40 protein-coding genes and 2 pseudogenes are annotated in these 46,537 nt (G+C 41.5%); 14 read left to right on the top strand and 28 right to left on the bottom strand.

Features of this window, described 5'->3' with window-relative positions; translation table 11 throughout:
• Nucleotides 1-479 precede the first annotated feature (479 nt).
• Entirely contained in the window at nucleotides 480-2,120 is a 1,641-nt protein-coding gene (locus IM509_RS06725) for a DUF655 domain-containing protein (protein WP_072924137.1), read from the bottom strand.
• Between the two features lie 350 nt (nucleotides 2,121-2,470).
• Here IM509_RS06725 and IM509_RS06720 point away from each other — a divergent pair.
• From IM509_RS06720 to IM509_RS06700, 5 genes and pseudogenes are all read left to right on the top strand, one after another.
• Nucleotides 2,471-4,898 (top strand): annotated as a pseudogene (locus tag IM509_RS06720) (dynamin family protein).
• A gap of 206 nt (nucleotides 4,899-5,104) precedes the next feature.
• A complete protein-coding gene (locus IM509_RS06715) occupies nucleotides 5,105-5,965 on the top strand; it encodes a formylglycine-generating enzyme family protein (RefSeq protein ID WP_072924140.1) in 861 nt (286 codons plus the stop codon).
• Nucleotides 5,925-6,320: a nucleotidyltransferase family protein gene (locus IM509_RS06710; protein ID WP_072924141.1), complete on the top strand. Its 396-nt coding sequence runs from the start codon at nucleotides 5,925-5,927 to the stop codon at nucleotides 6,318-6,320. Before IM509_RS06715 ends, IM509_RS06710 begins: the two co-directional genes overlap by 41 nt.
• Before the next feature lie 161 nt (nucleotides 6,321-6,481).
• The gene (locus tag IM509_RS06705; protein ID WP_052277120.1) at nucleotides 6,482-7,081 is read left to right on the top strand and encodes a Uma2 family endonuclease; all 600 of its coding nucleotides are present in this window, start codon (nucleotides 6,482-6,484) and stop codon (nucleotides 7,079-7,081) included.
• A 49-nt stretch (nucleotides 7,082-7,130) separates the two neighbouring features.
• Complete coding sequence (locus IM509_RS06700) at nucleotides 7,131-8,027, top strand: AEC family transporter (protein WP_052277121.1); 897 nt, start codon at nucleotides 7,131-7,133, stop codon at nucleotides 8,025-8,027.
• A 630-nt stretch (nucleotides 8,028-8,657) separates the two neighbouring features.
• Here IM509_RS06700 and IM509_RS06695 read toward each other — a convergent pair.
• Together IM509_RS06695 and IM509_RS06690 are read right to left on the bottom strand one after the other, a co-directional pair.
• The gene (locus IM509_RS06695) at nucleotides 8,658-9,944 is read right to left on the bottom strand and encodes an O-antigen ligase family protein (protein WP_052277122.1); all 1,287 of its coding nucleotides are present in this window, start codon (nucleotides 9,942-9,944) and stop codon (nucleotides 8,658-8,660) included.
• Between the two features lies 1 nt (nucleotide 9,945).
• Nucleotides 9,946-10,773: a YaaW family protein gene (locus IM509_RS06690; protein ID WP_002789131.1), complete on the bottom strand. Its 828-nt coding sequence runs from the start codon at nucleotides 10,771-10,773 to the stop codon at nucleotides 9,946-9,948.
• 97 nt (nucleotides 10,774-10,870) lie between these two features.
• Here IM509_RS06690 and IM509_RS06685 point away from each other — a divergent pair, with 97 nt between their 5' ends.
• From IM509_RS06685 to IM509_RS06670, 4 genes and pseudogenes are all read left to right on the top strand, one after another.
• Nucleotides 10,871-11,815: an NAD(P)/FAD-dependent oxidoreductase gene (locus IM509_RS06685; protein ID WP_185237418.1), complete on the top strand. Its 945-nt coding sequence runs from the start codon at nucleotides 10,871-10,873 to the stop codon at nucleotides 11,813-11,815.
• 268 nt (nucleotides 11,816-12,083) lie between these two features.
• Nucleotides 12,084-12,338, top strand: a complete 255-nt coding sequence (locus IM509_RS06680; RefSeq protein ID WP_002734677.1) for a DUF7219 family protein — start codon at nucleotides 12,084-12,086, stop codon at nucleotides 12,336-12,338.
• Nucleotides 12,339-12,563: 225 nt separating this feature from the next.
• Nucleotides 12,564-14,627, top strand: a complete 2,064-nt coding sequence (locus tag IM509_RS06675; RefSeq protein ID WP_185237417.1) for an ABC transporter ATP-binding protein/permease — start codon at nucleotides 12,564-12,566, stop codon at nucleotides 14,625-14,627.
• 129 nt (nucleotides 14,628-14,756) lie between these two features.
• Nucleotides 14,757-15,287, top strand: a pseudogene (locus IM509_RS06670) (GNAT family N-acetyltransferase); the annotation flags it as partial.
• Between the two features lie 316 nt (nucleotides 15,288-15,603).
• Here IM509_RS06670 and IM509_RS06665 read toward each other — a convergent pair.
• The 7 genes from IM509_RS06665 to IM509_RS06635 all read right to left on the bottom strand — a co-directional run bounded on the left by IM509_RS06665 (nucleotide 15,604) and on the right by IM509_RS06635 (nucleotide 22,487).
• The gene (locus IM509_RS06665; RefSeq protein WP_052277125.1) at nucleotides 15,604-16,578 is read right to left on the bottom strand and encodes an MvdD family ATP-grasp ribosomal peptide maturase; all 975 of its coding nucleotides are present in this window, start codon (nucleotides 16,576-16,578) and stop codon (nucleotides 15,604-15,606) included.
• Between the two features lie 55 nt (nucleotides 16,579-16,633).
• Nucleotides 16,634-17,614, bottom strand: a complete 981-nt coding sequence (locus tag IM509_RS06660) for an MvdC family ATP-grasp ribosomal peptide maturase (RefSeq protein WP_052277126.1) — start codon at nucleotides 17,612-17,614, stop codon at nucleotides 16,634-16,636.
• A 42-nt stretch (nucleotides 17,615-17,656) separates the two neighbouring features.
• Nucleotides 17,657-17,878, bottom strand: a complete 222-nt coding sequence (locus tag IM509_RS06655; protein ID WP_052277127.1) for a DUF2283 domain-containing protein — start codon at nucleotides 17,876-17,878, stop codon at nucleotides 17,657-17,659.
• Nucleotides 17,879-17,888: 10 nt separating this feature from the next.
• Nucleotides 17,889-19,169: a rod shape-determining protein RodA gene (rodA, locus tag IM509_RS06650; RefSeq protein WP_081417817.1), complete on the bottom strand. Its 1,281-nt coding sequence runs from the start codon at nucleotides 19,167-19,169 to the stop codon at nucleotides 17,889-17,891.
• A 17-nt stretch (nucleotides 19,170-19,186) separates the two neighbouring features.
• Nucleotides 19,187-20,248 carry an Mrp/NBP35 family ATP-binding protein gene (locus tag IM509_RS06645; protein WP_052277128.1) on the bottom strand — a complete coding sequence of 354 codons (1,062 nt, stop codon included), beginning with the start codon at nucleotides 20,246-20,248 and terminating at the stop codon, nucleotides 19,187-19,189.
• A 183-nt stretch (nucleotides 20,249-20,431) separates the two neighbouring features.
• A complete protein-coding gene (locus IM509_RS06640; RefSeq protein ID WP_052277129.1) occupies nucleotides 20,432-21,223 on the bottom strand; it encodes an MOSC domain-containing protein in 792 nt (263 codons plus the stop codon).
• Nucleotides 21,210-22,487, bottom strand: coding sequence for a glycosyltransferase (locus IM509_RS06635; RefSeq protein WP_072924147.1), 1,278 nt, complete (start codon nucleotides 22,485-22,487; stop codon nucleotides 21,210-21,212). Before IM509_RS06635 ends, IM509_RS06640 begins: the two co-directional genes overlap by 14 nt.
• Before the next feature lie 165 nt (nucleotides 22,488-22,652).
• On the opposite strand from IM509_RS06635, the gene IM509_RS06630 reads away from it, so the two are divergent.
• A complete protein-coding gene (locus tag IM509_RS06630; protein WP_185236983.1) occupies nucleotides 22,653-23,822 on the top strand; it encodes a glycosyltransferase family protein in 1,170 nt (389 codons plus the stop codon).
• 86 nt (nucleotides 23,823-23,908) lie between these two features.
• On the opposite strand, the gene IM509_RS06625 is transcribed toward IM509_RS06630, so the two are convergent.
• Both IM509_RS06625 and IM509_RS06620 read right to left on the bottom strand, forming a co-directional pair.
• A complete protein-coding gene (locus IM509_RS06625; RefSeq protein ID WP_185236982.1) occupies nucleotides 23,909-25,240 on the bottom strand; it encodes an AtzE family amidohydrolase in 1,332 nt (443 codons plus the stop codon).
• Entirely contained in the window at nucleotides 25,237-25,413 is a 177-nt protein-coding gene (locus IM509_RS06620) for a DUF4089 domain-containing protein (RefSeq protein WP_002740449.1), read from the bottom strand. The genes IM509_RS06625 and IM509_RS06620 overlap by 4 nt, the downstream gene beginning before the upstream one ends.
• A gap of 598 nt (nucleotides 25,414-26,011) precedes the next feature.
• Between IM509_RS06620 and IM509_RS06615 the strand changes: the two genes are divergently transcribed.
• From IM509_RS06615 to IM509_RS06605, 3 genes are all read left to right on the top strand, one after another.
• Nucleotides 26,012-27,613 carry a B12-binding domain-containing radical SAM protein gene (locus IM509_RS06615; RefSeq protein WP_185236981.1) on the top strand — a complete coding sequence of 534 codons (1,602 nt, stop codon included), beginning with the start codon at nucleotides 26,012-26,014 and terminating at the stop codon, nucleotides 27,611-27,613.
• Between the two features lie 169 nt (nucleotides 27,614-27,782).
• Nucleotides 27,783-29,198, top strand: coding sequence for an ABC transporter substrate-binding protein (locus IM509_RS06610; RefSeq protein ID WP_185236980.1), 1,416 nt, complete (start codon nucleotides 27,783-27,785; stop codon nucleotides 29,196-29,198).
• Between the two features lie 166 nt (nucleotides 29,199-29,364).
• Nucleotides 29,365-30,090 (top strand): WecB/TagA/CpsF family glycosyltransferase, encoded by a 726-nt coding sequence (locus IM509_RS06605; RefSeq protein ID WP_185236979.1) that lies wholly within the window; start codon nucleotides 29,365-29,367, stop codon nucleotides 30,088-30,090.
• Nucleotides 30,091-30,203: 113 nt separating this feature from the next.
• Here IM509_RS06605 and ureG read toward each other — a convergent pair whose 3' ends face one another.
• The 3 genes from ureG to psbP all read right to left on the bottom strand — a co-directional run bounded on the left by ureG (nucleotide 30,204) and on the right by psbP (nucleotide 32,469).
• Nucleotides 30,204-30,797 (bottom strand): urease accessory protein UreG, encoded by a 594-nt coding sequence (gene ureG / locus IM509_RS06600; protein ID WP_185236978.1) that lies wholly within the window; start codon nucleotides 30,795-30,797, stop codon nucleotides 30,204-30,206.
• Nucleotides 30,798-30,972: 175 nt separating this feature from the next.
• Nucleotides 30,973-31,560 carry a Maf family protein gene (locus IM509_RS06595; RefSeq protein ID WP_185236977.1) on the bottom strand — a complete coding sequence of 196 codons (588 nt, stop codon included), beginning with the start codon at nucleotides 31,558-31,560 and terminating at the stop codon, nucleotides 30,973-30,975.
• 360 nt (nucleotides 31,561-31,920) lie between these two features.
• On the bottom strand, nucleotides 31,921-32,469 hold the full coding sequence (gene psbP / locus IM509_RS06590; RefSeq protein WP_008205525.1) for a photosystem II reaction center PsbP: 549 nt from the start codon (nucleotides 32,467-32,469) through the stop codon (nucleotides 31,921-31,923).
• Nucleotides 32,470-32,531: 62 nt separating this feature from the next.
• On the opposite strand from psbP, the gene IM509_RS06585 reads away from it, so the two are divergent.
• Entirely contained in the window at nucleotides 32,532-33,314 is a 783-nt protein-coding gene (locus IM509_RS06585) for a tetratricopeptide repeat protein (protein ID WP_072924154.1), read from the top strand.
• 74 nt (nucleotides 33,315-33,388) lie between these two features.
• Here the strand turns inward: IM509_RS06585 and psb34 are convergent, their stop codons facing one another.
• From psb34 to IM509_RS06520, 13 genes are all read right to left on the bottom strand, one after another.
• Nucleotides 33,389-33,568 carry a photosystem II assembly protein Psb34 gene (gene psb34 / locus IM509_RS06580; protein WP_002732326.1) on the bottom strand — a complete coding sequence of 60 codons (180 nt, stop codon included), beginning with the start codon at nucleotides 33,566-33,568 and terminating at the stop codon, nucleotides 33,389-33,391.
• Nucleotides 33,569-33,803: 235 nt separating this feature from the next.
• On the bottom strand, nucleotides 33,804-34,853 hold the full coding sequence (locus IM509_RS06575) for a DNA-methyltransferase (protein WP_185236976.1): 1,050 nt from the start codon (nucleotides 34,851-34,853) through the stop codon (nucleotides 33,804-33,806).
• A 235-nt stretch (nucleotides 34,854-35,088) separates the two neighbouring features.
• On the bottom strand, nucleotides 35,089-36,099 hold the full coding sequence (gene trpS / locus IM509_RS06570) for a tryptophan--tRNA ligase (RefSeq protein WP_072924156.1): 1,011 nt from the start codon (nucleotides 36,097-36,099) through the stop codon (nucleotides 35,089-35,091).
• A 61-nt stretch (nucleotides 36,100-36,160) separates the two neighbouring features.
• Entirely contained in the window at nucleotides 36,161-37,474 is a 1,314-nt protein-coding gene (locus IM509_RS06565; protein ID WP_185236975.1) for a dolichyl-phosphate-mannose--protein mannosyltransferase, read from the bottom strand.
• Nucleotides 37,475-37,487: 13 nt separating this feature from the next.
• Nucleotides 37,488-38,117, bottom strand: a complete 630-nt coding sequence (locus IM509_RS06560) for a Uma2 family endonuclease (RefSeq protein WP_042790367.1) — start codon at nucleotides 38,115-38,117, stop codon at nucleotides 37,488-37,490.
• A gap of 34 nt (nucleotides 38,118-38,151) precedes the next feature.
• A complete protein-coding gene (locus IM509_RS06555) occupies nucleotides 38,152-40,200 on the bottom strand; it encodes a DNA phosphorothioation-associated putative methyltransferase (RefSeq protein WP_185236974.1) in 2,049 nt (682 codons plus the stop codon).
• A 43-nt stretch (nucleotides 40,201-40,243) separates the two neighbouring features.
• Nucleotides 40,244-41,023, bottom strand: coding sequence for a photosystem II electron transport protein, Sll1252 family (locus tag IM509_RS06550; protein WP_052277138.1), 780 nt, complete (start codon nucleotides 41,021-41,023; stop codon nucleotides 40,244-40,246).
• Nucleotides 41,024-41,187: 164 nt separating this feature from the next.
• Complete coding sequence (locus IM509_RS06545) at nucleotides 41,188-41,697, bottom strand: hypothetical protein (protein ID WP_052277139.1); 510 nt, start codon at nucleotides 41,695-41,697, stop codon at nucleotides 41,188-41,190.
• Nucleotides 41,698-42,251: 554 nt separating this feature from the next.
• Nucleotides 42,252-42,383, bottom strand: coding sequence for a hypothetical protein (locus IM509_RS06540; protein WP_249264815.1), 132 nt, complete (start codon nucleotides 42,381-42,383; stop codon nucleotides 42,252-42,254).
• Nucleotides 42,384-42,435: 52 nt separating this feature from the next.
• Nucleotides 42,436-43,656, bottom strand: a complete 1,221-nt coding sequence (locus IM509_RS06535) for an efflux RND transporter periplasmic adaptor subunit (RefSeq protein WP_052277141.1) — start codon at nucleotides 43,654-43,656, stop codon at nucleotides 42,436-42,438.
• A gap of 43 nt (nucleotides 43,657-43,699) precedes the next feature.
• Entirely contained in the window at nucleotides 43,700-43,921 is a 222-nt protein-coding gene (locus IM509_RS06530; protein WP_002789177.1) for a DUF4327 family protein, read from the bottom strand.
• A 168-nt stretch (nucleotides 43,922-44,089) separates the two neighbouring features.
• On the bottom strand, nucleotides 44,090-44,977 hold the full coding sequence (gene argB, locus IM509_RS06525) for an acetylglutamate kinase (RefSeq protein WP_052277142.1): 888 nt from the start codon (nucleotides 44,975-44,977) through the stop codon (nucleotides 44,090-44,092).
• A 79-nt stretch (nucleotides 44,978-45,056) separates the two neighbouring features.
• Nucleotides 45,057-46,280, bottom strand: a complete 1,224-nt coding sequence (locus IM509_RS06520) for a M20 family metallopeptidase (protein WP_052277143.1) — start codon at nucleotides 46,278-46,280, stop codon at nucleotides 45,057-45,059.
• Between the last annotated feature and the right edge of the window lie 257 nt (nucleotides 46,281-46,537).

Raw genomic sequence — 46,537 nt, 5'->3', positions numbered from 1 at the left:
TTCATAATAAATTTGGCAGAGGATTAAAGATTAGTTATTGTGACTAACTCTTTTGGTTAGAACAAGATAAACTTGAGAATCTTCGGTCAAATTTATTGACTCAAAATCAGCTATACTTAATTTAAATGAAACAGCCCTACCCTTAATAAGGGGGGTGCCGATAGGTGGGGGGATCCCCCTTAATAAGGGGGGCTGACGATTTTAACACCTACCTACTTAGCTTGCCGTAACAAGGGAAAATTGCTAGTTTTTGTGGCTCTTCGGTTTGTGTTATGCAATGGACGGGGGTTATAAGGGATGGAACCCTTATATAGAAAGGGATTTAGCGATTTTTGTCAATTGTTTTTTATCTAGAGCGAACTAATCAATTAAGTCTCTTGCCAGATAAGGATTTAGTCGATTTATGCCCCCCTATCGAACCATAACAAGTAACGAAGAGCCGTTTTTGTCTGTGGCTAAAAATACAGACGAAGCAATCATCACCAGCTGACTTTGCCTTTGAGCTTGTTAATTTTTCCCTTACCGATTCCCGATACTCGATCCAAATCTTCTAGGGAAGTAAAGGGTTTTTCTTGCCGGGCTGCGATAATTTTTTCGGCTAATTTGCCACTGATACCGGGTAAAGTATCTAATTCTTCTTTTGTGGCAGTGTTTAAATTAATTAAGCGATCGCTTTTAATTGTTACAGATTGGGGGCAGTTTTTTCTATCCTGTTCGATCCGATTTTTAATAGTTTCCGGCAGTCCTAATTTAGCGGTACGGTAAAGATATTGAAATTCTCGATCGAAATGAGCAGCAACGGTGGGATTATCGATAATAACTAAAGCTTCATCATTTTGATGGTTAGCAGCTTTTGACCAATTATGAGAACCAGTAATCACAATTTTATCATCGATTAAACCGAATTTATGGTGTAATTTATCTCCCGGGGCTAGAGCGGGAACTCCTAGGGTATTAATTGGGTTTTGCCAAGGCTGATTATCTGGTTCATAACGACATTTATTACTGAGAGCAACTCCTAATAAATCTAATCCTTCGCTATAGTATCGGAAGGCAAAACTAGGATCAATTAAAGCTTTAATTTCTATCCCTTTTTGATGTCGTTGGGCGAGAATATTAGCCAAAGGCTGTTCCGTCAGGACAAACAGGGCTAAATTCACGGATTTTTTAGCTTTATTTAAAGTTTCACCGATCAGACCATTGCTAGTAATTGCCCAGGGATAAGCGGTAGAATCGGGGGAAAATTTGACCGTCAGACTACTATTACCGATAGTAATTGTTTGTGGTTTTCTCTGGGGTTTATCTAAGCCAAATTTAGGACTATCTTCCCTTCCCCACATCAGATTAAATTCTCTTTGAAAAACTCTAGCTAGTGGGGGATTAGTAATTACTAATAAGTGATTGGCATTCCCGACAGTTTTGGGATTAGAAAAGTCTCCATGAATATCACTTAAGGTATAGTTAGCTGAACTGATTAAAGTAGTGTAATTATCAATAACCATGAATTTATGGTGCATTAAACCACTACCTTTTGAGCGATCTGCACTATCATCAATTAGGGGAATACCAGCTTTTTTGAGGATAGTAATTGCATCTCTTTGGGCGATTTCCTCTGGACTTAATTTACCATCTCGATTTATATCAACTAAATCAAAAAGATTTTGATAACGTTCCTGTTCTCGATCGCTTGATTTTTCTCGGTTTTTAGCTAAACTATGAATAGGTTTATTGTAAATATTTTCGAGGATAACCCTAACTTTAATTCCCTGCTGCTGACGAGCAACTAAAGCTTGAGCGATGGCGGGTAAACGTAACTCTTGCACCGCTAGATTGATCGAACTTTTTGCCGAGTTAATATTATCAATAATAACCTGTTCTAAATTATCCCCTGGGCGATTAATTTGGCGATAGGGATCGGTATAATTTGAACCCTGGGCCTGATTATAATTAAAATAGACTTGAATATATGGATCTTGGGGCAAGGGTTGGGGACGATTTTGGATAACATTGAGAGAATGACAACCCCACAAAAGAAAAACTGTTCCTAACAAAAATCCTAACTGTTTCATAGTCCGAATTTTTTTTAATCTCAATTTATCTATTGCCATTTTTATCCACATAATTATCATTATCCCAGTATTCAGGAGGAGTCAGGAGAGAATTTTTACCTAAGGAGGTTCTCGGAAATCGGTATGTACTAAATTGATTATAAGTAGTCGGACATAAATTCTGTTGTCTATCTTAAGAAATGTAAATTGCCGCAATTCTGACTGACTACTGACTACTGACTCCTTACCCCACAGTTAACTTTACTTTTGTCCAACTACTTAATCAATCCTGATTCTAGATTGAAGACGATGACTTTGTCCTTGATTGCTTAAATCGCTGACCAAAGATCTGAGATCTAGTTAGTGAATTTTGTTATAATCTAGGGAATAATAGCACTGTTCTTCTAGATCTGGGTTTTACCATGACTGAACTTTTACCCCAATGCAGTAATCTGGCTGGTAATGTTAACAGTATAATTGAACTATTCAAAGGCGAATCCTCTCTCCGCAATCAACAGGATACCAGCAAGATAGAAATTGCCCTACAAAAAGCCATTTCTCCCAAATTTGAAATCGTTTTTGCCGGTGCTTTTAGTGCTGGGAAATCAATGTTAATCAATGCACTTTTAGAGCGAGAATTGCTCTATAGTGCCGAAGGACACGCAACGGGTACAGAATGTTATATTGAGTACGCAGAAGCTGATGAGGAAAGAGTGGTTTTAACCTTTCTCAGCGAAGTAGAAATTCGTACTTTAGTCGATACCGTCTGTCAAAATCTGCAATTAACCAATCCCAGTAACATTAATTCCCCGGAATACTGTAGCCAGTTAAACCAATACTGTCAAAAAATTATCGAACAGGAAGGGGGAGAAGGCAAATCCGAGCGAGCTAAACAAGCTCAGGGTTTAAAATTATTAATTGAAGGATTTACTCAAAATCGTGAGCGGATCCATACGCTGCATAATGCCACCTATTCCATGGAACAATTTCACTTTTCTAATTTAGCAGAAGCGGCAAGTTTTGCCCGTCGTGGTAGCAATAGTGCCGTCTTAAAACGTCTAGAATATTACTGTCATCATCCTCTCCTTAAAGATGGTAACGTTTTGGTAGATTTGCCCGGTATTGATGCCCCAGTCAAAAAAGATGCCGCGTTAGCCTATCGTAAAATAGAGCATCCTGATACTTCGGCAGTGGTTTGTGTTTTAAAAGCTGCTTCTGCGGGAGAATTAGCCACAGAAGAAACGGAATTACTCGAAAAAATTCGCTCTAATGCTGGTATTCGTGATCGAGTTTTTTATGTTTTTAACCGCATTGATGAAACCTGGTACGCAGCCCAACTAAAACAACGTTTAGAAAACCTGATTCAAACGCAATTTCGTGATACTTCCCGCCTCTACAAAACCAGCGGACTTTTAGGATTTTATGGGTATCAGGTAAAAAATCAAACCAATATTAATCAGCGTTATGGTTTAGATTCTATACTTTGCCGAAAGTGTTAAAAATTTAGGAGGACAAGAAGAAACACCGCAATTTGTCAGCGAGTTTAATAACTATTGTGCCAACTCAGGTAAATTACTGGCAACTCCCTTTAAAGTTTCCATCCACGGTTATGAAACTCCTAATAAAAATTATTTCCGAGTTTTAAGCGAGTGGGGAAATCCTTTACTAGAGCAGTTAATTGCTGATAGTGGTATCGCAGAATTTCGCACGGCAATTACTCGTTATCTCACGGAGGAAAAGCGTCCGCAATTGTTTGCAACTTTAGCTGATGATTTACAATCTCTCTGCATTACTCTCAAAAATCATTATCAAGAGATTTATCGTGATTTAGAAAGTCAACCACGAGAAATTGAGGCGATGAAAGCTCTGGAGTTAAATCACCTCAATCAAGAGTTAAAGGAAGTGGGAGAGAAATTAACTAAACATATCGATGGTTATGTCAATGCTGTCGTGGTTAATAGCGATGAAAACTTTGAGGAAGACTTTAAGAAACTGAAAGCGAGAATGGTATCAAGATTGGATGAGTTATTAAATACTTTTTCTGTTAAAAATGCTTACTCGCAAGCGACTTTAACTCATCCTCGCAATGCTACAGCACCTTTATTAGCAGTATTAGTGGAAGCTTTTTATTATCTGTCTAACCAGCTAGAAGATGTGTTAATTGAGGAGTCAACCAGTTTAATTAGTCGCTTTTGTCAGCGTCTTTTAGATGCGGTAAGGCAAGGTGATTATTATCGGCAAGTATATCGTTTATTGGGTAACAATGGTGGCATAGAAAATCAGCTAAAACAGCTAGAATTGCAGTTAATTCATGCCTTGATTTCCGAAGCAAAAACTGAGTGCGATCGCTATGTACGAGAAAATCATAATTTTTACAACGAAGGCACTTTTTCGATCTTTCAATTTCGGCAAACTGTGCAACAAACTGCCCAAGGTTATGACTGTGAAAGTATTCTTGCTGCCGAACCTGCTATCCGTCAATTACTTAAGTTAGATTTTGAGCCAAAAGTATCAGCGACAATTCATAAAAATTTCCGCCAAACTGTTAATAATACTCTGAAAAATCAGTTGATACCAATGGCAAAAAAACAAGCGGATACTATTCTACAACAGTTCAATCAAGCTCGTTCTTATCTAGAACAAACTTTAGAACAGGAAGCGGCGGAAAAAATTGCGAATAATGCCCGCAAACAGGAAGAAATTCACCAAAAAATTGAGGATTATAACCAAGCGATCAACTCTCTCAATACTTGTTTAACTGCTATGGGTTTACAGAAAAATAATTTACCTGTAATTGGTGAACAAGAATTAGAGATTGTCCCTGAAGTTGTTAATCACTCCAGTAATTAATATGGGGAGTGGGAAGGTGGGAAGTGGAGGGAAAACCATCCATCTATCAAAAACCGATTTGCTGTCAAAGCAAAAAATTAATTAAAATTAAAACTCATCGGGGGATAAGCGATCGAAGTCTTGTTATTCTTAAACTGGTAGGTTGCGAGATTTTTTTAGGCTCGCAGCTGAACCCGATCAACCGATAACCGATAGAGGGGTGCAGAATGGGAGAATGGTTAGATTTTATCGATGAAGTGGTCACTGTTAATGGCAAAGGTGAGGAAATTAAACGGGAAAAAGTCACTAATCGAGGTTATAAATATTTTTTAAGCAAAAAAACCTTTTTAGAAATGATTTCTATCCCTAGCGGTCAATACCTCATCGGTGCGCCCAAAAGCGAGTTAGGCTGGAAATTGAGTCAAAGTCCCCAATCTCCGGTTAATATTCAGGCTTTTTGTCTGAGTCGCTACCCAATTACCCAACGACAATGGCGCGAGGTGGCAAAATTAGAACCGGTAAATATTGAACTTAATCCCTATCCGGCCCATTTTGAAGGTTATGATCGCCCAGTAGAACAAATTAACTGGTGGGAAGCGGTGGAATTTTGCGATCGCCTATCCCGTCTCACCGGACTCAATTATCGTTTACCCGCAGAAAAAGAATGGGAATACGCTTGTCGGGGGGGTACATCAACCCCCTTCCACTTTGGCCCGACAATTTCCACTGATTTAGCCAACTATTCCGGGGTGGACTGGGATTATGGCGGGAAAGTGTGCAGTTATGGTCGTTATGGGGAAGGTTCCCTAGGATGCGATCGCAGAGAAACCACACCAGTGGGAATGTTTGCCGTCGCTAACCCTTTCGGACTCTACGACCTGCACGGAAATGTCAGGGAATGGTGTGCAGATTACTGGCGCGATAACTACGAAGCAGCCACAATAGAAGATAAAGACAGACGAGTTTTACGCGGGGGTTCCTGGAATGATGGCCCTAACAAATGTCGCTCGGCCTACCGGGTCAAATTTCTGGCTACTGCTGGACTCTATGATATCGGTTTTCGTGTCGTTAGCGATAATTCCCCTTAAATCTAAAAACCGATCACTGATTACTGGTGACAGGGAGGTGAAAAAATTGAAAATAGAACTACCCCAGCAAATAATCAGTGAGTTTTGTCAGAAATGGCAGATATCTGAAATGTGTTTATTCGGATCGGTTTTGCGGGAAGATTTTCGTCCAGATAGCGATATTGATATACTGGTCAGTTTTCAAGATAGTGTTTCTTGGGGACTTCTGGAGTTTTCGAGGATGAAACGGGAATTAGAGAATGTATTGGGACGGAAAGTTGATTTGCTAACGAAAAAATCGATCGAGCAGAGTCATAATTGGATTCGTCAACGAGAGATTTTAGGGACAGCGCAAGTGATTTATGTGGCGGGATAAGGCTTTTTTACTAGATATTGTCCGAGCAGGTCAATTAGCTCGATAATTTGCCGATCAACTGGCAAAATTTGCAGGTGTTTGTCAGACAAATTTTAAAAATGTACCGCTCCTCGATCGAGAGTTAGAATTGATTTTAGAGACAATAAAGGTGATTTAACCAAATGATTGCTAACTTTGACCATAACTATCTTTCCCCAGAAGATTATTTAGCAACGGAGAGAATAGCTAAAGATAAACACGAATATATTCGCGGTCAAACCTACGCCATGGCTGCTGCAAGTAAGGCCCACGGTATGATTATTATCAACTTAGCCACGCTTTTAAAAAACCAGCTGCGGGGTAGTGGTTGTCTTGTCTATGCCACAGATATGAAAGTTCGTCTAGAAATAGCTAATAGTTATTTTTATCCCGATCTTGTGGTCACTTGCGACTCGCGAGATAATCAGTCTTTCTCAGAAGATTTTATCCGTTATCCGCGCTTGATTGTAGAAGTATTATCCCCCACTACGGCTGCCTTTGCTCGCAACGCGCTCGCGAAGCGAGATCGGGGTGATAAATTTGCCGACTATCGTTCCCTTGAAACTTTAGAAGAATACGTTCTTATCAGTCAAGAACGCATCAGTGTGGATTGTTTTCGTCGCAATGACGAAGGATTCTGGGTTCTTTATCCCTACAGCAAAGGAGCAGATATTTATCTAGCTAGTATCGATTTTCACTGTGCGATCGAATCTTTATATGAAGATATAACAGAAATCTGTTAAAAAATCAGATCAGTTTTTTTCTATGTACTATTTACTTTTTACCTGATTAATGCTTGTCATCCTCTCCGCTATTATTCCAGTGGGTTTTATCATCCTCATCGGTGTGATAGCAGGAAAAATTCTCACTGTTGAAGTGCATTCCCTTTCCCAAATCACGGTGTATATTCTTGCTCCCGCTTTGGTGATTGATGGACTCTATCGCACCACTTTATCCGGCAGCAATATCGGTTTAATTCTCCTAGGCTTTGCCCTTATCTCACTGGTAATGGCGATTGTCGTCGAAATTATCGCCTATTGTCTCAGTCTCGATGCTGATACCCGCAAAAGCCTCATGGCTGCCGCCGTGATGCCTAATAACGGTAATATGGGTTTACCTGTGGCTAGTTTTGCCCTGGGTGCGGCTGGACTGGAAAGAGCGATAATCTATATGATTGGCTCTAGTATTCTTTTATTTGGTATTAGTCCCGCTTATTTGCGAGGAAAAAGCTTTCTTTCAGGATTTCGCTTAGTTTTTCAATTGCCCTTAATCTGGTCAATTTTTATCGGCATTAGCTTTCAAACTTTCTCTTTTCATCTTCCCCTGCAATTAGATAAAAGTATTAGCTATCTAGGACAAGCGGCAATTCCTTTGGCTTTAATTATCCTAGGTATTCAATTATCTCAGCAAAAATTAGCGATCGGTAAATTAGAATTATTAGGAGCAGGTTTGCGTCTTTTAGTCGCTCCTCTTTTGGCATTTGCGATCGGCAATAGTTTAGGATTAACTGGTATGGATCTAAAAATTCTCATCCTACAGAGTGCCATGCCCACCGCCGTTAATACTGTCATTTTAGTCACAGAATTCGGTGGTTCAGCCACTTTGATGGCCCGCACAGTTGTGGTCACTACCCTTGCTAGTTTTCTGACTATTCCTTTCTTTCTTTGGTTATTAAAAGTCTATTTATAGCAGTTATCTTAAGGGTGAGGTACGAAGTTTTCGTTTTGTTAACTGTTGACTGAAAATGCTCCAGCACTCCCTTATCCCTTCTCCACAACTCCCACTCTGCAATAACTACTGGCAGCCAGAAATACGTTGGTTCATATCATACTTTGTGCTTTTTGTCAAAAAAACTTTTTTTTTGCAATAAAACTACACAAAAAAAAGATCATCGTTGTGGGTGAAATTGACTGATTTACCCGTCCTAATTAGGATCACCTTGTAGGTGTGGCAAGGGTTTCAACCGTTGCTGCCCAAAAAAGCACAGTATAACCCATTATGAAATTCAGTAAAATCGCTGTTACCACTGTAACATCGTTGTTAAATAAAAATCTTTCTCAATTAATTCTTAAGAATTTGTAAATATTGCGGAATGTTAATTTAAATATTCTCAAGTTTGTGGAGTCAATCAATAATTTTTGCTTATCTTTGTCCAAAATTGGGTTAGAAGTCAGGAGTCAGGAGTCAGGATTCAGGATTCAGGATTCAGGATTCAGGATTCAGGATTCAGGAGATTATTTTTATTTGTTCTTCCCACACTCTACACCCCACACCCTACACCCCACACCCCACTTCCCCAATTCCCCAATTCCCCACACCCTACACCCCACTTCCCACTTCATAATTCATCCCTTGACTGACCCCAGCAATGGCAGCCAAGAGAAGCCAAACAATAGTATTAATCTTGACGTCGGAGAGGGTGACATCGACGAGATTAAATAAAACGCAAGCACCAAAGGCCACCAGATAGGTAAAGATAATTAACTCACCCCCGGCTTTTTGTTGCCGTAGAAAGATAAATAAACGCCACCCTTGGGCATAAATCCAACCCACCCAAACAGACAATAAAATTAAGCCAATAATTCCCGTTTCTGCCATTAACATCAAATATAAATTATGGGGATGACCTAACCACAATCCCTGACTTTTTTCGTAGAGAGGTGTAAAACTGCGTAATCCCCAACCGAATAGGGGTCTTTCTTGGGTCATTTCTAGAGTAAAACGCCATTGAGTTGATCTGAGAGTCCCTAGAGGGCGATTGGGGAACATTTCATCGGATAATCGCGCCCAAATCGCCCTAGGAACCAAAAAACGCAGACTATCCCTGAAAGGATTTGGTCCCCAAGAAGCAAGAGAAATCACCCCCCCCAAGAGGACAAAACCAGCGACTAAGGCATTCCAACCCAGATAAAGGGCGAAAATTAGGCAACCTAAAAAGGCTAAGGCCCAAGCATTGCGAGAATTGCTTAAAAATAGCCCTACACTATCGATAAATATAGTTAAAGTTAAAAACCCGACTTTGAGATTTAAAAGGTTATTTCTTTGTCTGTGCCACTGCCGCCAAGTTAGAATTAATAAACCGATCGCTAAAATCAGAGTTATAAGCAAATAAGCCCCCAAAAGATTAGCATACATAAAAACCGAAGACATCCGCCCCAAAGGTTCACCCCCCACCCCGTAGGGCCAGGTAAAAATCCCTTTTAATGCTTCTGGTTTTTGCCAACCGAGAAAAATTTGTCCCCATCCCATCACCACTACCCAAACCGACGGAATAACCATCACCCAAGCTAGTTGACGCAATTGAGAGGGTTTTTTAATTAATTGTCTGATATTGCTAAAAAAGAAGAAAAAAGGCAGAAAATTTCCTAAACCAATCCAAGCATCCCCCGGAGTTGGGGAAAGACTGGCACTAATCATTAACCAAAGAGTGACGATACCGAGACCTTGATTGAGACGTGACTGGATAATTGCCCGAAAATTGCCGGTAAAAACCCTAATTAAGACGATAATAATGCCGATACCCGCTAACTCCGGCAGCATCATGGCGATAAAAACTGAAAAAAGTATTAAATTCCACTCCCACCCTTGACTAAAAATCTTTTTCATGTTATGCAGGTTGCCAACAATCCTCACGAGTCAGACGAATTTGGGCAAGGGCAAAAATAGTCGGGATAATCCGGCCGTAATCGGTGGCGATCGCTTTCCAACCGAGATCAGCAATAAACCAACCCCATAAAGCCGGTCCTACCAAACTTAACACGGTTCTGACGGCTCCGTAGCGGGCTGCCGCCCTAGTCATGCCCTGTTTAGCCGTTTGTAGGGCGATTTGATTAACAATTGTCCCACCCTGGACTAGGGCAGTTTTTGCCCCTTGATAGCGGACAAAATGAAGAGCGAACTGCCCGGCGATATGTTTGAGCAGAATCGGTTTCAGGATAGAATTAATGGCGATGACGCTACTGCCTTTGAGGACTATATCAAGGGGATTGTGTTGTAGGTGAACGGGTAAGGGTTGGGGAGTGTGGGAATCCGCGAGCGCTTTTTGAATTTGAATCGAGAGGGATTTTTGTTCCGATGGGGGGAGACGTTTCCAAGCTTTGTTAACGAGGTGAAGATAGATTTCCGCTTCAATTTCCGTTGTCGGCATTTTTTGGGAGTAGGGAACCTTGAGGAAATGACAGACACGGACGAGAATTTGACGATAACTAACTTTTTCGGTTTGACCTTTTAATACTGTCACACCATCGGCAGCCAAATAACGAAAACGATCCTCGACACTATCTAACCAACTATCCCAATCTTGACTTTGAACGGCGATTGCGTCCGGCGCTCGTAGATAATCGAGAGGGTTAAAACGACGGCAAAAGAGGATGTTAGTGATTTGCTGCAGTTCCTCCTCGGTGGCTAACTCCAAAGCTGTGCGTAGTTCGTCCAATGTGGTTTGTCCTCCTCAGCCCCAATAATCAACTTAGTTTCGCTAGTGCTGATTACTACTAATATTAACTCAAGGGTTCACAGGATTAGGAAGGCTAGTGACAAATTTTTCGATTAAGGTTGGGATCATTGGCGCGGGTTTAGCCGGGTTAACCTGCGCTCGTCAGTTGTGCGATCGAGGTTATACTGTTAAGCTATTTGATAAGTCTAGAGGCATTGGTGGTCGTTTAGCCACGCGACGGGTTAATCGAGCTAATCAAGAGATTGCTGTGGATCATGGTTTGCCTTTTTTGACTGTTCAGGGGGAAAAAACGGCGGCTTTAATTGATAATCTTCTGAGAGAGAATATAGTTACTTCTTGGTTTGATTCTAGCTATGTTGCTCCTTCTGGCATCAATAGCGTGGCGAAATTTTTAGCTAAAGGTTTAGAAATTGAACGAGATTTTCTGGTTACTCGTCTGGAAAATCGTCAGGGAAAATGGGTTTTAAACAATAACGGTCAAATTCGGGGGGAGTTTTCGGTGATTGTCCTGGCTATTCCCGCCCCGCAAGCAGCGTTATTGTTAGAAAACTCTCATATAACTACTATGCCAGAATTGCGATCAATCGTTTACGATCCCTGTTTAACGGTTATGGCAGGTTATGGCGATTCTTTACCCGCAGTGACTCCCTCCACCGCTATCGCTTGGTTAGGACTTGATAGCAGTAAACGGCAATCATCCCCTGATTATGTCTTTGTTGTGCATAGTAGTGGAGATTTTGCGGTTAAATATCTCGATAGCGAGGATTTAGAAGCAGTTACGCTAGATTTGCTCGCTCGTGCTTCTTTGACTCTCCCGGATTGGTCTCAGATTCACCGTTGGCGTTATGCTTTAGTCCGTCAGGGTTTAGCTGTACCCTGTTTAAGTGTTAATAGTCCTTTACCTCTAGTTGCCTGTGGTGATTGGTGTCAAGGGGGAGATTTATCGAGAAATTCTTCCCTAGAAACGGCCTTAACTTCTGGGATAGCGGCGGCTAATCAAGTTCAGCAGCTACTCTCTTAAGTGGGTGGGTGGAATCAAATATAAGATGAACGTAGGTTGGGTTGAAGCATGAAACCCAACGTCCTAATCAAGTTCAGCAGCTACTCTCTTAAGAATCTAGAGACAGAACGTAGGTTGGGTTGAAGCATGAAACCCAACGTCCTAATCAAGTTCAGCAGCTACTCTCCTAGAATCTAGAGACAAGTTCAAATTCTTAGGTTAAGCTTAAGTTAACAAAAGGTTAAGTAATATAATAATGTAGGTATCCTATACTGGGGGGTTGGTCACAATGGAAAAATTCAATTCTAAAGATAACTTTCTCTACCCTAAAACCAGCTACAGGGGTTTATTCACGCCACAAAATTTGGTTTTTAATGCTAATTTGCAGGAATTCGCCCTGAGAGTCTCTTTTATCGCTGGTTTGCACAGTGGGGGAAAACTTACCTCCACGGAAGCTTACGAGAAAATTAACCAGCTTTGGCAAGAGTTGAATACCAGTCGAAAATTCCTACTAGCTAATCATTTTGAGGATGATGGAGATTGAGAGATGGGGTTTTTTAGTGATCAGTAAACAGTAATCAGTATCTAAAGTGCTAGACTAACAAAAATGGGTCAAGTAGTTTTTAGTTATGTCAGAGCTTTCTGACCATAGCTGGCTTTCATCTTCTAGATAAAAATGTCAACAAAAGACAACAAGAGGTAATTCTGCCGCTACAATATGATAGCGAGTTGTCAAGAGAACAGTAAAAGAACTGCCAATTGGATCTAGATGCCTCAATATACTACTAAACAAGCAACGGAAAACCCTGTTGTGTCCGACCAGTCCGCCAATAATCCCTTTTCACTATTTGGTCAATTTTGGGAAAGCCTAAAAATTGTCGCTCAACCCTATTGGTATCCAACGGAGTTAAATGGACGCGCCTTTGGAGATGTGATCATTTCTTGGGGAATGTCAGCTTTGATCCTTTTAAGTATCTTGGCAACAGTCGGGGTAGAAGCTTTTAGTAGCTACTGGAATCGTTATGTACTCGATATTATTATTGAAGATAGAGACCTTTCTAAATATCTCAATACGCTGTGGTTATCCAGTTTGTTGATTATAGGAACAACGGGGTTATTTGCTTTTTCTCAATTTATTCGTCGCAAAGTAGCCTTAGATTGGTATAAGTGGTTAACCAAACAAACCGTTAAAAAATATCTCAATTATCGCGCTTATTATAACATTGATTTTACCTCGAACTTAAAAAATCCCGATCAAAGATTATCTCAAGAAATTGAACCAATTACGACCATGACCCTAAGGTTGTTAATTACCTTCGTAGAAAAAGGGTTGCAAATGATTACTTTTGCGATTATTCTTTGGACAATTTCTCGGCAAATTGCGGTTTATCTAATAATTTATACGATCGCAGGAAATTTCATAGCAATTTATCTAACTCAAGAATTAAACAAAATTAATCAATCGGAGCTTAATAATAAAGCTGATTATAATTATGCTTTAACCCATGTGCGTAACCACGCCGAATCAATTGCTTTTTTTCAGGGAGAAGAGCAGGAAGAAAAAATCATTGAAGGCCGTTTTCAACGGGTTATTGAAAGCTCGGAAAAACTTATAAATTGGGAACGGTTTAATAATCTTTTTAATCGAGGTTATCAGTCAGCGATTAGTGTATTTTCAATGTTTATTTTGACCCCGATGTTTATTAAAAATGAAATCGATTATGGGGAAATTAGTCAAGCGAGTTTATGCTGTTTCCTTTTTTCTAATGCCTTGGGACAATTAATTACTGAATGGGGAACATCGGGTAAAGTTTCAAGTTATATTGAACGGTTAGCTACCTTGACAGATGCCTTAAAAGTTGCCAGTGAAGAGCCGAAAAACTTAAGTCGTATTATCACCCTGGAAGATAATCGTCTAGCTTTTGAAAATTTTACCCTACAAACTCCCGATTATGAAAAGGTAATTGTGGAGAATTTATCGGTTTCTGTTCCTTTGGGAGAAAGCCTACTGATTATTGGACCCAGTGGTCGAGGAAAAAGTTCCTTGTTACGAGCAATCGCCGGTTTATGGAAAGCGGGTAGTGGTCGTTTAGTACGTCCTCCTTTAGCTAAAATGTTATTTTTACCCCAACGTCCTTATATTATCCTTGGCACTTTACGGCAGCAATTACTTTATCCCCATACCAATGAGCAGCTGAGCGATGAAGAATTAGAAAATATCTTAAAAAAAGTCAATCTTCAACATTTATTAACCGACAAAAATAGCTTAGATAAAGAAGTCAATTGGGAACAGATTTTATCCCTCGGAGAACAACAAAGATTAGCTTTTGCTCGACTATTAATCACTAAACCCACTTTTACTATCTTAGATGAAGCAACCAGCGCTTTAGATTTGGCCAATGAAGCCAGTTTATATCGGCAATTACAGGAAAGTGAAACCACCTTTATTAGTGTTGGTCATCGGGAAAGTTTATTTAATTATCATCGATGGGTCTTAGAGTTAACAGAAAATTCCCATTGGCAGCTGTCAACTGTAGAAGATTATCAGCGCAAAAAAGTTAATGACATGGTAATGATGTCAAAAAAATCAGAAGATTTTTCGGTGGTAAAAATAGAGCCTTTGTCTGAGGTTAAACCTGAGCATGATGCGGAAATTGCAGGAGTTTCTGAAATAGCCGAAGGTTTGTCCCATCAACAAATGCAGTCCCTAACTGACTATTCTTTAAGTAACGTCCGGAGTCGTGCCAGTTTAGGTAAAATCATTACTGCTAAAGATGGGGTTAATTATCGTTACGATAAAGACCCAAAAACCTTAAAATGGGTGAGAATATAGCTAGGGGCTGCTGAAAAAGTTTTTCGTGGGGGTAGGGTGTGGGGTGTAGGGTGTGGGGTGTGGGGAGTTTTCTCAGTGAACTGATAACTGATAACTGATAACTGATAACTGGTATAGGAGTTTTATCAAATGAAAGCACTGGAAAAACTGGTGACGGAACGATTATATTTAGTCCCCTTAAAGCTTGAACTTCTGAAAGCAGCAATTATAGGTATCGATGAATTAGCAACAATTTTGGGGGTAAAAGTTGCTGCTGACTGGGACGAACAAGAGTTGATTCAAGCTTTCCCTGATATTGCGAATATTTTGCTGCAATTCCCCTTACAAAATGAGTGGGGGTGGGGGAGTTTAATTATTCATCAAGGAGACAACACTCTTATTGGTCATGTGATGGTCAAAATTATTCCTGATGTCACAGGTTTACCCACAGATGCTGTAGAAATTGGCTATCAAGTAGCGCCGTTATATCGACGACAAGGCTATGCATCTGAGGCGACAAAAGCAATGATGGACTGGACACTTTCTCAACCGGGTATGCAAACAGTGACCGCTGGCTGCGCTCCCGATAATATAGCTTCAAAGCGAGTTTTAGAAAAAATCGGCATGAATCTGATAGAAGCGCGAGAGAAAGTCTTGGTCTGGAAATTAAGTAGGGTTTGCGGCAAAAAGTTTGTTGGTGGGGTTAGGAGTCAGTTATCAGTTATCAGTTATCAGTTATCAGTTATCAGTTATCAGTTATCAGTTATCAGTTATCAGTTATCAGTTATCAGTTATCAGTTATCAGTTATCAGTTATCAGTTATCAGTGTTAATCAACTTACCCAGCAAAAACCTGATTCTCTAGTTCTCCTGAGAGGGGGAAGTCTGAAAAATTTTCCCTACACCCCACACCCTCTTTCAAGTCAGGAGTCGGGGGGGGAATCGGGAGTCAGAGCCTCGTCGATGCGATAAAATACTCTGGCTCTGTATTTGTTGGTTTATGAGTTGACGAGGATTTCAGCGATCGCCTGGGAGATGGGAAAATAAGGAGGATAAAGTTCTAGCCAGAAAAACTCGCCAACGGGATTAATTTCTAAAAAGATATAACGTTCATCTGGTGTGACAATCATATCAATTGCACCATAATTAAGACCGAAATATTTCATTAATTCAAGTAGTTGTTTTTCGATAGTTTTCGGTAAATCGTAGGGTTGCCATTGTTGATGGAGCGCTCTTCCCTCTTTTCGCCAATCGTAGATAGCACCGTCTAATTGTTGGGAATTAATCGCCGCCGCAAATATTTGTTCACCGACGATAGTGATGCGTAATTCCAAAGCTTTAGGAATGTTTTCCTGAAAAGTCATTGGACAAAATTGCAAACCTTCCAAATTATCTAGGTCTTCCTTAGTAACAGGACTGGTAAAAACAACCATTTCCTCTTGGTTGTCTCCATAAATAGCAAATTGAGAAAGCATTTTAGTCACAATTCCCGTCGCTTCAAACTCCTGAGCAAATTGCTTGACAGCTTCAGGATTATTAGAAGTTAAAGTCCCCGGAATTAATAAACCTAATTGTCGCGCCACTTGTAACTGCAATTGTTTATGATTGGCATGATCTACCTTCGCAATCGGATCAAGATGAAAGCCAGATAAACTAGCAATCATTCCTCGAATACTTAACCGACATTCCTTAAGAGAAGCTTCGCGAAATTGACGATCCATCCCATCGGGTAATTTTTGTCCGTATCTCATGCGTCGATACCAGACAGCAGAAACTTCTTTTAGCTCTAATTTTTGGTCTCCATCGGTAATAACTCCGCCTTTTTTATACCCTGAGTAAAGATCAACTTTTACCTCTGTCGGGAAGAGATCGGTATCAAAACGGAAGGCTTTTTTACCCATGGCTTCTATGGCTTTGACTACCAGAGGAATACTTTCATTATCGTTGCTAAAAGTAACAAGTAAAACGGTCATAAATCTCCTTGAAAACTTAGGATTAACAATTTTTTTTCAGCGCCAGCTTTGCCGATCAACCGAAGACTAAAAAATCGGCGATCGCATGAGAAATAGGTAAATCTAAATCCCGTTCTAACATTCCCCACTCACCACCCGGATTAACTTCTAAAAAAACGTATTCTCCCCCAGGAGTTAAGATAAAATCAAACGCCCCAAAATTTAACCCTAAATTAGCCATAAAAATCTGAAGTTGCTGCAATAGTGAATCGGGTAAAGTATGATGTTGCCAAGCACCTGGATCAATACCCGGTCTTCGCCAATCTACGGCAGAATTATTATACTGAGAAGATTCTAAAGCTCCCACAAATGTCTGTCCATTAACCACGACAACTCTCAATTCTAATTGTTTGGGAATTTCCGCTTGAAAAACCATAGGACAATAACGTAAAGATTCCGCTTCCTCAAGGTCTTCTGCTTTCACCCTACTGGTATAAAGAAAAAATTCCGGCGACTCCATACTATGGGCGATCGCAGTTAACAATTTACTCACCATTCGTCCCTGAACCTGGGAAAAAAACTCCCGGGCAGCATCAGGATTATTGGTCACTAAAGTGGGGGGAATAATCAAGCCAACTTCTGAGGCCAAACGAAGTTGTAATAACTTATTTTTAGCCTTCTCAATTTGCACTAAATTATCTAACCAACGCGCTGACCTTAAACTATCCCAAAAACCAGCCAAAGTCGTCTGGGATTCTCGCACACAAGCCTCCCGAAACTGAGGATCTAAATCCCCTGTTAGTTCAGGTTGCCAAATACGTCTTGTCCAAACAGATTGCACCTGTTCACTATCAATAGATTGATGATTATAGCTTAATTGATAAAAACTTTTTTTTCCATTAAATTGGGCTGCTAATTGAACCTCTAAGGGAAATTTATCGGTATCTAAGCGAAAAGGTGTGGCTCCTTTTTTTTCTATCGCCTCAGCCACGCGGTCAATCGTAAAAAAATCGCCGCTATGGGTCAACAATAAAACAACTTTAGGCGATTCTTTCATATCAGTGGGAAATTCCTGTATTTAAATTTCTTTTTGTCTCTCTTAAGTGGCGACTAATTCCGGTTTAGTGGTCAGAATCGAATATTCACAAGACTGGGGATTGTCCATCCGCTCTTGAGCATTGAGGATTTCTAATCCCACCACGTTCCCCGACTGGTCATAGTCGAGAATCACCCCCAGACTCTGCTCGTCGCTTTCTGCAATCGGCACATTACTTAAGGTGATTTTGAGAGCATCAACGACTGGATCATAGGTCACTTTCATGGCGTTCTCCTTAGTACAAACGCTTACGGGGGCGATAATTAGCCACGGATTCCACTAAACCCAAGGCGATAAAATTGGTTAATAAAGATGAACGTCCATAACTTAACCAAGGTAGAGGAATCCCTGTAATCGGGGCTAATCCCACGGTCATGCTAATATTAAGAATTGCCTGAAAAGCGATCATCGAGAGAACACCGATCGCTATTAAAGAACCAAAGTTTTCTTTAGCGGTATTAGCAATGACTAACAAACGCCAACAAACTAACCAGAAAGCTATTAAAACTAGAATACTGCCGACAAAACCGAGTTCTTCCCCGACTACAGAGAAGATAAAATCGGTGTGTTGTTCGGGAATAAAATTTAATTGGGTTTGGGTGCCTTGGTGTAATCCCCGTCCCAATAATTCTCCCGATCCGATGGCAATGCGGGATTGAATTAATTGATAACCTCCCCCCAAAGGATTCTTTTCTGGGTGAAGAAATAGGGTTAAACGATCTTTTTGATATTCTTTTAATAAACCCCAAAAAACCTCGCCTAATTTACCCACTGCCAGATTAGTTGCCACCACGATGAAAGTAGATAAAAAACGGTAGGGAAGGGTAAACCAAGCAAGTACAGCGATGATAATTGCTAAAACAATCCAAGCAGGAAAAAGTAAATTAAACAGAAAAACCGATGCGAGGGGAGATAAGAGGATAATCATCCAAGGTAGTTTCGCATTAGCCCAGTAAATCATGCCTAGGGTAATTGCCCCAAAGACTAATCCTGTCCCCAGGTCCGGCTGCGCCATAATTAACACCCAGGGGATGGCAGTGACGACAAAGACACGAGCGATCGCAAAAAGATTATCGGCGGGACGATGATGTAGGAGGGCTGCTAGGGTGATAATTAAACCTACCTTGGCAAATTCCGACGGTTGCACGTTAAAACTGCCGATATTAATCCAACTTTGCGCCCCATTCGCCGTCACCCCTAGGACAATTACCGCAATTAGGGAGAGATTGGTAAGAAGATAGGTTAACCAGTGCCATTTGAGCAGACTTTCGTAACGACAACGGGCCAGAAATAAAGCGATCGCCACTCCCACGGCCCCGAATAACCAGTGTTGCCACCAATCGAGAGCAGTGGTATGTCTTTCGGCACTACGAATCATTAAACCACCGAAAACGGTTAAACACGTCACCAAAACGAACAAAAGCCAATCAATTTGGGCTATATCCCGGAAAATGAAGCTAAACTGCTCACTAAAACCGCTTAGTTTCCTACTAACAAGGGACTGTCTTCTCACCATTTCTCTCCCCAAATTTACTAACTATAGGCTGCTAGGGATACTTTCGCCGCCACCTGACGAGCGATCGCTATCAGGGCTTTAGCTGAGGCCGATTCTGGTTGCCCCAAAACTACTGGTACACCAGTATCACCGCCCTCCCGTAGGGCTATCTCCAGAGGCACACATCCCAGTAAAGGAATGCCCAATTCTTGCGAGGTTTTTTCCCCACCACCGGACCCAAATAGATCATAGGAGCGATCGGGCTGATCGGGGGGGATAAAATAACTCATATTTTCCACGATACCCAAAACCCGCGCCCCTAGCTGTTGGAACATTTTTAAACCCCGACGCGCATCAATTAAAGAAACCGTCTGGGGAGTGGTGACAATCACCGCACCGGCTAGGGGGACCGATTGAATTAAAGTTAATTGTGCATCCCCGGTACCGGGAGGCATATCGACGATTAAATAGTCTAAATCGCCCCAATTGACTTGATAGAGAAACTGACGGATAATGCCGTTTAACATCGGACCGCGCCAGATTACGGGTTGATCGGGGTTGATCAAAAAGCCCATGGAAACCATTTTGATGCCATGGTTGAACGCGGGTTCCAATATCTCGCCATTTGCGCCCTGTACGGTCACTTGTGCGTCATTTAAGCCCAACATTGTCGGGGCGTTGGGGCCGTAGATGTCCGCGTCTAATAGCCCCACTTTTGCCCCTAAATGAGCCAAGGCGACGGCGATATTGACAGCCACGGTACTTTTTCCCACACCGCCCTTACCACTGGAAACGGCGATAATATTTTTAACCCCCTCCACACCTTGGCGATCGGGTAAAGCTTTTTGTTGCGGGGTTTCGGCAGTTACGTCCACAGCGACACTTTCCACCCCGGGCAGCTGTTTAACGGCTTTTTGGCAGTCTTCCACGATAAATTCGCGTAAAGGACAGGCAGGAGTGGTCAAAACTAGGGTAAAGCTAACTTTTCCGCCATCGATCGCCACATTGCGGATCATGTTCAATTCCACTAAGCTTTTTTGCAGTTCTGGATCTTGAACGGGACGTAATACTTCTAAAATCGATGCGGTATCAAGGGGCATGGTTTCAGTGTCTCTAGTCAAGTATTGTTCTTATGGTTATTTATCTTAACCTTGATGTCCGCATAGTTATCAGTGGGGAGTTTTTTACTGTGAACAGTGAACAGTAATCAGTAAACTGAAAGCTTACATCTGTTCAATGATAACTGATAACTGATAACTGATAACTGATCACCCCCACTTCCCCTAGATTACGGTAATAGGATCGCCGACTTTAATTGTACCTGTCTTTTCGGGGATGACATTTTCTCCGAACATGATGCCTCCGGGGAAACGGCGAAAAGTGCTTAAGGTTTTTAAAGGTTCCTGCTGGGGATTTCTCCTACCTGTTTCTTGATCTGTGGTGGTGATAATACAGCGACTACAGGGTTTAACCAGAGCATAATTTATCTCACCAATTGTGATCTTTTGCCAACTACTTTCGCTAAAAGCTCGATCGCTACTAATAACAATATTAGGACGAAAACGATTCATCGGCACTGGTGCAACTAAACGCCGATTTAAGTCCTCTAAAGAAGCAGTATTAGTTAATAAAATTGGATAACCATCGGCAAAGCTAACGGGAGTATGATTGTTCCCCGCATAGCGAGGATTCGCAGGACGTGGATAATCTGGAGATTGTCGCACTAAACGACAAGGAATGTCGAGAATTTTCTCAAACCATTCGGCGATTTCATCCCCTTGATCCATGGCTATGGTTTGAGATTCCCAGATTTGAACCGCTCTTTTTTCTCCTGTGAAATTAGGCTGGAAAGTCAGGGAATCTTGAGATGTTTTCAGAGAAAAATTATCTCCTGTAATCGTGACAGAAACGGTGGCTAATTGCGGATATTCCCTTTGGGTGATAAATTTACCCTTGCCATCCACTAACATCATTTCTCGATCCCAGAGTAAACCTTTAGGAGTCACTTCAGCTTGAGATAATTGAATACCTCGACAGGATTTAATCGGGTAGATATAGAGATCAGTAACCTGCATTTTCTTTCAGTAGTTCTACATATTTTTTGGCCACATCTTCCCAAGTCCAGAGATTAATTTTATTGGGAATATCTTCGGGTAACAAGCGAGGAATTGGATTGAGGATAAATTGTTCTAAACAGTTGGCTAAACTGTCCGCATCTCCCCTAGGATAGAATTGCACTCTTTCGGGACAATTATATAATTCTACCTGTTCTTGAAACACTTCTAAATCGGAAGCGATAACGGGAATACCTTGTAAAATTGCTTCTGCTATTGCTAATCCAAAACCTTCGTATTTTGAGGGAAATACCACACAGGAACAGGTTTGATAATAAAATTGTAAGGTTTTATAGTCTTGATAACCTAATCCCTTGATATGACTCTGGAAAATTTCTTGATTTTCCTGATAAAGTTGGGTACATTCTTTGAGATAATCTTGATATTCTTGGGTTTGGGACTGTTGAGACAATTGCAGATTTCCATTAACTAGATTATCGGTTTCTTTGCCAATTAAAACAATCTGGAAATTTAAGCCTTTTTTCGCTAGTTTAATGGCTGCTTTGAGCAAAGTCAGATGATCTTTGTAGATACCAAAGGAGGAGGGAAAATAAAAATTAACTAGCTCACTTTTGACTAAATCACTCTTGGAATTAGACTGCTCGATAAATCCCGCTAATGGTACAGCTTTTAACTTACTAGCATAGGTAGCATTGGGAAAAACTTTTAAAACATCGTCTTTAGTTTTTTGGGAAATTGTGAAGAGTAGATCGGACTGATCTAACCATTCTTTTAAGACTTCATTGTAGTTTTCTTGATAGGATTCTGAGTAAGTTAAGGGAGCAAATTGCCAAAAGACATCATAAATAATGCCACTTAAAGTAACCTTGACATTGGGGGGAGAAATCCGATTAGTCATTCCATACAAACAGTGATCAGCTTGGTAACGCTTGATAATCTGATTAATTCTTGCTTCGATGCGTAAAAGTTCAATTCTACGAGAGAAAAGACGATGAATAGAAGTCAGTCTTAGGGTTTTATAAAAATTTGCTAGAAGACCATAAAAATAGATTAATTTTGTCTCAAAACTCTGGGGATAAAAAGCAAAATCTTCGTAGATAAGTTTATCGGAATCAGGCATCAAAGACTTAAAATATTCAATGTCATTACGAGGGATAACGATAATAATTTGTTCGACGTATTCTAATAAGCTAGGTATTAAAGAGATAATGACTCTTTCTACTCCTCCTTTGCGATAAAACACGATCGGGATGACAATTTTCATAGATTTTCTGGCAGATAGATGGCAATAAAAAGATTGATTTTTGACTTGAACCCATTATATGATAGGCTCGAATTGTTCTACTGAGTCGAGAAATCGAGTTAAATTCGAGAAACTAAGACTCTATCACCCATAGCCCCTATTTTCCCTCGATCTTGGAGAAAAAGAGTGTCACAAGCTACTCCATCCCTACAATCTAATCTCAAACAATGGCTACGGGCCAGCGCACCTTCCCTATTTCAAATTAAACAGCGTTTGAGCGCCCGTCGTTGGCCGAAAAAATCGATCGTTATTTACACAGAAAAATATCGTCCCATGCGTCCGGCGGAAATTTGGCAACGGGGGGCCAGTGGTACCCAGGCATCGGTGGCTTTTTTAGCGCAAGAATGGACGAAACGCGGCTATAAAGTGACGATTTTTGGCAATTGTGAGGGTATGGAAGGGGAACAGGACGGTATTCGCTATGTTAATTATTACCAGATGAATTGGCAGGATCACTTTGAGACATTGGTGATCTCTCGTCATCCCACCTATTGCCGTCCGGGTACCAAGGCAGAACGAATTTTTTTTGATTGGCAAGATATTAAAGTGCCGGCAGCCTCCTATACCCCTGAAATTTTGGCTAGATATGACAAAATTTTCTGTAAAAGCCAATATCAAAGGGATTTACTGGATTTCTGTCCCGATCATCAATGTCCAATTGTTCCTAATGGTATCGATACTTCCCTTTTGGCTGTAAGTGAGACGGTGCCAGAAAGTGAGTATCTTCCCTATCGTCTAGTCTATGCCTCTCGTTATTATCGCGGCCTAGAGTCGATGTTAAAGCATGGCTGGCCGATTATCAAGGCGGCAATTCCCGCAGCTGAGTTACATCTCTACTATGGTTTTACTAAACGGGATGAAATTGGTGATCGCAGGGAATGGCGCGATAATTTAATCGCTTTGATTAAAGCTAGTGCGGGGGTAGTTGATCGGGGAATGATGGGTTATCGTCAACTAATCGAGGAAAAAGCGCGCTCTGCTATTCATTACTACGGTTGCACCTATCGTGAGATCGATTGTATTTCTGTGCGCGAGTCAGCAGTGGTGGGTTGTCTGCCAGTGGTGACGGATTTTGCTGTTTTTCGAGAAAAAGACTACTGTGTGAAAGTGCCAGGGGAAGTAACCGATCCGGCTACTCAGGAAGCTATAGCCTGGAAAATTGTCGAATTACTGAAAAATCCCCAGCTTTTAACCCAAGAGCGCCAAAGATGTCGTCAAATTGCCCTAAATGACACCTGGGAGCGATCGGCCGCCGCTTGGTTAGATGTGATTGAAAAGGAGTCTCCCAGTCAGTAGATTGTTTACTCAGACTGGAAAAATGACCTTTTCGCTTAATAAGTGCCTAAATTAGGGATTTTAAGGGGAAGTACGCCCTTGAAATCTCACTTATGCGGGATATCTATGAGCATTTCCTCTAAAACCTTTGCTACCCTTAGGATTAAGTCTTCGCGATCGGGTGCGGCGATGATTTGTAAACCTAACGGTAGCCGGGATGGGCGTTTAATCGGCAACGAAAGGGCAGGTAAACCGATAAAAGAAAAAGGTTGGGTGAATCTACCTAAATTGGGTCTAATTAATAGCTCTTGCCCGTCAATAATCATTTTTTCTACTCCTAACGGCGGCGCAATACAGGGAATTGTCGGGGTGAGGATAATATCGACTTCGCTGAAAATCTCTCGCAGACGATCGCGATACCAACGGCGAAAACGTTGAGCCTGTAAATACCAGCTAGAGGGAATTAATGCCCCTGCCAAGAAGCGATCCCGGGTTGCGGGGTCAAAATCCTCTAATCTGGTCTGTAAACGCGGTAAATGCCAATTTGCTCCTTCTGCAGCGGTAATTATATAGGCGGCTGCCCTGGCGCGGGCGGTTTCGGGAATGGTGATTTTTTTAGTCACTCCTAAACGTTCGGCGATCGCTGTCACCGCCTCGAATACTTCCGGTTCGGCTCCCTGCTGAAAATAATCGTCGGCAAGGGCTATTTTTACGCCCTCTAAGCCATTTAAAGAAGCTTTAAGGTTATTTTTGGCAAAAAGACTCCAAATAGCCGCCATATCCGCCACATTGCCGCTAAAAAATCCCGGATGGTCTAAACTACTAACGAACAAAAATAGGCCCTGACGGGATACGCGCCCAAAGGTGGGTTTTAGCCCCACCACGCCACAGCAAGCGGCGGGAACTCTCACGGAACCATTAGTATCGGAACCGAGGGCGAGAGGGACTAAATTAGCGGCAACGGCAGCGGCGGAACCGCCAGAGGATCCCCCCGAGACGCGACTAGGATCGCGGGGGTTGGGAGTGGCTCCATAATGGGCATTTTCGGTGACAAAACCGTAGGCGTACTCATCCATATTGGTCGCCCCCACCAAAACTGCCCCGGCTGCTTCTAGGGTTTGTATAGCGATCGCATCTTGTCCGGCGGCAGGGTGATCTCGATTGATTTTGGAACCGGCAAGGGTGACAATACCCTTGATATCAAAGAGATTTTTGACGGCGAAGGGAATCCCTGCTAAGACACCGACGGGTTCACCGTTGGCGATCGCTTGATCGATTTTTTGGGCTTGAGCGAGCGCCCTAGGCTGTAAAATGTCGGTAAAGCAATTTAAATGGCGATTTTTCGCCTCTATCTCCGCCAAAGTCTGGCTAATAAATTCTAAGGCGCTAGTTTGACGATTTTGGATCGATCGAGCTAAATTGCACACAGAAATAGTCATGGTTCAAAGCTGAGGGCGCTTTCCCCGTCATCCTCTAAGGGAAATTCTGTCACTAAACTGGCGATTTCTTGCAAGCGTTGCCAGTTTTCAACCACAGAATTTAAATAGCGATCGGGAATGGTTAAATCTAGGATTTTCGCCATGATTATAACGTATTCTTCTGGATTATTCATAGATTTCGTTCTGGTTGGGGTGAAGGAGATAAAGAGTTGCTTGAAAGCAGCGCTCAGGAATAAAATCGACACCTAGTTAAGCTGTGAAAATTGCTAGGATATAAGAGAAAATCTCCTGTAAATACAATAGCTATCCCTAGGGAGGAAGTGTAACTTGAATTTGTTCTTGACCACCGACTCCCTAGGAGCATAACCTGAGATATGATCATAGAACTGTATATTGAGATATTTTCCCCTCCTTCACCTCCGGATTAAATTAAACTTATAAGTAGGGAGGCACAATTATTTGTAGGATGGGTTAGCAGTAGCGTAACATGAGCGGGCGTTGGGTTTCATTCTTCAACCCAACCTACGTTCATCTTATATTTAATTCCACCCACCTACTTATATGACCAAAAACAAGAGGTAACAAGCCTCCCCTTTCAAGAGAATGAAAATTAAAAGCTACTAAAGACTGCTGGTAGTCACTGATAATTGATACCTGATAATTGATAATTGATACCTGATACCTGATACCTGATACCTGATACCTGATTACTGATACCTGATTACTGATAACTGATTACTGATAACTGATTACTGATAACTGATTACTGAAATGACCATCTTACAAGACGAAAAACTCCTCTTTACTCCCGCAATACCCCACAGTGATGCCATTAGAACTATTTTTGCCTTTCCTAATCAGTATTCCGTGGGTATAACCAGTTTAGGTTATCAAATTGTTTGGGCAACTTTAGCCCTGCGATCGGATATACAAGTTAGTCGTTTATTTACGGATTTTCAAGAATCTTTACCCCGTTATCCCGAATTAGTCGGCTTTTCCTTTTCTTGGGAATTAGACTATGTTAATATCCTCTCGCTGTTAGAATCTTTAGAAATTCCTTATCACAGTCATCAACGGCAAGATCAGCAGGCGATAATTTTTGGAGGTGGACCAGTTTTAACCGCTAATCCCGAACCTTTTGCCGCTTTTTTTGATGTAATTTTATTGGGAGATGGTGAAAATTTAATTGCTGATTTTATTAATGCCTATCAAGAGGTTAGAAACGCTGATCGCCCGACAAAACTGCGTCATTTAGCCCAGGTTCCGGGGGTGTATGTTCCTAGTTTATACACCGTTAATTATGATAGTCCCGAAGGTGAAATTACAGCAATTCTACCCATAGATAATAATGTTCCCGCCTTTGTTAGTAAACAAACCTATCGCAGTAATACCCTTTCTGCTTCTACGGTGGTAACAAAACAAGCGGCATGGGAGAATATTTATATGGTAGAGGTGGTGCGGAGTTGTCCAGAAATGTGCCGTTTTTGTTTAGCTAGTTATCTAACTTTACCCTTTCGTACCGCTAGTTTAGAATCTTTAATCCCTGCCATTGAAAAAGGTTTAAAAGTGACCGATCGCCTGGGTTTATTAGGTGCTTCTGTCAGTCAACATCCCGAATTTGAAACCTTACTTGATTATCTTTTGCAACCAAAATTTGAAGGAGTTAGACTCTCGATTGCTTCAGTTAGAACTAATACTGTCACGGAAAAATTAGCCAGAATTTTATCCCTAAGAGACAGCAAATCAATTACTATTGCCGTAGAAAGTGGGTCTGATCGCCTGCGGGAAATTATCAACAAAAAGTTAGCCAATGATGAAATTATCCAAGCTGCCATTAATGCCAAAGCGGGCGGTTTAAAAGGGATAAAACTCTATGGTATGGTGGGAATACCGGGAGAAGAAACCGAAGATATAGCGGCAACTGTGGAAATGTTAATAGCATTAAAAAAAGCCGCCTCTGGACTGCGAATTTCTTTCGGTTGCAGCACCTTTGTGCCTAAATCCCATACTCCTTTTCAGTGGTTTGGAGTTAATAAAATGGCCGAAAAAAGATTAAAATATCTAGAGAAACAATTAGGTAAACAGGGCATAGAATTTCGCCCAGAAAGTTATAATTGGTCGGTGATTCAAGCCCTATTATCTAGAGGCGATCGCCGCTTGACTTCCCTGTTAGAATTAACCCGTGGCTACGGTGATTCTTTAGGCAGTTATAAACGGGCTTTTAAGGAACTAAAAGGACAAATTCCACCTCTAGATTATTACGTTCATCAACAATGGCGTTTAGAACAGGTTTTACCCTGGAGTCATTTACACGGTACTTTATCCTCAAATGTTTTAATAAAACATTTAGAAGATTCCCAAACAAAAAGGTAAAATATTGCTAATAAGCTAAGACACATTTAAACAATGTCTTGACTATCAGACCCCAAATGAGGTATTCTATCAAGGTAGATCGGATATTGGTGCAATTCAGAATTGAATTGGTGCTTTTATTAACTATCAATCTCGATTAAACCATTAATTTAATCTTAGTTATCAGCCCATGAGCCAGAAAAATGATACAGTTACCCTGCTTTTATCCCTGCTGATTACCCTAATATTTTTTGGGGCAGGTGGTTGGTGGTTATACAATCGTTTTCAAGGAAAAAATAACCCAACTAATCTTTCTAACATCGAGAAAATATCACCAGGGCAAAAATCGGTATCGGCACAGGCAAAATTTAGTCAAGGGGAAAAATTATTAATAGTTGAAGGGGCTTCTTCTGACAAACAAGCTGCTATACAGGCACTCGGAAAAGGAGACTTTCAGCAAGCAGTTTACCTCCTAGAAAAATCCCTACAAACTAATCAAAATGATCCAGAAGCTCTCATCTACTTAAATAACGCTCGTATTGGTCAAGCTAAGTCCTATACCATCGCCGTTTCCGTGCCGATTGGGAGCAATGTCAACACCGCCCTAGAAGTTTTACGAGGAGTCGCCCAATCTCAAAATCAAATCAATCAAGCTGGGGGAATTAATGGCATTCCTTTAAAAGTTCTCATTGCTGATGATGCTGATAATCCCGAAATTGCCGCTCAAATTGCCCAAAAATTAGCGGCTGATAACAGCATTTTAGGAGTAGTAGGACACACTAGCAGTGACACCTCTTTAGCGGCGGCTGCTATCTATCAAAAAGCGGGATTAGTAATGATTTCCCCCATCAGTACCTCAACTAAACTCTCCAATTTTGGTGACTATATCTTTCGTTCTGTTCCCAGTGATTTTGTGGCGGCACGGGCATTAGCCGAATCTAGTTTGCAAAAAATTCCTAACGTCAAGGCAGTGGTATTTTTTAACTCCCAAAGTGGTTATAGTCAATCCCTAAAATCTGAATTTACCACCGCTTTAGGATTAGGAGGAGGTCAAGTGGTGAGTGAATTTGATCTATCTTCCCTCACTTTTACCCCTTCTAAAAGCCTCCAACAAGCTCAACAGGAGGGAGCAAATCTAATCGCCCTTCTTGGGGATAGTGGAACCCTAGATAAGGCTTTGCAGGTGGTTCAAATCAATGGTCAAAAATTACCGATTGTGGCGGGTGATGACGTTTATAGCCCCAAAACTCTGGATGTAGGCGGAAAAAATGCCCTGGGCATGATTGTAGCTGTCGCTTGGCATTTGGGGGCTAATCCGAACAGTCCTTTTGTAAAAAATTCCCGCCAATTGTGGCAAGGAGACGTAAATTGGCGCACTGCTACCGCCTATGATGCTACCCAGGCTTTAATCGCCGCAATTAAGGCAGAATCTAGCCGAGAGGGAGTTCAACAGGCGTTAAGAAGCAGTGATTTTTCTGTACCCGGGGCGACTAATCCCGTACGATTTTTACCATCTGGCGATCGCAATCAATCTGTGCAATTAGTGGTAGTTGAACCAGGTTCTCGTTCTAGTTTTGGGGTGGATTTTGTGCCAATTTCTCGATAAAATGACAACTAAATCAAGATGAATTATAAGTAAGTATTTATAATTAAATTGAAGATAGATTTTGCCTCTAATCCCCCCTGCCCACCTTAATAAGGGGGGTGCCGATCCCCCCTTAATCCCCCCTTAATAAGGGGGGTGTCTGACAACTTTTAACACCTACCTACTTATGTTAGAAACTCCCCCTAAATATTCAGTTCTCGGTTTACCTGTTCATCTCCTCGATAACTACAGTCGTTGGTTAATTGATCGCGCCTATCAAGGTTTTGGTTCCCACGTTGTCACTCTTAATGCAGAAATGGCAATGTTAGGGGAAAATGATGCCAAAGTAGCCCAAGTTATTCGGGAAGCAGATTTAGTTATTCCCGACGGCGCTGGGATTGTTATTTACTTAAAATTAAGGGGTAAAAAACAAACCCGCTGCCCCGGTATTGAATTATCAGAATCCTTAATTACTGAGTTAGGAATGCAGGGAGAGAGTTTTCCTATTGCTTTTTTTGGTGGTCAACCGGGGATTACGGAAAAAGCGGCAAGTAATTGGCAAAAAAAGATACCTAATATCCGTATTCTGGCTAACCACGGTTATCTATCCTCCCAGGAAATGTCCGATTGGATCGAGGTATTAAAAGATCAACAACCGCGGTTAATTTTAGTTGGTTTAGGAGTACCCCGACAAGAATATTGGATTAGGGAACATCGATATCTCTGTCCCCAAGCTATCTGGGTAGGTGTGGGGGGCAGTTTTGATATCTGGTCCGGGACAAAAATCCGCGCCCCTCGCTTTTTCTGTGACAATAATTTAGAGTGGTTGTATCGACTCTATCAGGAACCTTGGCGCTGGAAAAGAATGTTAGCTTTACCTAAATTTTTCTGGCGCTCTCTTTTTTATTCCTAGCAATAAGTACCTAAGCAAAATTAATTACACATATCTAACCACCTCTTGCCTCTTGCCTCTTGCATGAGTGCCTATCTTCACTAGGAAATTTATTTTGCACGACTACTTAGTTATTATAAATTCTTTTCGATAAAGGCCATCACTCGCTCTAATCCTTCCCGTGTTTTTAAGTTTGTGAAGATAAAGGGTTTATCTCCGCGCATCTTTTTGGCATCTCTATCCATCACCCCTAAATCTGCCCCCACCATCGGGGCTAAATCTATTTTATTAATTACCAATAAATCCGATTTGGTGATACCCGGTCCTCCTTTGCGAGGGATTTTATCTCCGGCTGCCACGTCAATCACATAGATGGTTAAATCTACTAATTCGGGGCTAAAGGTTGCCGCTAAATTATCACCACCACTTTCCAGAAAAATTAACTTTAAGTTAGTAAATTTTCTCTCTAACTGTTCAATGGCAACTAAGTTAATTGAGGCATCTTCGCGAATAGCTGTATGGGGACATCCTCCCGTTTCTACTCCTAAAATTCTTTCCGGGTCTAAAGCTTGCGATCGCACTAAAAATTGGGCATCTTCTTGAGTATAAATGTCATTGGTGACTACGGCGATCGGATATTGATCCCGCAAATTTTTACACAGGGCATCGAGCAGGGCTGTTTTTCCTGAACCCACCGGACCGGCAATTCCCACGCGCAAGCAAGACATAGTTTTTTCGGGAAAAAGTGAAAAGGAAAGGGTTAAAAATTTTGGGGCTATCCGATAGAAAAAAGAGGGGTTCGCAGGGCGACACGGATTCCCATTATAATAAAAGGTTAACGCAAATCTGAGAATTTGTCAAGCCTTTTTGTCAATAAATTTGGGGAAATCATCGACAAAAAGATCACCAAAAGTCAGTGATTTGGTAGCCAAAATCCGTTAACATCTGCCTAAATAGGGGCAAACTTAAACCGATAACATTACTGTGACATCCCTCTAATCTTTCCACGAATAGACCCCCCTTTCCTTCTAGGGCAAAACAGCCGGCACATTTGAGGGGTTCTTCGGTGTCAACGTAGGCAATAATTGTTTCATCGCTGATATTGGCAAAGTGAACTTTAGTGATCCCACAACGAGTCAAAGTTTGATTATTAACTCGATCGATTAAAGCATGACCTGTATAGAGTGTACCCACCTGACCGCGCATTTTTTGCCAACGCTCGATCGCTTCTGATTTATCCTTGGGTTTGCCATAGACTTCCCCCGCTACTTCTAAAACGGAATCGCAACCAAGAATCAATCCTGTATCAAATTTAGGGGCGATCGTTTGCGCTTTACATTGGGCTAAAGTTTGGACAAGATGAAGAGTATCATCAGCATTAATTGTCGATTCATCAAAGTTACTCACTCGCACAATCGGATCGATTCCGATCATTTGTAATAGTTTTTTACGCGCAGGAGAAGCGGAAGCAAGAATCAAGGGAATGGACATAAGTTTTTTCAGTAAACAAGATAGGAGATAGTTAGGTAGGGTGGGTTAAGCAATGACAAATTATTAGACTTAATTATCAATTTATCTATTTGCCGTAACCCACCATCAGTAATCAGTAATCAGTAATCAGTAATCAGTTATTAGATTTGACTTTTAAGTGACAGTATTAAATAGAAGTTTCCCACTGTCTTTTCACTGTTTACTGATTACTGATTAAGTAAGTATTTTATCTTTAATTATAACCGGCTACCTAGTTGATGATAGGTGGTGCGTTACGACGGATTTTTACCTTTAAGTCAAAACAGGAATTTTTGCCGTCTAACGCACCCTACATTTTACTATTGCCTATTGCCAGTTTCCCTAACTAACCGAGAAAGAATCAACGATAGTTTCAAAGAGTTCTTGAATTTGCGTCCAACGTTTTTGGGAAGTGGAAAGATTAAAAGAATAGAGTTTATTATTATTAACCGTGACGCTGGCCAGATTATGACGTTCTTGGCCGTTGGCTAATTTAACTTGATATTCGAGGATATAATAATCTTGGCCGTCGATTTGATGGGATTCTGAGCGAATTAATTCTACTTCCTTATCAAGATTGGGGTTAAGACTGTTATTTTTCAGGAGACGATAGCCCACTTCCGAGGGTGTCCCTAAATCTGTTAAGGTTTTATTGTCGGGGACGGGGTTAATAATAACGCTTAAATTTTCGCTCGTTTCGATCAGGTCATGAAAAACCACATCTACTCCTGCAACTTTTTTCACATCCACCTGCGTCCAACCCTTAGGATATAAAAATTGATAGCCTTGGCTGCCACTGGTATATCCTTGCAGTCCAGCGATGGGAGTTGCACAAGCGGTGAAGAGGAGGGTGGTAATTAGGAGGAAAGTCGCCAAAAGAGATTTAATCATGATATTTTGACCTGTAAGTAGGGCTGTTTAATTTTACCTTGAATTGTTTAGGTGAACGGATTATGAAAATTAAGAAAAAATTGACAATTATTATAGCTATAGCGACTTTTTTACTGACTATCTCTCCCCTAAGCGCTCAAACTACCGCTAACCCCGTGAAAGCTGTAGAATTTTATAATCGGGGGGTGGATCGTTTAACCGCAGGGGATTATTCAGGTGCGATCGCAGATTTTACTCAAGCTCTACAATTAGAACCGAAGGATGCCGATGCTTACTATAATCGCGGCTATGCGGAGTTAGTTCTCGGCCAGTACGAGCGAGCGATCGCAGATTATACCCAGGCCTTGACAATCAACCCCAATTATGTTAACGCTCTCGGTAATCGTTGTTATGTGCATTATCTGACGAAAAAATACGAGGCAGCGGTGGAAGATTGCACAAAAGCGATCGCTTTAAACGGAAATTTTGCTGATTTCTTTATTTATCGCGGTAATGCTAAGGATGACTTGGGAAGACACCTAGAAGCGATCGAGGATTACACAAAAGCTTTGAGTTTACAGGGAACTAGAGGACAGGATCGCATTTTCTATAATCGCGCCTTGGCCTATAACCGAGCCGGACAGCAGGAAATGGCTTTAAGGGACTACAATGAGAGTCTGAAAATCAATGCTAATTTTGCCGAGGCGTACCACAATCGGGGTTTAACCCATTATAAATTGGGAAACAGGGAAAAAGCGATCGCTGATTTAGAGGCAGCAGCTCGTCTAGCGTTATCTCAGGGTAAACAGGGGACTGCGGCTAAGTCTCAGTCAGCAGTGGCATTAATTCAGGGTCAAAAGCCCTAAAATAGGGAGTAGTTGTGATATTAGCGGTAAAGAGGAGTGAAAGGGGCTAAATCGCAACTACGAGGGACTAAATTTTAGCCAGCTTGAGATGCGTAAAAAGCGACGGCTAACAGTCCACCGACAAGTGTGATCGCAGCAACACCCCAGAAAAGATAATTACGTTGTTGCGATTTAGTGGGGGGATCCGCTTGATAAACTTTCGGTTCGGCGGCGAAATTATTTAAGCGTCCACCTTCTTCATTTGTATAAGGCATAATCAAAACCTCAAATATGACAATTTTTCAGGAAAAAAATCCTCTTATTACAATCGTACAACATATTAGCAACCGAGTCGGGGATGTGGGTGTGGGAAATTCTCACGGGGATAACAATTCTTAGTCTTGGGGTAACTGCCGGACTCTGCTACTTTTATTGGCGATCGCATTTCCACTGATTGAAACTGCGAAAACAAGTTAAAAAAAGTCAATCATACCAAATCCGTTTTTAATACTATAATAATGATCCTTGAATATAAGTATTGCTTCTTTCTTTTTTAAATCTTTTAAATCTCTCTGCAGCTATCTCGCAATAGTCTTGTCGAATTTCAAAACCCACAAAAATTCTTCCTAATCCCAAGGCCGCTATTCCCGTAGAACAAGAACCAGCAAAGGGATCAAGAATTATTTCTACGGGATTAGATGAAGCTTGTATAATTCTCTCGACAATTGCTAAAGGAAATTGTGCGGGATGTCCGGTTCTTTCCTTAGAACTGCGCTTTTCTCCTGTAGTGACTTTAGGAACTTCCCACACATCAGAAGGATTTTTGCCGAGGGGATTACAACGATATTTACCATTTTTCTTTTGATTGGGATACTTAACGTTAGGGTCACGAATATTATCTAAGTTAAAAGTATATTCTTGGCAATTTTTGAGATAAAAAAGCCATTTTTCATTGCGAGGACTAAGACGATTTTTTGTAGAAACACCAGCCCCATATTTCCAGACAATTTCTTGTAAAAGATAAAAGGGAGACTTATCCCAAAGAAGATAGGGAATCGGAACACATAATCCCTTTTCTGGTACTTCTAAATAACCAACATTTAGCCAAAAAGCACCGTTATCTTGAGTAATCTGATAAATTTGCCCCAGCCAATTAGCACACCAATCAACATAGTCATTGATTGAAAGAACTCGTTCATATTCTTTGCCAATATTATAAGGTGGTGATGTAACAGTGAGGTCAATTTTTATGTCACTATGAGATAGTTTAGACAAAAAGTCTGTGGCATCTCCTTGATAAAGAATAAAGCCGTTGTCCGAGTAAAAAGGTTGACCAAGATGACTAACCAGAATTTCTTTAAGAGAATTAAATTTGTTGGCTCTATCTTTTTCTAACTCTGGAGAAAATGGCTGTAGTAAGGAGGAAGGAGCAATCTGAGTTGATTGATGATCGACAATTCCCTCTGCTAGATAAGAGTTTTGTTCCTTGCTGGCAATTGGACGAGACTCATCTTCCCTAGACGATAGTTTTTTTTGTTTCCCCTGGGACTCTACAACCATAATTTCAAAGGACAGGTAAGTATTTTGATAGTTTCAATTATGCCCTTATTTTACCAAAATATCACTGGAGTTGTGCTTAATTTAATAACTTTTGTAATCATTCTCCTTCCCTTACCCTGGATGGGGAGGTAGAACCCCACCAAGAGTTAAAGATTGACTGATAAGGCAGCGAGTTTTCCTTGAAAAATCTCAACTGAGTAGATTGATAATTAGGAGATGCACCCGAAAATTATCCCTAAAATGGTGGTAAATAACCCATGGCATTTTTGACTCGATCGAGAGTTTGATTGGCCACCGCTTCTGCTTTGAGACGACCTTGCCGTAAAACTGTGGCTAAATAATCTTTATCCTCTCTAATTTCGGCGTATTTTTCCTGAATAGGTTGCAGAGATTCTATGGTGACTTCTGTTAACATCGGTTTAAATTGTCCCCAACCTAAATCGGCACATTCTCCCGCGACCACCTCTTGACTTTTTCCCGATAAAATGCTATAGAGAGTTAATAAATTATGGCATTCGGGACGCTCTGGATCATCGAAAGTTAAACCCTTAACTAGATCGGTTTTACAGCGTTTAATTTTCTTGGCAATGACATCGGGACTATCGAGAATATTAATCCGACTCATCTCGGAAGGATCGGATTTAGACATTTTATTCCGGCCATCAGTTAAGCTCATCACCCGCGCTCCTTCCTTGCGGATCATCGGATCGGGGAGTTTTAAAATTGGTTGTTTCGGTTGCCCAAAAAGATGATTAATTCTAACAGCTATGTCGCGGGTTAATTCTAAATGTTGTTTTTGATCTTCTCCCACGGGTACTTTATCGGCATCGTAGAGTAGGATATCGGCAGCCATCAGCACGGGATAATCGAGTAAACCTGTGCCAACATTTTCCCCCTGTTTAATTGCTTTTTCTTTAAATTGAATCATATCGGTTAACCAATTTAAAGGGGTGATACAATTCAATAACCAAGTTAATTCTGTATGAGCTTTAACGTGGGATTGGACAAAGATCGTCGCATATTCTAAATCAATTCCGCAGGCTAAATATAGAGCGGCAATTGCTAAAGTATCCTCCGCAAGAGTGGCGGGATTATGGGGAACGGTGATCGCGTGTAAATCGACCACACAAAAGAAATTATCGTAGTCTTTTTGTCCCTCCACCCAATTGCGGATCGCACCGAGATAATTGCCTAAATGTAAATTGCCAGTTGGTTGCACACCAGATAAGATTCTTTGTTTACCCATAACTCATGCGATCGCTTTTTTTCATGATTTCATTGTATCAGTTTTTGCAGCTAATTTCATCCTAAATCCAATTGGGAAAAATCATTCTCAGATAATAATCCCGCACTGACAGGGGAATGCCTAAATAAATTGGTAGCCAATGGATAAAAGCAAAAATTATCAAAATTATCAGCGAGCGTGAGCCATTTTTATAAATAGGACTGTAACTTTCTAAACCATCGGCTAAGAGCCAAGCTAGGGCAATCCAAGTGAAGCTATAGGCAGCCATATAATGATAGAGAAAAGTACAGCGACTAATTTTTAACCAGGGCAGCAGATTGGCAATATAGTTACAGATAAGATAGGCAGAAATTACTCGCTCTTTTCGGTTAAATAATCGACTAAAAACCACTAGAATTGCTCCCGTAGAAAACCACCACAAAAACGGATTACCCATAGCGTGAACATCATAAATTTTATCACCTACTCTCTTAAAATAATAAGCCACAGGTCGCCCCATTACTAACCAACTATACCAGGGAGAACAATAGGGATGAACATCAGATTGATTGCCCTTTATTCTCTGATGAAATGACCAAATTTCTTGATGTACTTGCCAAAAATTATATTGATGGTTGACGAGAAGATGAGGTATCCACAGCAAACTATAGGTAACTAGGGGAAAGACAATTAAAGCGATAAAAATGTCCTCTAATCTCAGGTTAGTTACCTTTGTCCAAAGATGATCTTTTGACTGCTCTTGATTAAATAATTTTATTAACCAAGCAATACCGATAAAAATAAATATTCCCAGTAAAAACCCTAAGCCATTCCATTTAATATTTGCCGCTAAACCGAAAGAAACTCCCGATAATAATAACCAATTGAGGTTTGAATTTTTCTGGAGTGCTAATAAAAAAAATAATTGTCCAGACAAACCGAATAAAATTAAGTAAATATTATTGAGAGCATAGCGGGATTCCACCAGAAATAATCCGTCTAAACTAGCGAGAAAAGTTGTGATTAAAAATACAGTTTTTCTCTGGATTAATTGATAAGCAATTCCCCCAATAATTAGGGGAATAAAAGAACCAGTGAAAGCATTTAACCAGCGATAACTAAAAGTTGAGCGCAGGGAACCCGTTAAATTATTAATGGCTTCAGGAGCGGCAGGAAAATGGGAACCAATCCAGATACTAATAGCAATTAAATATTGACTTAACGGTGGGTGCGACTGGAAAAATTCTTTACCGATTAGATATTCATTGCCGTATTTAGCATAATAAACTTCATCGAAAACAAGAGTATTAAACTGACTGAGATTCCAGAATCTTATTCCTAGGGAAAATACAAATATTCCTAGGATAGATAGGTTAAATTTTACTTGAGAATTCATGGAAAGATAATAGTTATGATAACTGGGAATTTTCTGTTAAACACAAGCGAAATTCTTTGACAGCAAGACGGGGATTAGGATGGTTGACGTATTCGGCTAATAATTCTAAATTTAAATCCGGTAATAAAGCACTTTTAGGGATTAAAATATATTCGCCATTCTCTTGCAAAGAATAAATTTTTAACTGATTATCTTGCCAAAACCAAACCTCTTGAGTTCCTAATCTTTGATAAACTTCTAAAACTTTCAGGCTGCCACTGGTTAAGATGATTTCAATCGCCAAATCAGGAAACTCTTTTTCTGTAAATAAACAAAAACATTCATCTGGTTCTTTTCCCGCTTCTTTTTCCTGTTTTCGCAAAGTGGTGGAACCTAATCCCCAGAAATCAATTTCAGCATATTCTAAATAAACTTCTACCAATCTACCGATATTTTTTTTGCTAACTTCGTGACGACGACTAGGAGCCATAATTTCTACCATTCCATCTAGGTAAGTAATGCGATAACTGGAACTATCTTCTAAATGTTTTAAGAGGGTTTCGTACTGTTGCCAATTAACCCCAGAAATAAACATTCTTTGTTCAGGATCATTAGCTTTTAACTCGAAATCTTCTAATCCTTGTAACCGAATCGTAGTCATCATAAAATTAATTACCTCATCTATTTTACTTAATTACTCAGGAAGACTTATTTTGATTTCTTCTGGCGTTAATTTTAGCGCGTAAAATCCTAACTTTATAGGGATCGGCATCTTTTCGCCACAGAATCTGATAGCCCTTGATTGTAGCACAATGCTCCTCTAAACATTTTTGCCAACCCTGTAAACGTTCGATCGCTTTTCTATCTTCTAACAATCCCCAATCCTTTTCTAATTGAGTTAAGCGAACCAATTTATCATAGTTGGGATAATCCGCCGTTACTAAAAGCTCTTTTTCGTGTAGAATTGGCGGATTAGGACTATCCTGGTAATCGCGAAAACTAAAATCAGCCGAACCTAAATATACATCCATGCTAGTAGCTAAAATCGGATGAATTTCTGTATCAAAATTGGGGTAATAGAGATAGGAAATTTTGGGTTGACGAAAAGATAAACGAACAACGTTAGCATTTTCTAACCGTCCGATAGTTTGACTAGCACAACCTTCATATAAGCGTAATAACATCGGTAATTTTTCCAAAACGCTAATATGAATAGTTAGGGAATAACGGGAAAGTTTGCCTAAGGAACTATTTTCACAATTACGAGCGATCGCTGCCAAATTTCCCGCACTTATTAACACTTCTTCTGCTAAAGCGCAAGCATTGCGATAACTGCCAAATAAAGCTTTAAAATCGGCACGGGTAGCGGGGGATAATTCCCGTACTTTCGGACAGTGGCTAAATTGACTTAAAGCTAAATAAAGTAAAAGATCGGCGCGTCTTTTGTCGGCAATTATCTCCCATTCTTCCCCTTCTGTTACTTGTAGAATCACTTGAAAAGCGCGTCTAAAAGTGCCAAATTCTGCCTTAATTTCTTCCTCTTGTAATAATTCTCCCGCGACGGGTAAACGTCCCTGCTGGGTGTAAAATTCCATCAGGGGAGTCAATAAATCTTCGTAATCTTCAAAGCATTTGAGATGGGTTTTAATTTTAGGAGTGGCAGTGCGGGAACGACATCTCGATAAACGAAAAATTTCGGCTTTTTCTTCCTCTCGAAAAACCAGATAAATTCCCAAAGTTATTGGAATAGAATCAACCCCCAAAGTGCTATCAATATACTGTTTTAGTTCTTCCTGTTGATAGTATTTTTGAAAAGTATTGCGACGAGTTATAATTCCATCTTCATAAGCCATTAAACCCCGTTCGCTATCATCAATTAGTATCTGTGCCGAAACAATTAAAACTTGACGGGTTAATTGCCAAGCTTTTAATAAAGCTTCTTGCCGTTCTTCGGCGGATTCAATAACATTAATTACATAGCCTAAATTAACAATATCAGATTCAATTAAAGGACTATCGGGACGATAATAAGGATCCCAACCTTCACTTTGATAACCCTGTTCAGCTATGCGTTCTATATCACCTCCATAACCACAACCGTAATCAAAAAAAGTGGTTTCAGGAAGAAATAATCCCGCCGCTAATGCTAATCTTGCCGGACGAGAAAGGGTTTTGCGAACAAGAGCAGCTTTGTGGCGATCAATTATTATTGATTTTTCCCTTTGTCCCTCTAGATTACAAACTAAATAATCTCCTGCAAAATCAAGGTGATGCTTTCTTAAAAGCCGTTGCCATTCCTGTTTAGTACCGATGGGATAAGAACTGTTTAAAAGTCCTAAAGCACTTTCGATTTTTGTGAGATGCTCGAATTCTTCATAAAGGGGATAGTCCCTAGTAACAAAAGTTTCTTTTCGGTGTAAAATGGGCGGATTATCAGCATTTTGATAATTCCATTCATTCAAGATTAATGTCCCCATATCTACCACTAAACTTTTAGTTAAAACTGGGTGAGGTTCCCGATCAAAATCGGGATAAAAAAGATAGGATATTTTCGGTTTATCGGTACTAAATTTAATTATTGTTGCCTCGGATAAATGCTGATTAATTCTTGCTTGTTGTTCGTAATTCTGGAGGATAGGATCCAATTGATGTAATGCTTCTCTATGAACATAAAGCGCCCCCGGTAATAGTTTACCGATGGGACTAACTTGACACAGTTGCACGATTAAGGCGAAATTCTCAGCCATGGCAATTAATCTGTCTAATGACAAATTCTAGAGACAGAAAAAACTAAATAAATCTAGTTAAATGAACCCGATAGCGCTCTTTTTTGGTCACAGTAACCTCACCCACTTCTAGACGACCTTTTCCCCGAAAAGAAATCAAATCACCAGTTTTAACATTATAACTAGATTGACTGATATCTTTCCAGTTAACTCGCACATCCCCAGCGCTAATTGCTTCGGCCATTTTACTGCGAGAAATGCCAAAACCCGCCGAGGCGATCGCATCTAAACGTAAGGAAGCTTCCACCGTATTAATTTCTTTTTTTTGCGGTGGTCTAACTTTTAATTCCGCCAAAGGAATCAGGCTAGTTTTCACGGGAACCGAACGCACTTGTCGCAAATTAGCAGATAAAAAATCTGCCAATTCAGGCACTACAATTGCCTGCGCTCCTCGCTCACCTAAAACAATTATATCGCCGACTTTTTCCCGGACGATACCCGTCCCCAACATCGCCCCTAAAAAATCCCGATGGTTAGCGGTATCAAAAAGAAAATTACCGGCAATATCAAGGGCAGATAGGGGAATATCTGTTACTGTCAAAGGTAGATCAACTCTAGCAATACCGAGGCGCTGTCTTTCTGCTTGGGGATAACCGCCCCATTTTTGCATTGACACATCGGTTAAACGCTGAAAAACCCGTTCTACTTCCGCTAAAACCGCGGGAGAAAGAAAGTCTGTCACCGTCACTTCCCAAGTCTTAATCGCTTGTTCGGCTTTATCAATAACTTTCGCTATGTCCTCGCGGTTCTCGACACCCTTTAGTAATTCTTCTCTTGGTAACATTGTTTTGTGGTAATTAATCAAAAATTCTTAGGAAAAAATCAAATGACCGATAACTTATTCCTAATAAGTACCTAGGCAAAATTATTTACACATGACGATCATTGCCCCGTAAGGGTTTTAGCTCGATCAGGCAGGTAATTAATTTTGCATGACTACTTAACCGTTCACCCTTCTAGGGCGTATCCTTGCAGATTTTCGGGGTTAAATTGACGGAGTATAAGAGTCGCTTGATTTTTCAGGTTTTCCGAACCCTGCACGATAATAATATATTTTCCGGCACCGAGACGATTGCGATAGGGAAGTGCATCGCCACTGCCGGACGATAAACCCACGCCGCCACCGACAAAAATACTGCCCATCGCCCCCCCAATCGCCCCGGCAATGCCGCCCACGATATGATTGCCCGGTTCTCCGGCCCAATCAAAGGTATGCAATCCCGTAATCAGGTTAAAAAGGTAGCCCCCGGCAAAACCGAAGGGAATTAGCCAAAAAGCCATGAGAGTAGCCCGTTTTTTGGCCTGTTGGAAGGGATCGATCAAACCGAACTCATCGGCACTTTTATAGCCGCGACCGAGAATGGTCACTTGAGATTGGGGAATTCCCGCTTTTTCGAGGGCAACGGCAGCTTCTTCTGCTTCTATGCGATCAGCTAACACGGCAATGAGATAATTCATATTCTCCAACTTTTTAGGCTATCTTCATCTCCTATTGTAAGGATTTTGGGGACTGAAAAGCCGCTCGATCGAGAAAATATGCAAGGGGATGGGAAAAAATTATTTTATTTGGCTTATTTCTGGCAATAATTGACCATAAAGATTAAGGGAGATAGTTATCATCTTTAAGGACATTTTTTTCGCTAAAAAGAAACCCCCATTTTGCCTCAACCTAGAAGGACAGCCACAATCACTACTTTAGGCCAATTATCATTATTAACAAGAAGTTTTTGGGGATTATTATCATTGGTATCAGACTGTCAAGCTTGACTCACTTGTGTCATTATTTTAATGTTATCCCGGTTCACTCCTGACGTAAAAACTAAAAAATAGGTTAGAGTTCCGGCAATGATAGCGGCTCTCTTATTTTTTGTGTGGTCAGTTTAACTTATATAGTAGTGATCGATCTTTGTGTCCTCTGTGTCTGGAGTGGTTCGTTCCACTCACTCACCCGCAAGACTGTATCTTAGAATACATTTTACCCACCAAACCTAAGAGAGCCTGATAGCTAGTCTTCAGTGAAACCCCAGCAGTTTTTGGGTAGTGGGTGAGAACCCTCCTGCAGCCACTCCAACCAATCCGACTTTAGTTGTGGGTTCTGGAATGGTTTCCCCGCGTTCTTGCAAAACTTCAAGGTAAAGTTCAATCGCTTCTTTAATATTTTCCTGAACCTCTTCAAAGGTATCTCCAATGGTTTGCTCAAGGATTACTCAGGATACTGACGCGGACTTTTTCACCATTTTGCAAAGGTTTACTACTATTAACGACGAAACGCTCCCCCGGTTCAAGTCCAGTGATAATTTCTACTTGACCGTCAAGCGCTTGACCGAGACGAACGGGACGTTTTTCTACTTGCGAGTTCTCCTCGGAAAGGACGAAAATGGCCGAGGATTCCCCTTGACTGACAATTGCTGTTTCGGGAACAATCACCTGCGCGGCAGAATTATTATTAAACCGCACCCGGGCCAATAATCCTCCTTTAATTAAACCATCCCCATTGGCTAGAGTAATCTCCACGGGAATCCGCCGGGCCGTGCCTTGGCTGAGGGGAAAAATCTTGGTGATGCGACCGGAAAAATTTCTATTACCGAAAGCATCAAGGCTGACATTAACCGTTTGTCCTAAATTAATCGTTTTTAAGTCCAATTCCGATAATAATACTACTACCTTGACCTGTTTAAAATCACCAATTTTGAGGACTTCATCGCCGATACTGACTAAATCCCCCGGCTCTTTCAGTTTTTCGATAACTATCCCCGTCGCCGGCGATTTAAGAATAGCGTAGGCCTGACGTTGTTGTTCCTGAGCGATGACCGATTTTTGGGCGGCAATTCTGCCGATAATTGCCGCCACTACCTGCTCCTCCACTTTAATTCTCGATCTTGCGCTATTAACGGCTTTTAAAGCCACTGCCGCCGCAGTTTGGGCTGTTTCGCCCTGTTGTAGGGGAATCGCTCCTTCTAGGGCTAATTTTTGCAGGCGCTCGGCATCATTTTTGGCCTGTTGGTATTGTAGTTGTAGGCGCTGCACTTCAATTTCAGCGTTACTGACTTCAATTCTTGCCCGGGCTAATTCGGCTTCTAGGGCCGACAGGGCGGCTTTTTCTTGCCGGACAACGGTGGCAAGGAGACGATCATCAATATGGGCGAGGATTTGTCCTAATTGCACCTCATCTCCCACATCGACGAGGAGATTGAGTAACTGACCGGTGGCTTGCGATCGCAGAGAAACGACTTTTAAAGGTCGGGTAGTTCCCGTGTAATCGAGATTGCCTCCTCTGGTTGCTGGTTTAGCCGTGGTGACGTTGACGGTGGTAGTACGGGCTGCCGGTGGCGGTGGCTGGGTTTCGGTCCGGGGAGAACAACTGGCACTGAAGGTTAAGATAACAAGAGCGGAAAGGATAATCGGAGTCGATCCCATGGCGATAGTCCTAGTAGAAAGCCGCTTTTGAGTCGATGGTGGCTTATTCTTCGTCCCAAGCTTCTACCGCTACCACTTCACTGAGAGGGTCTTGCATGGAGAAACCGAAATCGAGCAACTCTTGCTTCCAGTAAGTCCACTCATCTCCGTATAAAAGAGCCAGTTTCCAGATACTATCGCTAGGTTTGACTACTTTTGCATCTATCCACTTGCTAGCCTTGCGTTGAAACTTCACCATCGGGTGAGCTACAGCTTGTTTGGTCATAAATTCAATTGCTATGAATACTTCAGATTTTGCGCTTCCCGACTAAACTAACTCAAGACTAAAACTTTTGCCCTTACAAAGGATCGAGAAGCGCATTTATTAACTCACTTTTACACCATATCTGTGGTTTTAGGCAAGTCTTTTTGAGCAAAAGTACGGTAATTACTACTATAGATTAGTATAACCGGAGGCCACAATCATGGAGCCGATGCCTCGATCGGTGAAAATTTCCAGTAAAAGGGCATGGGGAAGACGACCATCGATAATATGAGCAGCTTGAACTCCCTGAGCCAGCGATCGCACACAGCAGCTAACTTTGGGAATCATCCCGCCGGCAACGATGCCTTTTTGAATCAACTCCCGGGCCTGTTGGATATCTAATTTAGCCAATAAAGTGGAAGGATCCTTATAATTCTCTAAAATTCCGGCTGTATCGGTCATCAAAATCAGTTTAGCTGCCCCTAAAGCTGCCGCTATTTCTCCGGCTACCGTATCGGCATTGATATTATGAGCTTGGCCGGTTTCATCGGCGGCCACACTAGAAATCACGGGAATATAGCCACTATTGACCAAGGATTCGACGACGCTAGTATCGACACTGCTCACTTCTCCCACAAAACCAATGCCCTCTTTACCCACGGGACGAGCAGTGATCAGATTACCATCCTTACCGCATAATCCTACCGCTTTACCGCCAGCTTGATTGATCAGGGCAACAATTTCTTTATTGACGCGTCCCACTAGCACCATTTCTACCACATCCATGGTGGCGGCATCGGTGACGCGTAAACCGTCTTTAAATTGGGGTTCAATACCTAATCTATCCAGCCAACTATTGATTTCCGGACCGCCACCGTGGACAATAACGGGACGAACCCCCACACAGGAGAGAAAAACGATATCTCGCATCACCGTGTCTTTGATATCGCTGTTATTCATGGCCGCACCACCGTATTTAACCACTACAGTACGACCGCGAAATTCTTGTATATAGGGTAGGGCTTCGCTGAGGATTTTCACCCGTTGGGCATCGTTTTCGTGGGTATTATTGTTCATGGGTTTTTTTACCTGTCTGATTCAGTGATCAGTTTAGCGGTTTCGGGTTTGACAAAAACTGTTCACCTTGAACGGATTGCTAGAAAGTCTTAGAATTGCCGAATTTTTCGACGCAACGGACAAAAATCTCGACTCCCATGGTTAACACCGATTCATCAAAATCAAAGCGGGGATGATGGTGGGGATAGGCTAATCCTAATTCGGGATTGGCAGACCCCAAGAAGAAATAACAGCCGGGTACTTCCTGTAAAAAGAAGGACATATCTTCCCCTCCCATGGTTTGACATTCGGGAACGATTCCGGCTGGGGTTTCCACCACTTGTGCGGCGATTGAGCGCACTAATTCCGCCATCTGATCATGATTGATTACCGGGGGATACAATTGCCAGTAATCGAATTGATAACTAGCCCCCTGACTTTGACAGATGCCCCCGATAATTTCTTCCATCCGTTGTCGGAAATAGCCCCCTAACTGGGGATTGAAATAGCGCACCGTCCCACTGAGATTAGCACTATCGGCGATCACGTTTCTAGCGCTTCCCGCCGCTAATTTACCCACAGTCACTACGGCGGCATCGAGGGGGTTAAGGTTGCGGGCGACGATAGTTTGCAGGGCGTTGACGATTTGGGCCGCCACCAGTAGTGAATCGACGGTTTGATGGGGAATTGCCCCGTGGCCGCCCCGGCCTTGAATCTGGAGATCGAAACATTCCACCGCCGCCATTAAGGCCCCATTTTTCACGCCTACTGTCCCTAAAGGCAGATTATTCCAGAGGTGTAGCCCGATAATTCCCTCCACGTCGGGATTTTTCAGCACTCCCGCTTCGATCATCGGTTTTGCACCCCCCGGCCCCTCTTCGGCGGGTTGGAAAATAATTTTTACGATCCCCTTGACATCGTGACAGTTTTGTGCTAGGTAAACTGCTGTGCCGAGGGCGATCGCTGTGTGACCATCGTGACCACAGGCGTGCATCTGGCCCGGATGTTGGGAACGATAGGGGACTTGGTTTTCTTCGGCGATCGGTAGTGCATCCATATCGGCCCGCAGGGCTAAAACTGGCCCCGGTTGACTGCCTGCGATGGTGGCGACAATTCCGGTGCCGGCGATGCCGGTTTGATGGTCAATTCCATATTTAGTCAGGGTTTGACTGATTAAGGAGGCGGTGAGATGTTCTTGAAAGCCTAGTTCTGGTTTTTGGTGTATTTGTCGGCGCCAGTGGACTAATTGCGGCTGCAGAGAACGAATAGCAAGGCGAATTTGAGCGCCATTCAAGCTATTAGGAACGGGAAAGGAGGAAATCATCAGGTTCGGACGGCTAGTTTTTTTGATCACTGGTTTCTAGTTTAACTTCAGGAGGCGGTCGGCGGTCGTCAGGAGATAGGGTGATAGGGTTTTGGGGTGATAGGGTTTTGGGGTGATAAGCTAAAACGCACTTAAACCACCTAAAATAGAAATAGTAACTTGAGAAAAATCCTACTTATGCCAGCCAAAGATTTCCTAGACTTAGAAGAAAAGAAAAACTTACAAAAAGCTCTTAAAGAAGAAGAAAGAGCAGAGGT

This window comes from Microcystis sp. M31BS1 (genome assembly GCF_020245285.1).
GTDB lineage: Bacteria > Cyanobacteriota > Cyanobacteriia > Cyanobacteriales > Microcystaceae > Microcystis > Microcystis panniformis.
The sequence above is the reverse complement of the archived record's forward strand: the minus strand, read 5'-3'. Positions and strand labels throughout refer to the sequence as shown.

Excerpts from the sequence above, each read along its gene's own strand:
- IM509_RS06725 (WP_072924137.1), bottom strand. The coding sequence starts at position 2,120 with ATGTGGATAAAAATGGCAATAGATAAATTGAGATTAAAAAAAATTCGG.
- IM509_RS06715 (WP_072924140.1), top strand. The coding sequence starts at position 5,105 with ATGGGAGAATGGTTAGATTTTATCGATGAAGTGGTCACTGTTAATGGC.
- IM509_RS06710 (WP_072924141.1), top strand. The coding sequence starts at position 5,925 with ATGATATCGGTTTTCGTGTCGTTAGCGATAATTCCCCTTAAATCTAAA.
- IM509_RS06705 (WP_052277120.1), top strand. The coding sequence starts at position 6,482 with ATGATTGCTAACTTTGACCATAACTATCTTTCCCCAGAAGATTATTTA.
- IM509_RS06700 (WP_052277121.1), top strand. The coding sequence starts at position 7,131 with ATGCTTGTCATCCTCTCCGCTATTATTCCAGTGGGTTTTATCATCCTC.
- IM509_RS06695 (WP_052277122.1), bottom strand. The coding sequence starts at position 9,944 with ATGAAAAAGATTTTTAGTCAAGGGTGGGAGTGGAATTTAATACTTTTT.
- IM509_RS06680 (WP_002734677.1), top strand. The coding sequence starts at position 12,084 with ATGGAAAAATTCAATTCTAAAGATAACTTTCTCTACCCTAAAACCAGC.
- IM509_RS06675 (WP_185237417.1), top strand. The coding sequence starts at position 12,564 with ATGCCTCAATATACTACTAAACAAGCAACGGAAAACCCTGTTGTGTCC.
- IM509_RS06665 (WP_052277125.1), bottom strand. The coding sequence starts at position 16,578 with ATGACCGTTTTACTTGTTACTTTTAGCAACGATAATGAAAGTATTCCT.
- IM509_RS06660 (WP_052277126.1), bottom strand. The coding sequence starts at position 17,614 with ATGAAAGAATCGCCTAAAGTTGTTTTATTGTTGACCCATAGCGGCGAT.
- IM509_RS06655 (WP_052277127.1), bottom strand. The coding sequence starts at position 17,878 with ATGAAAGTGACCTATGATCCAGTCGTTGATGCTCTCAAAATCACCTTA.
- rodA (WP_081417817.1), bottom strand. The coding sequence starts at position 19,169 with ATGGTGAGAAGACAGTCCCTTGTTAGTAGGAAACTAAGCGGTTTTAGT.
- IM509_RS06645 (WP_052277128.1), bottom strand. The coding sequence starts at position 20,248 with ATGCCCCTTGATACCGCATCGATTTTAGAAGTATTACGTCCCGTTCAA.
- IM509_RS06640 (WP_052277129.1), bottom strand. The coding sequence starts at position 21,223 with ATGCAGGTTACTGATCTCTATATCTACCCGATTAAATCCTGTCGAGGT.
- IM509_RS06635 (WP_072924147.1), bottom strand. The coding sequence starts at position 22,487 with ATGAAAATTGTCATCCCGATCGTGTTTTATCGCAAAGGAGGAGTAGAA.
- IM509_RS06625 (WP_185236982.1), bottom strand. The coding sequence starts at position 25,240 with ATGACTATTTCTGTGTGCAATTTAGCTCGATCGATCCAAAATCGTCAA.
- IM509_RS06620 (WP_002740449.1), bottom strand. The coding sequence starts at position 25,413 with ATGAATAATCCAGAAGAATACGTTATAATCATGGCGAAAATCCTAGAT.
- IM509_RS06615 (WP_185236981.1), top strand. The coding sequence starts at position 26,012 with ATGACCATCTTACAAGACGAAAAACTCCTCTTTACTCCCGCAATACCC.
- IM509_RS06610 (WP_185236980.1), top strand. The coding sequence starts at position 27,783 with ATGAGCCAGAAAAATGATACAGTTACCCTGCTTTTATCCCTGCTGATT.
- IM509_RS06605 (WP_185236979.1), top strand. The coding sequence starts at position 29,365 with ATGTTAGAAACTCCCCCTAAATATTCAGTTCTCGGTTTACCTGTTCAT.
- ureG (WP_185236978.1), bottom strand. The coding sequence starts at position 30,797 with ATGTCTTGCTTGCGCGTGGGAATTGCCGGTCCGGTGGGTTCAGGAAAA.
- IM509_RS06595 (WP_185236977.1), bottom strand. The coding sequence starts at position 31,560 with ATGTCCATTCCCTTGATTCTTGCTTCCGCTTCTCCTGCGCGTAAAAAA.
- psbP (WP_008205525.1), bottom strand. The coding sequence starts at position 32,469 with ATGATTAAATCTCTTTTGGCGACTTTCCTCCTAATTACCACCCTCCTC.
- IM509_RS06585 (WP_072924154.1), top strand. The coding sequence starts at position 32,532 with ATGAAAATTAAGAAAAAATTGACAATTATTATAGCTATAGCGACTTTT.
- psb34 (WP_002732326.1), bottom strand. The coding sequence starts at position 33,568 with ATGCCTTATACAAATGAAGAAGGTGGACGCTTAAATAATTTCGCCGCC.
- IM509_RS06575 (WP_185236976.1), bottom strand. The coding sequence starts at position 34,853 with ATGGTTGTAGAGTCCCAGGGGAAACAAAAAAAACTATCGTCTAGGGAA.
- trpS (WP_072924156.1), bottom strand. The coding sequence starts at position 36,099 with ATGGGTAAACAAAGAATCTTATCTGGTGTGCAACCAACTGGCAATTTA.
- IM509_RS06565 (WP_185236975.1), bottom strand. The coding sequence starts at position 37,474 with ATGAATTCTCAAGTAAAATTTAACCTATCTATCCTAGGAATATTTGTA.
- IM509_RS06560 (WP_042790367.1), bottom strand. The coding sequence starts at position 38,117 with ATGATGACTACGATTCGGTTACAAGGATTAGAAGATTTCGAGTTAAAA.
- IM509_RS06555 (WP_185236974.1), bottom strand. The coding sequence starts at position 40,200 with ATGGCTGAGAATTTCGCCTTAATCGTGCAACTGTGTCAAGTTAGTCCC.
- IM509_RS06550 (WP_052277138.1), bottom strand. The coding sequence starts at position 41,023 with ATGTTACCAAGAGAAGAATTACTAAAGGGTGTCGAGAACCGCGAGGAC.
- IM509_RS06545 (WP_052277139.1), bottom strand. The coding sequence starts at position 41,697 with ATGAATTATCTCATTGCCGTGTTAGCTGATCGCATAGAAGCAGAAGAA.
- IM509_RS06535 (WP_052277141.1), bottom strand. The coding sequence starts at position 43,656 with ATGGGATCGACTCCGATTATCCTTTCCGCTCTTGTTATCTTAACCTTC.
- IM509_RS06530 (WP_002789177.1), bottom strand. The coding sequence starts at position 43,921 with ATGACCAAACAAGCTGTAGCTCACCCGATGGTGAAGTTTCAACGCAAG.
- argB (WP_052277142.1), bottom strand. The coding sequence starts at position 44,977 with ATGAACAATAATACCCACGAAAACGATGCCCAACGGGTGAAAATCCTC.
- IM509_RS06520 (WP_052277143.1), bottom strand. The coding sequence starts at position 46,280 with ATGATTTCCTCCTTTCCCGTTCCTAATAGCTTGAATGGCGCTCAAATT.